The 55,386-nt window shown below is 65.9% G+C and carries 53 protein-coding genes, 1 tRNA gene, 1 pseudogene and 1 riboswitch; of the genes and pseudogenes, 30 read left to right on the top strand and 25 right to left on the bottom strand.

Features of this window, described 5'->3' with window-relative positions; translation table 11 throughout:
• Positions 1 to 104 precede the first annotated feature (104 nt).
• The 3 genes from IPM80_10800 to IPM80_10790 are packed head-to-tail and all read left to right on the top strand — an operon-like array spanning position 105 to position 2,966.
• Positions 105 to 314 (top strand): DUF4266 domain-containing protein, encoded by a 210-nt coding sequence (locus IPM80_10800; protein ID MBK8958899.1) that lies wholly within the window; start codon positions 105 to 107, stop codon positions 312 to 314.
• The gene (locus IPM80_10795) at positions 301 to 1,971 is read left to right on the top strand and encodes a DUF3570 domain-containing protein (protein ID MBK8958898.1); all 1,671 of its coding nucleotides are present in this window, start codon (positions 301 to 303) and stop codon (positions 1,969 to 1,971) included. The genes IPM80_10800 and IPM80_10795 overlap by 14 nt, the downstream gene beginning before the upstream one ends.
• Positions 1,971 to 2,966 (top strand): hypothetical protein, encoded by a 996-nt coding sequence (locus IPM80_10790; protein MBK8958897.1) that lies wholly within the window; start codon positions 1,971 to 1,973, stop codon positions 2,964 to 2,966. Before IPM80_10795 ends, IPM80_10790 begins: the two co-directional genes overlap by 1 nt.
• A 73-nt stretch (positions 2,967 to 3,039) precedes the next feature.
• On the opposite strand, the gene IPM80_10785 is transcribed toward IPM80_10790, so the two are convergent.
• The 7 genes from IPM80_10785 to IPM80_10755 all read right to left on the bottom strand — a co-directional run bounded on the left by IPM80_10785 (position 3,040) and on the right by IPM80_10755 (position 10,850).
• The gene (locus IPM80_10785; GenBank protein MBK8958896.1) at positions 3,040 to 5,589 is read right to left on the bottom strand and encodes a DUF3570 domain-containing protein; all 2,550 of its coding nucleotides are present in this window, start codon (positions 5,587 to 5,589) and stop codon (positions 3,040 to 3,042) included.
• Between the two features lie 12 nt (positions 5,590 to 5,601).
• Positions 5,602 to 5,847 (bottom strand): DUF4266 domain-containing protein, encoded by a 246-nt coding sequence (locus IPM80_10780; GenBank protein MBK8958895.1) that lies wholly within the window; start codon positions 5,845 to 5,847, stop codon positions 5,602 to 5,604.
• 145 nt (positions 5,848 to 5,992) lie between these two features.
• Positions 5,993 to 7,114 carry an LLM class flavin-dependent oxidoreductase gene (locus IPM80_10775; GenBank protein MBK8958894.1) on the bottom strand — a complete coding sequence of 374 codons (1,122 nt, stop codon included), beginning with the start codon at positions 7,112 to 7,114 and terminating at the stop codon, positions 5,993 to 5,995.
• A gap of 18 nt (positions 7,115 to 7,132) precedes the next feature.
• Entirely contained in the window at positions 7,133 to 7,927 is a 795-nt protein-coding gene (locus IPM80_10770; GenBank protein MBK8958893.1) for an SDR family oxidoreductase, read from the bottom strand.
• A gap of 33 nt (positions 7,928 to 7,960) precedes the next feature.
• Positions 7,961 to 8,572, bottom strand: coding sequence for a 3-isopropylmalate dehydratase small subunit (leuD, locus tag IPM80_10765; GenBank protein ID MBK8958892.1), 612 nt, complete (start codon positions 8,570 to 8,572; stop codon positions 7,961 to 7,963).
• Positions 8,573 to 8,574: 2 nt separating this feature from the next.
• Positions 8,575 to 10,026: a 3-isopropylmalate dehydratase large subunit gene (gene leuC / locus IPM80_10760; GenBank protein ID MBK8958891.1), complete on the bottom strand. Its 1,452-nt coding sequence runs from the start codon at positions 10,024 to 10,026 to the stop codon at positions 8,575 to 8,577.
• Positions 9,972 to 10,850, bottom strand: a complete 879-nt coding sequence (locus IPM80_10755; GenBank protein MBK8958890.1) for an isocitrate lyase/PEP mutase family protein — start codon at positions 10,848 to 10,850, stop codon at positions 9,972 to 9,974. The genes leuC and IPM80_10755 overlap by 55 nt, the downstream gene beginning before the upstream one ends.
• A 159-nt stretch (positions 10,851 to 11,009) precedes the next feature.
• Between IPM80_10755 and IPM80_10750 the strand changes: the two genes are divergently transcribed.
• Positions 11,010 to 11,672 (top strand): GntR family transcriptional regulator, encoded by a 663-nt coding sequence (locus tag IPM80_10750; GenBank protein MBK8958889.1) that lies wholly within the window; start codon positions 11,010 to 11,012, stop codon positions 11,670 to 11,672.
• A gap of 15 nt (positions 11,673 to 11,687) precedes the next feature.
• Here IPM80_10750 and IPM80_10745 read toward each other — a convergent pair whose 3' ends face one another.
• Positions 11,688 to 13,301, bottom strand: coding sequence for an NAD(P)/FAD-dependent oxidoreductase (locus IPM80_10745; GenBank protein ID MBK8958888.1), 1,614 nt, complete (start codon positions 13,299 to 13,301; stop codon positions 11,688 to 11,690).
• A gap of 233 nt (positions 13,302 to 13,534) precedes the next feature.
• Between IPM80_10745 and IPM80_10740 the strand changes: the two genes are divergently transcribed.
• From IPM80_10740 to IPM80_10725, 4 genes are all read left to right on the top strand, one after another.
• Entirely contained in the window at positions 13,535 to 15,064 is a 1,530-nt protein-coding gene (locus tag IPM80_10740; GenBank protein ID MBK8958887.1) for a cryptochrome/photolyase family protein, read from the top strand.
• A gap of 109 nt (positions 15,065 to 15,173) precedes the next feature.
• A complete protein-coding gene (ybaK, locus tag IPM80_10735; protein MBK8958886.1) occupies positions 15,174 to 15,647 on the top strand; it encodes a Cys-tRNA(Pro) deacylase in 474 nt (157 codons plus the stop codon).
• 60 nt (positions 15,648 to 15,707) lie between these two features.
• Complete coding sequence (locus IPM80_10730) at positions 15,708 to 16,712, top strand: NAD(P)-dependent alcohol dehydrogenase (protein ID MBK8958885.1); 1,005 nt, start codon at positions 15,708 to 15,710, stop codon at positions 16,710 to 16,712.
• A gap of 3 nt (positions 16,713 to 16,715) precedes the next feature.
• Positions 16,716 to 18,125 (top strand): DUF2130 domain-containing protein, encoded by a 1,410-nt coding sequence (locus tag IPM80_10725; GenBank protein ID MBK8958884.1) that lies wholly within the window; start codon positions 16,716 to 16,718, stop codon positions 18,123 to 18,125.
• A gap of 48 nt (positions 18,126 to 18,173) precedes the next feature.
• On the opposite strand, the gene IPM80_10720 is transcribed toward IPM80_10725, so the two are convergent.
• The 4 genes from IPM80_10720 to IPM80_10705 all read right to left on the bottom strand — a co-directional run bounded on the left by IPM80_10720 (position 18,174) and on the right by IPM80_10705 (position 20,303).
• On the bottom strand, positions 18,174 to 18,533 hold the full coding sequence (locus IPM80_10720; protein MBK8958883.1) for a hypothetical protein: 360 nt from the start codon (positions 18,531 to 18,533) through the stop codon (positions 18,174 to 18,176).
• Between the two features lie 26 nt (positions 18,534 to 18,559).
• On the bottom strand, positions 18,560 to 18,952 hold the full coding sequence (locus IPM80_10715; GenBank protein ID MBK8958882.1) for an MAPEG family protein: 393 nt from the start codon (positions 18,950 to 18,952) through the stop codon (positions 18,560 to 18,562).
• A gap of 113 nt (positions 18,953 to 19,065) precedes the next feature.
• The gene (locus tag IPM80_10710; GenBank protein MBK8958881.1) at positions 19,066 to 19,470 is read right to left on the bottom strand and encodes a BLUF domain-containing protein; all 405 of its coding nucleotides are present in this window, start codon (positions 19,468 to 19,470) and stop codon (positions 19,066 to 19,068) included.
• Between the two features lie 119 nt (positions 19,471 to 19,589).
• Positions 19,590 to 20,303: a 5-formyltetrahydrofolate cyclo-ligase gene (locus IPM80_10705; protein ID MBK8958880.1), complete on the bottom strand. Its 714-nt coding sequence runs from the start codon at positions 20,301 to 20,303 to the stop codon at positions 19,590 to 19,592.
• A gap of 62 nt (positions 20,304 to 20,365) precedes the next feature.
• Between IPM80_10705 and IPM80_10700 the strand changes: the two genes are divergently transcribed.
• The 13 genes from IPM80_10700 (at position 20,366) to IPM80_10640 (ending at position 31,749) form a co-directional block, all read left to right on the top strand.
• Positions 20,366 to 20,800 carry a winged helix-turn-helix transcriptional regulator gene (locus IPM80_10700; GenBank protein MBK8958879.1) on the top strand — a complete coding sequence of 145 codons (435 nt, stop codon included), beginning with the start codon at positions 20,366 to 20,368 and terminating at the stop codon, positions 20,798 to 20,800.
• Between the two features lie 3 nt (positions 20,801 to 20,803).
• Complete coding sequence (locus tag IPM80_10695; protein MBK8958878.1) at positions 20,804 to 21,229, top strand: PAS domain S-box protein; 426 nt, start codon at positions 20,804 to 20,806, stop codon at positions 21,227 to 21,229.
• Between the two features lie 48 nt (positions 21,230 to 21,277).
• Positions 21,278 to 21,781 (top strand): tRNA adenosine(34) deaminase TadA, encoded by a 504-nt coding sequence (gene tadA / locus IPM80_10690; GenBank protein ID MBK8958877.1) that lies wholly within the window; start codon positions 21,278 to 21,280, stop codon positions 21,779 to 21,781.
• On the top strand, positions 21,778 to 22,278 hold the full coding sequence (locus IPM80_10685; GenBank protein ID MBK8958876.1) for a CinA family protein: 501 nt from the start codon (positions 21,778 to 21,780) through the stop codon (positions 22,276 to 22,278). The genes tadA and IPM80_10685 overlap by 4 nt, the downstream gene beginning before the upstream one ends.
• A gap of 3 nt (positions 22,279 to 22,281) precedes the next feature.
• On the top strand, positions 22,282 to 22,800 hold the full coding sequence (gene thpR / locus IPM80_10680; GenBank protein ID MBK8958875.1) for an RNA 2',3'-cyclic phosphodiesterase: 519 nt from the start codon (positions 22,282 to 22,284) through the stop codon (positions 22,798 to 22,800).
• A 75-nt stretch (positions 22,801 to 22,875) separates the two neighbouring features.
• Complete coding sequence (recA, locus tag IPM80_10675) at positions 22,876 to 23,922, top strand: recombinase RecA (protein ID MBK8958874.1); 1,047 nt, start codon at positions 22,876 to 22,878, stop codon at positions 23,920 to 23,922.
• Complete coding sequence (locus IPM80_10670) at positions 23,919 to 24,383, top strand: regulatory protein RecX (GenBank protein MBK8958873.1); 465 nt, start codon at positions 23,919 to 23,921, stop codon at positions 24,381 to 24,383. Before recA ends, IPM80_10670 begins: the two co-directional genes overlap by 4 nt.
• Positions 24,370 to 26,997 carry an alanine--tRNA ligase gene (alaS, locus tag IPM80_10665; protein MBK8958872.1) on the top strand — a complete coding sequence of 876 codons (2,628 nt, stop codon included), beginning with the start codon at positions 24,370 to 24,372 and terminating at the stop codon, positions 26,995 to 26,997. Before IPM80_10670 ends, alaS begins: the two co-directional genes overlap by 14 nt.
• Positions 26,998 to 27,076: 79 nt before the next feature.
• Positions 27,077 to 28,312: an aspartate kinase gene (locus IPM80_10660; GenBank protein MBK8958871.1), complete on the top strand. Its 1,236-nt coding sequence runs from the start codon at positions 27,077 to 27,079 to the stop codon at positions 28,310 to 28,312.
• Between the two features lie 172 nt (positions 28,313 to 28,484).
• On the top strand, positions 28,485 to 28,679 hold the full coding sequence (gene csrA, locus IPM80_10655) for a carbon storage regulator CsrA (protein MBK8958870.1): 195 nt from the start codon (positions 28,485 to 28,487) through the stop codon (positions 28,677 to 28,679).
• Positions 28,680 to 28,932: 253 nt separating this feature from the next.
• A tRNA-Ser gene (locus IPM80_10650) sits at positions 28,933 to 29,023 on the top strand.
• 512 nt (positions 29,024 to 29,535) lie between these two features.
• Positions 29,536 to 30,672 carry an acyltransferase gene (locus IPM80_10645; GenBank protein MBK8958869.1) on the top strand — a complete coding sequence of 379 codons (1,137 nt, stop codon included), beginning with the start codon at positions 29,536 to 29,538 and terminating at the stop codon, positions 30,670 to 30,672.
• A 21-nt stretch (positions 30,673 to 30,693) separates the two neighbouring features.
• Entirely contained in the window at positions 30,694 to 31,749 is a 1,056-nt protein-coding gene (locus tag IPM80_10640; GenBank protein ID MBK8958868.1) for an acetamidase/formamidase family protein, read from the top strand.
• 51 nt (positions 31,750 to 31,800) lie between these two features.
• Here IPM80_10640 and IPM80_10635 read toward each other — a convergent pair whose 3' ends face one another.
• Positions 31,801 to 33,324 (bottom strand): GMC family oxidoreductase, encoded by a 1,524-nt coding sequence (locus IPM80_10635; protein ID MBK8958867.1) that lies wholly within the window; start codon positions 33,322 to 33,324, stop codon positions 31,801 to 31,803.
• 200 nt (positions 33,325 to 33,524) lie between these two features.
• On the opposite strand from IPM80_10635, the gene IPM80_10630 reads away from it, so the two are divergent.
• Positions 33,525 to 34,310 (top strand): SDR family oxidoreductase, encoded by a 786-nt coding sequence (locus tag IPM80_10630; protein MBK8958866.1) that lies wholly within the window; start codon positions 33,525 to 33,527, stop codon positions 34,308 to 34,310.
• Between the two features lie 42 nt (positions 34,311 to 34,352).
• On the opposite strand, the gene IPM80_10625 is transcribed toward IPM80_10630, so the two are convergent.
• The gene (locus IPM80_10625; protein ID MBK8958865.1) at positions 34,353 to 35,336 is read right to left on the bottom strand and encodes a fumarylacetoacetate hydrolase family protein; all 984 of its coding nucleotides are present in this window, start codon (positions 35,334 to 35,336) and stop codon (positions 34,353 to 34,355) included.
• A gap of 99 nt (positions 35,337 to 35,435) precedes the next feature.
• On the opposite strand from IPM80_10625, the pseudogene IPM80_10620 reads away from it, so the two are divergent.
• Positions 35,436 to 36,443, top strand: a pseudogene (locus tag IPM80_10620) (cobalamin-independent methionine synthase II family protein).
• Between the two features lie 103 nt (positions 36,444 to 36,546).
• Here IPM80_10620 and IPM80_10615 read toward each other — a convergent pair.
• The 4 genes from IPM80_10615 to IPM80_10600 are packed head-to-tail and all read right to left on the bottom strand — an operon-like array spanning position 36,547 to position 39,628.
• A complete protein-coding gene (locus tag IPM80_10615; protein MBK8958864.1) occupies positions 36,547 to 37,371 on the bottom strand; it encodes an extradiol ring-cleavage dioxygenase in 825 nt (274 codons plus the stop codon).
• Positions 37,368 to 37,703, bottom strand: a complete 336-nt coding sequence (locus IPM80_10610) for an aromatic ring-opening dioxygenase subunit LigA (GenBank protein MBK8958863.1) — start codon at positions 37,701 to 37,703, stop codon at positions 37,368 to 37,370. Before IPM80_10610 ends, IPM80_10615 begins: the two co-directional genes overlap by 4 nt.
• A complete protein-coding gene (gene hpaE, locus IPM80_10605) occupies positions 37,703 to 39,223 on the bottom strand; it encodes a 5-carboxymethyl-2-hydroxymuconate semialdehyde dehydrogenase (protein ID MBK8958862.1) in 1,521 nt (506 codons plus the stop codon). The genes IPM80_10610 and hpaE overlap by 1 nt, the downstream gene beginning before the upstream one ends.
• A 9-nt stretch (positions 39,224 to 39,232) precedes the next feature.
• Positions 39,233 to 39,628: a 5-carboxymethyl-2-hydroxymuconate Delta-isomerase gene (locus tag IPM80_10600; protein MBK8958861.1), complete on the bottom strand. Its 396-nt coding sequence runs from the start codon at positions 39,626 to 39,628 to the stop codon at positions 39,233 to 39,235.
• A gap of 107 nt (positions 39,629 to 39,735) precedes the next feature.
• Between IPM80_10600 and dapA the strand changes: the two genes are divergently transcribed.
• On the top strand, positions 39,736 to 40,647 hold the full coding sequence (gene dapA, locus IPM80_10595; protein ID MBK8958860.1) for a 4-hydroxy-tetrahydrodipicolinate synthase: 912 nt from the start codon (positions 39,736 to 39,738) through the stop codon (positions 40,645 to 40,647).
• A gap of 104 nt (positions 40,648 to 40,751) precedes the next feature.
• A complete protein-coding gene (gene hpaR / locus IPM80_10590; GenBank protein MBK8958859.1) occupies positions 40,752 to 41,135 on the top strand; it encodes a homoprotocatechuate degradation operon regulator HpaR in 384 nt (127 codons plus the stop codon).
• A gap of 152 nt (positions 41,136 to 41,287) precedes the next feature.
• Here the strand turns inward: hpaR and hpaB are convergent, their stop codons facing one another.
• From hpaB to IPM80_10565, 5 genes are all read right to left on the bottom strand, one after another.
• Positions 41,288 to 42,748 carry a 4-hydroxyphenylacetate 3-monooxygenase, oxygenase component gene (gene hpaB / locus IPM80_10585; protein ID MBK8958858.1) on the bottom strand — a complete coding sequence of 487 codons (1,461 nt, stop codon included), beginning with the start codon at positions 42,746 to 42,748 and terminating at the stop codon, positions 41,288 to 41,290.
• Entirely contained in the window at positions 42,745 to 43,227 is a 483-nt protein-coding gene (locus IPM80_10580; protein MBK8958857.1) for a MarR family transcriptional regulator, read from the bottom strand. Before IPM80_10580 ends, hpaB begins: the two co-directional genes overlap by 4 nt.
• Before the next feature lie 77 nt (positions 43,228 to 43,304).
• Positions 43,305 to 43,631 carry a DUF1631 family protein gene (locus tag IPM80_10575; GenBank protein MBK8958856.1) on the bottom strand — a complete coding sequence of 109 codons (327 nt, stop codon included), beginning with the start codon at positions 43,629 to 43,631 and terminating at the stop codon, positions 43,305 to 43,307.
• Positions 43,529 to 44,872, bottom strand: coding sequence for a DUF1631 family protein (locus IPM80_10570; GenBank protein MBK8958855.1), 1,344 nt, complete (start codon positions 44,870 to 44,872; stop codon positions 43,529 to 43,531). The genes IPM80_10575 and IPM80_10570 overlap by 103 nt, the downstream gene beginning before the upstream one ends.
• Entirely contained in the window at positions 44,848 to 45,867 is a 1,020-nt protein-coding gene (locus tag IPM80_10565; protein ID MBK8958854.1) for a DUF1631 family protein, read from the bottom strand. Before IPM80_10565 ends, IPM80_10570 begins: the two co-directional genes overlap by 25 nt.
• Before the next feature lie 338 nt (positions 45,868 to 46,205).
• Here IPM80_10565 and IPM80_10560 point away from each other — a divergent pair, with 338 nt between their 5' ends.
• Positions 46,206 to 46,550 (top strand): ribonuclease E inhibitor RraB, encoded by a 345-nt coding sequence (locus tag IPM80_10560; protein ID MBK8958853.1) that lies wholly within the window; start codon positions 46,206 to 46,208, stop codon positions 46,548 to 46,550.
• 65 nt (positions 46,551 to 46,615) lie between these two features.
• Here the strand turns inward: IPM80_10560 and lon are convergent, their stop codons facing one another.
• Together lon and IPM80_10550 are read right to left on the bottom strand one after the other, a co-directional pair.
• A complete protein-coding gene (lon, locus tag IPM80_10555; protein ID MBK8958852.1) occupies positions 46,616 to 49,030 on the bottom strand; it encodes an endopeptidase La in 2,415 nt (804 codons plus the stop codon).
• A 101-nt stretch (positions 49,031 to 49,131) separates the two neighbouring features.
• Entirely contained in the window at positions 49,132 to 50,385 is a 1,254-nt protein-coding gene (locus IPM80_10550) for an MFS transporter (protein MBK8958851.1), read from the bottom strand.
• A gap of 140 nt (positions 50,386 to 50,525) precedes the next feature.
• Here IPM80_10550 and IPM80_10545 point away from each other — a divergent pair, with 140 nt between their 5' ends.
• From IPM80_10545 to IPM80_10530, 4 genes are all read left to right on the top strand, one after another.
• Positions 50,526 to 51,332 (top strand): SDR family oxidoreductase, encoded by an 807-nt coding sequence (locus IPM80_10545; protein MBK8958850.1) that lies wholly within the window; start codon positions 50,526 to 50,528, stop codon positions 51,330 to 51,332.
• 13 nt (positions 51,333 to 51,345) lie between these two features.
• Positions 51,346 to 52,128, top strand: a complete 783-nt coding sequence (locus tag IPM80_10540) for an NAD-dependent deacylase (protein ID MBK8958849.1) — start codon at positions 51,346 to 51,348, stop codon at positions 52,126 to 52,128.
• A gap of 356 nt (positions 52,129 to 52,484) precedes the next feature.
• Positions 52,485 to 52,820, top strand: a complete 336-nt coding sequence (locus IPM80_10535) for an HU family DNA-binding protein (GenBank protein MBK8958848.1) — start codon at positions 52,485 to 52,487, stop codon at positions 52,818 to 52,820.
• A 114-nt stretch (positions 52,821 to 52,934) separates the two neighbouring features.
• A riboswitch (cobalamin riboswitch) is annotated at positions 52,935 to 53,168 on the top strand.
• A 135-nt stretch (positions 53,169 to 53,303) separates the two neighbouring features.
• Positions 53,304 to 55,259, top strand: a complete 1,956-nt coding sequence (locus IPM80_10530) for a TonB-dependent receptor (GenBank protein MBK8958847.1) — start codon at positions 53,304 to 53,306, stop codon at positions 55,257 to 55,259.
• Positions 55,260 to 55,386: the final 127 nt, after the last annotated feature.

Genomic DNA, 55,386 nt, shown 5'->3' with positions numbered 1-55,386 from the left:
CCTGCGTCATCCGGTCGCATTTGCCGCACTCCAGTATCTCCATAGCATGAGCGCGCGCGCCATGGCGCATGGATATCCCCGTCGCCAGGGAGCGGCACACCCTCATGCTTCGCCACTTGCTCGTATTTTTGCTATGCGCGCTGCTCGGCGCGTGCGCCGATGTGCAGCCCTGGGAGCGGGGCGCCTTGGCCAAACCGCACATGGCGGTGACGCCGCACCCCTTGCATACCGGTCTCATGCGCCACGTTCGCGACAGTCGCGAAGCGGCACCGGGCGGCAGCGCGGGGCAAGGGGGTGGTTGTGGCTGCAACTAAAGAGACGCGCTCGAACGCGCTCGCGGCCCTCACGATGTCGGCGCTCGCGCTGCCCGGGCTCACGCCGGCGGCGAGCAGCGCAGCCGCCGCCGACGGCGTCGACATCCAGTACAGTCATTACCGCGAAGGCCGGCGCGACATCTACAGCAACGACTTCGCCGGGGGCGTACAGAAGTTGCCGCAGAACCTGAGGCCCATCGAGGTCGACGGCTTCGATGTCGGCGTGCGCGCGACGCTCGCGCCGCGCGTCACGTTCAAGGCGCACTTCACCCAGGACACCTGGTCAGGCGCCACGCCCATCGGTGCTTCACCGCTCATGAGCCAGGCCGGCAATTCACCGCGCCGCGACGACCAGGGCATCATCACCGGGGCCTCGCCCCTGGCGGCCCTCGCCATGTACGGCGACGTACCGGTAGACCGCCACGGTAACTTCCTCGACGCCCAGGGCCGCATCGACAACCGCCACACCGACGTGTTGAGTTCCGCCTCACCCGAAACACGCCAACAGGGTGACCTGGAAATTGCCTACGCCTGGGACAATGCGTCGTTGTCCATCGGTGGCGGTGTGTCATCGGAGCGCGACTACGAGTCGCGCTTCATGAACGTCGGCGGCAGCTTCGATTTCAATGCGAAGCGCACCACGCTCAACTGGAGCCTCGGCTACACCAACAGCGAAACGCGCGCCAGGCTCGACCCTGACGCCCTGCCGTTCATCGCGAGCGATGCCTACGACGCCGGTCTGTGCCTGTTCGACGGCGGGGTGTTCGAGAAGCACCCGCTCACGCCGACCGGCTACGTGGTACCGAGCTGCGGCCCCGACGGTTTCGGCGGCTTCGCTCGCACCGGCGCCACCCTGCACGGCACGCGCCACGACAAGAGTGGCCAGCTGTCGTTGACCCAGGTGCTGTCCAGGCACGATCTCCTGACCGTCGGCCTCGGCTACACCCACAGCACCGGCTACATGGCCAATCCCTACAAGGTGGTGTTCGGTCACGAGGTGGTGTTCGGCAACGACGCCGCCGTTGGCCACACCAATCTGTACGGCGATACCGGCAGTAGTGCCCTGGTCGAGGTGCGCCCCAAGTTGCGCATGCTGTTCGACTGGCACGTGGGATTCATCCATTACCTCCAGCGCACGGATGCGGCGCTTCATCTCGACTATCGCTTTGCGCACGATGACTGGGGTATCCACGCCCACAGCCTCGAAGGCGCCTGGGTGCAGCCGCTGCCACGGGGTTGGACGGTGACACCGCGACTGCGCTACTACTCGCAATCGCGTGCCGACTTCTACACCCTCGCGGTGTTCGAGATGACGGAAACACGCTTCGATGCCAGCGGCAATTTCCTCAGTGGGCGCGTGTTCCAGAACTTCCCGCGCCATTACTCGAGCGATCATCGCCTGTCGGGCTTCGGTTCGCTGGGGCCGGGCATCACGGTCACCAAGGCGATCAGCAAAGGGCTCACTCTCGAGGCCGGCTTCGACTACACCCTGCACGAGGGCGCGCTCAAGCTCGGCGGCGGCGGTGAGGACAGCTTCGCCGATTACGACTACTGGGTGGCCAACGCCGCGCTCAGCATCGACTTCGATGCCTTGGCCGCGCCCGTCGCCAGCGCTGCACAGCATCACGCCGCCCACTCGGCGGCGCCGGCCGGGTGATGTTCGACCACGCGTTGCCGCGGGCCGGCGAATGGATGGTGGCCTATCGTTTCGCGCGTCGCTCCCAGGGCGGCGCCGTGCAGAACGGCGGACACGACGTCGACGTTGCCACGCTGCGCAGCGAAGGCTGCGAGGGCCGCGTGTGCGCCGTCACGCCGCGCTCGATGGGTATGAACATGCACATGCTGGACGTCATGTTCGCGCTCACCGAACGCCTGACGGTGATGCTGACACCGCAATGGATGGACATGGACATGACCATGACCGCCAATCCCGACATCACCCTGGTCGGCCCCCACGGCGCGCACAGCGGTGTCCATCGTCATGAGCCCGGCGGCGTGGGTGACACGGGCCTCTACGCACTCTACCGCGTGTTCCAGCGGGGCGAACATGTCGTCACCGCCGGCCTGGGCGTGAGCATGCCTACCGGTGACGTCGACCAGCGCGCGCGCAAGGACATGACCACGCCGGTCACCGATCAGCGTCTGCACTACGACATGCAACTCGGCAGTGGCACCTGGGATCTCGAACCGAGCGTGACCTATCGCGGCGCAGCTGCGCGCTGGCTGTGGGGTGCGCAGGCGACCGGCAAGCTGCGTCTCGAATCGCGCAATACCTCGAAATACGCGCTAGGTGATGAACTGCATGGCAGCCTGTGGGGCGGCTATCGCCTCGCGCCGTGGCTGACTGCCAGCCTGCGCGGCATCTACACCGCGCAGGGTCGCATCGAAGGACGCATGGCGCCGAGTACGCAGCAGGACATATTCACCGGGCATGTGTTCGTGCCCGAACACATCGGCCCTTTCGATTTCGCCGGCAACAGCGGCGGCGAATACTTCGATATAGGCCTTGGTCTCAACCTCGCCCTGCCGTGGGGCGCCTGGCGTGGCAGCGAACTCGCGCTCGAAGTCGTGCTGCCGGCATGGGAGGACGTGCTCGGTTACCAGCAGTCACGCAACCCGGCCGTCAACCTCCGCTTCGGCGTGCATTTCTGATGGGTTGACCATTGCGCCGACCAAGCCCGCCGGCCGCGTGACGGCGCAAGCGATGCGCGCCTCCGCGCGCCCGCTAGAAGTGAGTATTCCAGCCGGCGAACAAGGTACCCGCGCGCTCGCGCTGAAAGCCGTTGACGTCGTCACTGACGGGCGCCAGCCATTCCACCGACAGGGTGCCATGCATGACCTTGGCGGACAGCCCCGCGCCGAGGTCGAAATACCTTCCTCCGGTATTGTCCGGCAAGTCCATCGGGCCGCTGACCACGGCCAACACCGCGGGCTTGAACTGTCCGCGCACCGCGCCCTGCACGGTATGGGTCGCGCGTAGCGTCACGCCCAGCCAGTCGGTGAGGCCATAGCCACTCCACAGCGAGGTCTCCAGGCGGTCTCCGAGGCGATAACCAGCGCCGTTGGCGCCCGCCAGGCGCACCATGGCGGCACCCTGCGCGCCGAAAGACCATCGGCGCCATTGGCCGTGCCAGGTGAGGCTGGGCGCGAGATCCCAGGTGCCGCTGCCGGTCTGCATGTCGTAATGCATGAAATTGCCGATGCGTACGTTGCCGTGCTTGATGGCGTAGTCACCGCTCGGTGCGCGCAGCATGAGGCCGAGGTGCGCGGCGTGCGTGCCGGCGTCATGGAGTTTCACCAGGCCGCCAAACGTGGTGTCCCCGACGCTGCCGGTGGTATGGGTGTCGTCGCCCGCACCGCCATGGTGATGGCCGCCGCCGACAGGCGCGCCGGGAATGTTGGCCACCGCCATGCTCATGTTCACGAACTGCGGCATCAGCACCAGGGTCAGCCAGTCGCTGGGTGCGAACATGAGATCCAGCATGTGCATGTTCATGCTCATTTCGCGCGTGACCGTCGCGCACTGTGCCGGCGCGCAGGCTTGGTTGAGTATCGTCGCGTCATCGACCGCTTGCGTGCCGCGCAGGAAGTCGCCGCTCCACTGCGCATAGCCGTAGCGATAGCCGAACATGAATTCGCCGGCGCGCAGCGGGCCGTGCGCATGGTCGAGCCCGGCGGGCGCGAGGTGGCGCGTGCCACGGTGGGCGCCGTGCTCGCCATGCGTGCTCGCGCCATCGCCCTTGGGCGCGAATGCACGTTCCAGATCGAGACCGATGACACCATTGAGCACATAGCCATCGAAGTCGGCATAGGCGCCTTCACCGCCGCCGCCGAGCTTGAGATGGCCGGCGTGCAGGTAGTACTCGGCGCCGGCTTCCAGGCGCAGCGCACCGTCGGCGAACTCCCGTACCACGCTCACGCCACCGGACAAGGCGCCATAGCCCGAGAGGCGATGGTCGCTGGAAAAATACTCGTAGGGCAGCCACGCGTAATCCTCGCGAAAGCCGAGGTCGGGATTGTTGGCATCGATGTCGACGTAGCGGATGGCTTCGCCGACCACGATCCAGCGGTGATAGAAATCCGCCCGGCCCTGCGAGTAGTAGCGCACGCGCGGCGCCACCTGCCAGCCGCGCGGCAGACGCTGGATCCATTCGAGGTCGAAGGTGTGGGCGCTGATGTCCCAGTCGTCGTGAGAATAGCGGTAGCCGACATGCAACGCGGCGTCCCAGCGCTCGATGTCGTAGGCGAGTTCGCCGTGCAGGGTGAACTGGTTGCGGATGTCCGGCCGCTGCTCGAGCAGCCCGCGCACGAAGGCGTCGTACAGGACCGGCACGCCGGGTACGCCAAAGTCGGTGCCTGGGCCGCGCAGATCGGCGAACACGAACTCGGTGACCTTGTAGGGATTGCCCTGGTAACCGCTGCTGCGCGTGTATTCGAAGCCGCCGGCCAGCAGCAGGTGGCGGGTCAATACGCGGGCGAGGCTCGCGGACGCCGTCCAGTCGTCGCGATCGTCGCGCAAGGTGATGGTTCGGGAGTCGCGCGTGGTCTCGAAATCGAGATGGGCGCGGTAATGGGTGCTGTCGTAATAGGAATAGGCGTCGCGATCGAGCTTGGCGGCGACCTCGGCGTGCGCGCGCCGCACATTCACTTCCAGGGTCGTGCGCTTGCGATCGAAATCCACGCGCGCGCCGAGCGCCACGTAATTCGACACATAGTCCTCTTCGACCGACAGACCGCCGGCCGCCGACAGACCGATGTCACCGCCATCGTAGGCCAACGCGAAATCACCTGCGCGGCGGGTTTCCGGCGAGGCGTAGGACATGACATGGGCGGCGCGTTGATCGGGCACCTGGCTGAAGCCGCCGTCCGGCGTCACGGCGAAGCGATAGGGCTGCAGTTGCTGGTCGACGTAGAAGTTGCTCTCCAGGAAGGGCGAAGCGCCCGACAGCGGCATGCCCGGAAACGTGCCGCGGTTGGGCTCGCCGGCCTGCGGCGCCGTCGACATCGGCGTCGCGCCTGACCAGGTGTCCTCGGCGTAGCCGAAGCGCAGCGTCACACGGTCGTGCAGGCGAGTGTTTGCCCGCAGCGTCGAACTGTCGACGCTGATCGGCTGGTACCTGGCTTGCTGGCCGTAGTTCTCGCGTTCACTCTCCTCGTAGTGACTGTATCCGAACTCGACCCCGGCGCCCGCCGCATGACTGCTGAGCCCCGGCAGCGTGAGCGCGGCGGCGGTCAGCGCGTCGAGAGCGCGTCGTTTGGGCGCACGTTGCTCCATGGGCGCGCGCCATCAATAACAGCCGCAGCCACCACCGGCCGCGGTCGCGCCACCCAGCGCCGCTTCACGACTCATGTAAACGTGTTCGCGCAATGCGCGTTGCGCAGGGTAGGGGCGCAGCGCCATGTCCGGTCGCGCGAGGCGTCCGCGTTGCCAGACCTGCACCTCGGCGCAGCCGACAGACGCGGCGCTGGCGACGACCACCAGTACGGCGGCTGATACACGGAAGCTTGGCACCCACCTATCCTCGCGAAACATGAACCAGCGTGCCTCTCACGGTTCATGGGCGAGCCGTTCCGTGGCGACGATGAATGTCGCCGCGTGGCGGCGTGACATCAATGCGACGGATTGTCGCAGGGGCGAAGACGGCGGGCGGCGGCCCGCCGTCGTGCACGGCAGGGATCTATTGACGCAAGCCCAGCGCCTTGAGCCGCGGCAGCAATTGCTGTTGATACTGCGTGATGCCGTCCGCGTAGTTCACCCACGACAGCGTCATGCCATCGAGGCCGGCATCGGCGAGATAGCGCATGCGCTCGGCGATCTGATCGGCGGTGCCGACCATCGGTACCGCGCCATAGCCCGCCACCAAGGCTTCGAGAAACGCCGGATCGGTGGCATCGGCGCTCTTCATGTTGTTGTTCGCCGCGGCGGACAGGTTGCGCACCGCGCCCCAGTCGCCTTTCTCGTGCACGTAGTAGTTCACGTACTCGCGCGCTTCGGCCTCGGTGTCACGACACACAACGTAGGCGAGCGACATCACCTTGAGCCGGCGGCCATGTTCCTCGAGCGCGCGCGCCTTGAGCGTGGCGACGACCTCGCGGGTTTGCGTGATATCCGGCAGGAAGATGAACTGCAGATCGGCGTGGCGCGCAGCGAAGGCCGAGCCGGCCGGGCTCTGTCCGGCGCTCATGATGAGTGGCCCGGGGCTCTGCAGCGGCTTCGGCTCGCTGTGCACGCCCGGCAGTTTGAAATAACGCCCGTCGAAATCGAAGGTGTCTTCGGTCCACGCACGCTTGATGACGGTCGCCCATTCGTCCGACACCGCGTAGCGCTCGTCATGCGGCAGCTGCGGCAGGCCGAACATGCGCAGTTCCGATTCCACCCAGCCGGCCACCAGGTTGAGGCCGAAGCGGCCGCCGGAGATGTGGTCGATGGTGGCCGCTTCCTTGGCCGCGCGCACCGGGTGCACGGTCGGCACCTGCATGGTGGAGAACACCTGGATGCGCTCGGTGACGGCCGCGATGCCTGCCGCCCAGGTGAAGGTCTCGAAGCAGCGATCGTTGAAATTGGTCTCACCACCAAAGCCGCGCCAGCGCGCGACGGGGATCATGGCGTCGAGGCCGGCCTTGTCGGCAAGCTGCGCGATCTCGCGCGACTCCGGCCAGTTCACCGCGATGGTGCCCTCGGCCGACGTCACGCTGCAGCCGCAACTGACATTGGCGCCGAACACGGCGAGTTTGAAGCGGTTCTCGTCGTTCAGCAGCGCGGCGGCCTGGCGGCCGTCATTCGAGACGGATGCAGTCATGGTGTTCCCCTTGGACGATCAGCAGGCCGCCCAGCCGCCGTCGATGGGCAGCGCGGCGCCGGTGATGAAGCTGGCGTGGTCGGATAACAGGAAAGCGATGAGCTGGGCCACTTCGTCGGCGCGCCCCAGGCGCTTGACCAGCTGGCGGCCGACGAAATCGCCAATATTCGCGAAGAACGTCTGTTCCGGGATACCGAGCTGCGCGAGCAGTGAGCGCGGCATGTTGGTATCGATGCCGCCCGGGGTCAGCGCATTGACGCGCACCTCGTCAGCGGCAAAGTCGACCGCCAGGCTCTTGGTCAGCCCGACGATGGCGGCCTTGGTCATGCAGTAGGCCGGCATGTTGTGTCCGGCATGCACGCCGAGGATGGACGAAAGATTGACGACCGCGGCGCCGCCGGCCGCGCGCAGCTGCGGCGCCAGGGCGCGCGTGACGCGAAACTGGCTGGTGACATTGATATCGAACACCTGCTGCCAGCGCTCGTCGCTGAGGGCTTCGAGTGCGGTGCCGTCGATTACGCCCGCGCAATTGACGAGTCCGCGCAGCGGCACGCCGGCCGCGGCGCTGGCCGTGGCGAGACGCGCGGGCAAGCCCGGGTCTACCACGTCACCGGTCACGCATTGCACCGCGGGCGCACCGGCCGCCAACAAGTCGGGCGCCATCGCTTCGAGGGCTGCGGCCTCGAGATCCGTGATCACGAGATGCCATTGCGTCGCCGCGAGCGCCTGGGCGGTGGCGCGGCCGATACCGCCGCTGGCGCCGGTGATGAGCGCGCAGCGTGGTGAAGCTACGGCCGTGGGTTGTACTGCCATGGGATGAATCTCTGTGGGTGGTTGAATCGGAATTCAGAACTCGATCGGCCAGATCCACGGACGCCGGGCACGGTCTTCGGCCTGCCAGGCATCGATTGCGGCGCTGGCGCGCAGGGTCAGCGCGATGTCATCGCCGCCGGCGAGCAGGCGTTGGCGTTGCCAGGGACTGACGCTGAACGCGAAGCGGCGTCCGTCGCGGGTGGTGATGGTTTCGCGGTCGAGGTCGACGGTCAGCGCGCGTCGCTCATGGGCATCGAGCAGCAGGGCTTCGACTTCCTGCGCCGCCAGCGTCACCGGCAGCACGCCGTTCTGGTAGCAGTTGTTGACGAAGATGTCGCCGAAGCTCGCGGCGATCACCACGCGGATGCCGCGCACCTCGAGCGCCCACACCGCATGCTCGCGCGAAGAGCCGCAGCCGAAGTTGCGGCCGGCCACCAGGATCGGCGCGTCGGCGAGGTCGGCATGGTTGAGCGCGCACGCCGGGTCTTCGCTGCCGTCGGCGCGCAGGCGCAGCGCGGCGAAGCCATGTTCGCGCAAGGCCGCGCGGCCATTGTCGAGCAGGTGCTCGATGCGAATGATGGTGTCGGTGTCGACATTGGCGACCGGCAGCGGAATGGCGAGGCCTTCGACGGTGGTGAACGGCACGCTCACAGCGCTTGCCTCACGTCGACAATCGCGCCCGCGAGCGCCGCCGCCGCCGCCATCGCCGGGCTGGCGAGGTGGGTGCGGGCGCCGGGGCCCTGGCGACCGACGAAGTTGCGATTGGAGGTCGAGACCGCGCGCGCGCCGGGCGGCACGCGTTCGCCGTTGGCGGCCACGCACAGGCTGCAGCCCGGTTCGCGCCATTGAAAGCCGGCGGCGCCGAATACATGGTCCAGGCCTTCGGCTTCCGCCGCGCGCTTGACCTCGGCCGAGCCCGGCACCACCCAGGCTTGCACGCGCGCGGCGACCTTGCGGCCCCGGATCACGGCGGCCGCCGCGCGCAGGTCGTCCAGGCGCGAATTGGTGCACGAACCGATGAAGACGAAGTCGATGGGGGTGCCGGCGATGGGGCGCCCGGCTTCCAGCGCCATGTAGTCCAGCGCCTTGCGCCAGGTGGCGGCCAAGGCCGCATCGGCCTGCGCCGGATCGGGAATGAGTCCGTCGACGGGCATGGCCTGCTCGGGACTCGTGCCCCAGGTGATGGTCGGCGCGACCGCGCTCGCGTCGATGTGTTCCTCGCGGTCGAAGTGCGCGTCAGCGTCGCTGCGCAAGGTTCGCCACGCGGCGGCTGCGCGTTCGAAGGCCGCGCCCCGCGGCGCATGGGGCCGGCCCGCCAGCCACGCGAGGCAGGTGTCGTCCGGCGCGATGAAGCCGTACTTGGCGCCGAACTCGATCGAAAGGTTGCATAGCGTCAGACGCGCTTCCATCGCCATGCGCGTGATGGCGGTGCCGGCGTATTCCACCGCGTAATCGCTGCCGGCGTCGGCACCGAAACGCGCGATGGCATGGAGAATGAGATCTTTCGCGGTCACGCCCGCGCCGGTCACGCCATCGAAACGCAGGCGCATGTTGCGCGGCTTGCGCTGCGCGAGGGTCTGGGTGGCGAGCACGTGCAGGATCTCGGTGGAGCCGATGCCGAAAGCGAGCGCGCCCAGCGCGCCGTGCGTGCAGGTGTGGGAATCGCCGCACACCACGGTGGTGCCCGGCAGGGTCAGTGCCAGCGCCGGGCCGATGACATGCACGATGCCCTGCTGGCCGCTGTCGAGATCGAAATGGTGGATGCCCTGCGCCGCACAGTGCTCGCCGAGCGAGCGCCACAGCTTGGCGCCGGCAGCGTAGGTATCGCCGCGCCGTCCCGGCGCCGTCGACAGGATGTGATCGGTGGTGGCGAAAGTGAGTTCGGGATTGCGCAGTCGCAGGCCGCGCTGTGCGAGTTCGGTCAGCGCCGGTGCGCCGGACATCTCGTGCAGCAGGTGGCGGTCGATATGCAGCAGCGCCCAGCCATCGCCGAGCTCGCGCACCACGTGCGCGCGCCACAGCTTGTCGAACAGCGTTGCCGTGTTCACGCGGCGTCGCCGTCGTGCGCGGCGGCGCAGCGCTCGCGCACCGCGTCCCATTCGCGCGCACCGCAGCGTGCGAACAGACCGGCCACATCGAGCCCGGCGGGCGGCGGCGGCGCGACCTGGTGTCGCGCGAGATGATCGAGCGCCTGGTCGGCCGCCGCCACCACCGCGTACATGAGGATGGCGGGGTGGATGGCGAGGCGATAACCCATGGCAGCGGCGCTGGCCATGTCGAGCATGGGCGTGCGCCCGCCCGGCACCACGTTCAACAGGCATGGGCCCTGCACGCGTCGCGGGATCTCGGCCACTTCTTCCAGGGTCTGCGGCGCTTCCACGAAGGCCATGTCCGCACCCAGCGCCAGCGCCGCGTTGGCGCGCGCGATGGCTTCGTCGAGGCCCAGCACCGCGCGCGCATCGGTGCGCGCAATCAGCACGAAATCCGGATCGCGGCGCGCGGCGACCGCGGCGCGAACCTGATTCAAGTAGACCTCGCGCGGCACCACTTCCTTGCCGACGAGATGACCGCAGCGCTTGGGCGCGACCTGGTCTTCGAGGTGGATGCCGGCCACGCCGCGGCTCTCGTAGGCACGCACCGTGCGGGTGACATTCAGTTCGTTGCCGTAACCGGTGTCGGCGTCGGCGATCAGGGGTATGCCGATGCTGGCCGCCATGCGCGCCGCGTTGTCGACCATCTCGGTCATGGTCACGAGCCCGTAGTCCGGGTAACCGCAGGCGGCCGAGGTGCCGGCGCCGGTCATGTACACGAGCGGGAAGCCGCGCTGTTCGACCAGGCGCGCAGTGAGGCCGTCATAGGCGCCCGGCGCCACCAGGAAGTCATTACCGGCCAGCAGGCCGCGCAGCCGTTTTGCGTTGCTCATCTCTCGAGTCCCCCTGTGACTGGCCGCTCATGAATTCATGATGGCAAGATATCTTCAGAAGATATTATTTGACGAATGTGCGCAACCGCAAGTCCCCGGCGCATTCGGTACGGGCACGCATCTGCTATCTTGCGAGCCTTTCCCAAGCCCTGAGTGACGATGGCTTTTCGACGCACGAACGACACCGGCGAATCCGCAGTGGAGCGCGCCACCGCCGAGATCAGACAACGGATCCGCAACGGCGAGCTGGTGCCCGGCCAGCGGCTGGTGGCGGCCGAACTCAGCGCCGCGCTCGACGTGAGCCTGGGCCCGCTGCGTGAAGCGCTGACCCGCCTCGCCGGTGAAGGCCTGGTGGAAATGCAGCAGTACCGCGGCGCGGTGGTGCGCACCCAGACCGCCCAGGATCTCGAGGAGATCTACCAGGTGCGCGAAGTGATCGAAGGCCTGGCGGCACGACTCGCCGCCGCCGCCGTGCACAGCGGTGAGCGTTCCGCCAAGGGCCTGCAGAAGATCGCGGACCGCGGGCGCAAGATGGCGGCGGCCTTCGACCTGCACGCCTACCTCGCCGCCAACCAGGAATTGCACGAAGCGATCTACGCGCTGGCCGGCACGCCGCGCGTGACGACGCTGGCGCGCACCTTGAGTGACCAGGTCGACAGGCTCAACAACCGCCATCTCGCCAGCCCGGCGGTGCTGAAAGCCTCCGCCGAGGAACACCAGGCGATCGTCGATGCCATCACCCGCGGTGATGCCGCGCGCGCCGAGGCCTTGATGCGCGCGCACGTGGCGTCGATGGGCGGCAAGGTCACCGGCAAGGCCTGAGCGGCCGCTTCTTGCTCAACGCATGTCGAAGCCGTCGTAATCCCTGGCCGCGACGTCGGCGAAGATCCTGCGGTAGGCCGGCACGCCCTCGGTGAAGATCAGGAAGCGGCCGTGGTCGCTGCCGGGATTGTGATAGCCGAAGAACCACGAGTCGGTGATCTCGCCGAACAGGAGGCCTTTGACCGAGTCGTAGCAGCGCTGGGTCCACGCTTCCTCGGCGTCGCGGTTGGCCTCGACCGAGGTGTAGCCGTGGTCCCGCATGTAGCGTATGCAATCGAACACCCACTCAACGTTGTTCTCGGCGCAGCGCGTGATATTGCAGAAGGCCGCCGGGTTGTGCGGCCCGAGTATCGAAAAGAAATTCGGGAAACCATTGAACTGCACGCCGAGGTTGGACTTCGGCCCGTCCGCCCATTTTTCTTTGAGCGACAAGCCCTTCTCGCCGACGATGTCGATGCGCATGAGTTCGCCGGTGACGGCACGGAAGCCGGTCGCGTAGATGATCACATCGAGTTCGTGCAGGCGCGCATCGGCGCCGCTGCCGGTGACCACGCCTTGCGCCTCGATGCGTGCTATCGGCGTCTCACGCAGGTCGACCAGTTCCACATGGGGATGGTTGTAGGCTTCGAAGTAATTGGTCTCGCCCGGCGGGCGCTTGGTGCCGAACAGGTGGTCCTTGGGAATGAGCTTGTCGGCGATGGCCTGATCCTTCACCCGTTCGCGCACTTTCTGCGCCAGGAACTCGCTGACGTCCTGGGCGATTTCGCGGTTGGTGAACACGTCGTGGTAATTCGCCAGCCACAGCGCGAAGCCGCCGCGCGCATGGAGTTCTTCGTAGAGGCGCCAGCGCTCGGCCTTGTCGACGTCGACGCCGTTGCGCATGTCGAGCTGGTGGATGAAGCCGGCGAAGGTTTCGTTGCAACTGTCGAAGATCTCCTGCGCGCGGGCTTTCAGATCCTTCTGCGTGGCGTCGTCGATGGGACGGTTGCGCAGCGCCGTGCACCAGTTGGGCGAGCGCTGGAAAACCGTCAGCTGACCCACTTCCGGGGCAATGGTCTGGATGACCTGCACGGCGGTGGCGCCGCTGCCGACGACGCCCACCCGTTTGCCCTTGAGGTCTATGCCCTGCTTGGGCCAGCGCGCGGTATGGGTGGAAATGCCGGCAAAGCTTTCCATGCCTTCGATGTCGGGCATCTGGTGGGCGGACAGGAAACCGGTGGCCGCGATCACGTAACGCGCGCGGGCCTTGAGGCCGCTTTCGGTGGTGAGTTCCCAGCTCTGTTGAACATCGTCGTACACCACCGACTTCACGCGCGCGTTGAATTCGATGTCGCGCTTCAGATCGAACTTGGCCGCCATGAACTGCAGGTAGCGTTCGATCTCCGGCTGGCCGGCGAAATGCTCACTCCAGTTCCAGTCATTGATGAGTTCGCGCGAGAACGAGTACTGGTAGGTGTAGCTCTCCGAGTCGAAGCGCGCGCCGGGGTAACGGTTCCAGTACCAGGTGCCGCCGACATCGCTCGCCGCATCGAACACCCGCGCGCTGAGTCCCGCCTCGCGCGCCTTGAGCAGCGAGTAGAGGCCGGAGATGCCGGCGCCGATGATGACCATATCGAATTGCATTGCCATGGATGGCTTCCTCCCTCAGGCAGACGAGATGTGCGCTCCGGCCTGCGCTGGGCAGGTGACGACGCATGACAGGCCCGCTGGATGCTAGAAGAGGAAAACGCGGGGCCAGTTGTCGGGGATCAAGTGTCGGCGGCGCAAATTCAGGGTGCCGGGCGGCGCAACGCGATTGAACCGCATGCCGCCGCGCGGCGTACTCTCTCTCCATCCACCGGCAGGTAAGCCTTCGATACGCCATGGCCCAGGTCCGCAATCTCATCCTCGTGCTCGGCGACCAGTTGACGCCGACCGTGAGCAGCCTGGCCAGCGGCGATCCCGCGCAGGACCGCGTGCTGATGGCCGAACTCGACGACGAGGCGTGCTATGTGCGCCATCACAAGAAAAAGCTCGCCTTCCTGTTTGCCGCCATGCGCCATTTCGCCGAGGAATTGCGTGGCCGCGGCTGGACGGTCGATTACGTGAAGCTCGACGCGCCACACCCGCACGCCAGTTTCACCGCCGCGCTGTGCGACGCCGTCGCGCGCCATCGTCCACAACGCGTGCGCGTCACCGCGGCCGGCGAGTGGCGCGTGGCGCACATGATGGCGGACTGGTCGGCGCAGTTGCGGCTGCCGGTCGACATCCTTGCGGACCATCGTTTCCTGTGTTCGCCGGCCGAGTTCCAGGCCTGGGCGCACGGTCGCAAGCAGCTGCGCATGGAGTATTTCTACCGCGACATGCGCCGTCGCACCGGCCTGCTCATGGACGGCGAGCAACCGGCGGGCGGGCAGTGGAATTTCGATGCGGACAATCGCAAGCCGGCGAACGCCGACCTGTTCATGCCGCGGCCCAGGACCCACCCGCCGGATGCGATCACCGAAGAGGTGCTGGCGCTGGTGGCGGCGCGCTACGGCGAACACTTCGGCGCACTCACGCCGTTCTGGTTCGCCGTCACCCGCGTCGACGCCGAGGCGGCGTTTGCCGCGTTTGTCGAAAGCGCGTTGCCGCGCTTCGGCGATTACCAGGACGCCATGCTGGACGGCCAGCCCTTCCTCTACCACGCGGTCATTGCCCAGTACCTCAACTGCGGCTTGCTCGACCCCTTGCAGGTCTGCCGCGCGGCGGAGGCCGCCTGGCGTGCCGGCCGCGTGCCGCTCAACGCCGCCGAGGGCTTCATCCGCCAGATCATCGGCTGGCGCGAATACGTGCGTGGCATCTACTGGCTGAAAATGCCGGGCTACGAGCGCAGCAATCACTTCGAGCACCACCGTCCCCTGCCGGATTTCTACTGGACCGCCGACACCGCCATGCACTGCGTGAAGACGGTCGTCACGCAAACCCGTGACGAGGCCTATGCCCACCACATCCAGCGCCTGATGGTGACCGGCAATTTCGCGCTGCTGGCGGGTATCGATCCGCATGCCCTGCACGAGTGGTACTTGAGCGTCTATGCCGATGCCTACGAATGGGTGGAATTGCCGAACACGGTCGGCATGAGCCAGTTCGCCGACGGCGGCCTCCTGGCATCCAAGCCCTATGCCGCGAGCGGCGCCTACATCAAGCGCATGTCGAACTACTGCGCGTCCTGCACCTACGACGTCAAGCAGCGCTGCGGACCGCGCGCCTGTCCGTTCAATGCGCTGTACTGGGATTTCATCGCGCGCCATCGCGACAGCCTGGCGCGCAATCCACGCATGGCGCAGATGGTGCGCACCTACGACAGGTTCGCGCCCGACGAGCGGCAGCGCATTGCCGATTCTGCACAGGCCGTCCTGGCAAACCTGTAGGTGCGAATTCATTCGCACACCAACGGCGTGTGTGCGCGCCTGATTTCGGCAGGAATGTGCGAATGAATTCGCACCTACAGGTGACGCACAGCGCTGTTATCATCCAGCCATGGCCTCATCCACCCCCGCCACGCATCACTTGCGCAAGCTCGCGATCGACTTCGAATTGCTGAGCTACGACTACGACCCCAACGCCGACAGCGTCGGGCTGCAGGCCGCCGAGGCCATCGGCGAATCGCCGTCGCGGGTGTTGAAGACCTTGATCGTGAAGGTCGATGGCAAGCCGGCCTGCATCGTGCTGCCCTCGGACCGCGAAGCGAGCATGAAGAAGGTCGCGGCGGCCTTTGGCGGCAAGAGCGCGGCGATGATGCCGGTGGCCGATGCCGAGCGCGTGACGGGCTACAAGGTCGGCGGCGTGAGCCCCTTCGGCCAGAAGAAAAAGCTGCCGACCGTGGTCGAGGCCGCGGCGCTCGCGGAACAGCGGGTGTGTGTCAACGGCGGTCAGCGCGGTCTGCAGGTGCGCCTGGCGCCGGCCGACCTGCTGGCGGCGGCGGACGCCACGGCGGCGCCGATCACGGCCTGACCTGTCGCGCGCCCGGCGCGGCTACAATGCGGGCCTTGTTTCCAAGCCGAGTCCGCCACCATGAAAGTCGCCTACGTCAAGAATCCCGCATCGCTGGCCAACCTCGGCATAGGCGAGCGCCCCGATCCCCAGCCCGCCGCCGGCGAGATCTGCGTGCGGGTGCGCGCCAGCTCGCTCAACTACCACGACTACGCGGTGGTGAGCGGCATGTTGCCGGTCAGCGACGGGCGCATTCCGATGTCCGATGGCGCCGGCGAAGTGGTGGCGGTCGGCGCCGGCGTCAGCCGTTTCGCGGTCGGCGACAAGGTCATGTCGACGTTCTTCCCGAATTGGGCGGGCGGCCCGGTGTCCGGCGAGCGCACGCGCGGCGTGCCGGGCGACCACGTCGACGGTTTCGCCGCCGAATACGTGGTGATGCCGGCCGGCGCCTTCACGCGCATGCCGCGCGGCTACACCTACGAAGAGGCCGCGACCCTGCCCTGCGCGGCGCTGACCGCGTGGCGTGCGCTGTTCGTGGAAAACGCCGTCAAGCCCGGCGACGTGGTGCTGACCCAGGGCTCGGGCGGCGTGTCGGTGTTCGCCCTGCAACTGGCCAAGGCGGCCGGTGCGCGCGTGATTGCAACCTCGTCCTCGACCGCCAAGCTCGAGCGCCTCGCGGCGCTCGGCGCCGACCATCTCATCGACTATCGACAGACGCCGGAGTGGGGCGTGAAGGCGCGCGAACTGACGGGCGGCAAGGGCGTCGACGTGGTGGTGGAAATCGGCGGCGCCGGCACCCTCGCGCAATCGATCGAAGCGACGCGCATCGGCGGCCACATCTCGCTGATCGGTGTGCTGGCCGGTTGGAGCGGTGAGGTGCCGACCGCCGCCGTGATGTGGAAGAACATCGCGGTCAAGGGCATCACGGTCGGCTCCATCGAAGACCAGGAAGCGATGGTCGACGCGCTGGAAGCGGCCGCCATCAAGCCGGTGATCGATCGCAGCTTCGCGCTGGACGACATCGCCGCCGCTTTCGAGCACCAGGCCGCGCAGAAGCATTTCGGCAAGATCTGCCTGTCGTTCTGAGCCATGTACGAGATCAACTGCCCCCACTGCGGCAAAGCGTTCAAGATTGATGAAGCCGGCTACGCGGACATCTTGAAGCAGGTCCGCGACAGTGACTTCGAAAGGCAGTTGCACGAGCGGCTCGAGCTTGCCGCCCAGGAACGGCGCAACGCGGTCGAGATCGCCGAAACCCGGGTAAGAAGCGAGCTGCAGGAAGCGGCGGTGGCCAAGGACGCCCAGATCCTGTCTTTGAAAGCCAGGATCGAAGCCGATGCGATGGCGCAGAAGCTGGCGCTGGCCGAGGCGCTCAGCGCGGCGGAAAACGAACGCAATACGCTCGCCAACCAGCTCGAGCAGGCCCGGTACGAGCAGCACGCGGCGACCAGGCTTGCGCAGGCGAAGCTCGAGAATGAACTGCAGAAGGCCGCCGCCGACAAGGATGCCGAGATCCTCAGGCTCAAGGCCGAACTCGATGCGGGCGAAACCGCGCGCAGGCTGGCGGTGGCCGAGGCGCTCAACGCGGTCGAGAAAGAGCGTGACGAATTCAAGAGTGGTCTCGAGCACGCGCGGCTCGAGAAGCAGCTGGCGGAGAAGTCGCTCAAGGACATCTACGAGACGCAGATCAAGGACCGCGATGAGCAAATCGAGCGTCTACGCGAAATGAAGGCGCGGCTGTCGACCAAGATGGTGGGTGAAACCCTCGAGCAGCACTGCGAGACCGAGTTCAACCGCATCCGCGCGACGGCCTTTCCGCGCGCCTATTTCGAGAAGGACAACGACGCGCGCAGCGGCAGCAAGGGCGATTTCATCTTTCGTGACACGGACGAGGCGGGCACCGAGATCGTTTCCATCATGTTCGAGATGAAAAACGAGAGCGACCGCACCGCGACCAAGAACAGGAACGAGGATTTTCTCAAGGAGCTCGACAAGGATCGCAACGAGAAAGGCTGTGAATACGCGGTGCTGGTGTCGCTGCTCGAAGCCGACAGCGATCTTTATAACAGCGGTATCGTCGACGTCTTCCACCGCTATCCGAAGATGTACGTGGTGCGCCCGCAGTTCTTCATTCCCATCATCACGCTGCTGCGTAACGCAGCCTTGAATTCGCTGAAGTACAAGACCGAGCTGGCGCTGGTCAAGGCGCAGAACATCGACATCACGAATTTCGAGAGCGAACTCGAGACGTTCAAGAGCGCGTTCGCCAAGAACTACGATCTGGCGTCGCGGCGCTTCCAGACCGCGATAGACGAGATAGACAAGTCCATCGACCACCTGCAGAAGACCAAGGACGCCTTGCTCGGCACCGACAGGAACCTGCGTCTCGCCAATGACAAGGCGCAGGACGTGACGATCAAGAAGCTGACGCGCGGCAATCCGACCATGGCGGCCAAGTTCGCCGAGCTTAAGGATCAGGAGCCGACCGACGGCGAATGATCTCCTGTAGGTGCGAATTCATTCGCACATTCAGAGCGGTCCTTGCTGTCAGATCAAAGGCACACAGTCGCTGCCGCACGTACTGCCCGTCGCCTGGCGCGGCGCGCCGGGCCGGTGCAGCACCGCGCGGGTGATGGTGATGCGCAGCTCGGCGTCATTACCACTGACGCGCGCCTCGCCATCGACGATGAGGCTGTAGTCATCGGCGCTGGGCGCGCCCCACAACACACTCACGAGCTTGCGCGCCGACACGTTCGCGAGGCTGCGCTTGCCGGCGCGGAGTACGAGCTCATTGCCGTCGACACGCACCGTGACGGCCACCGCGTGCGGCCGGCCGTCGTCGCCGCTGCTCAGCAGATGGGGCGGGCTTGGGTAACGCGGCAATTGCTCCAGCAGTTTGGCATTCATGGCGAGTTCTCTCTTGCAGGGCGGCACTACCACAGCCCGGCGCCGCGGCCGAGCAAGGCCAGCGAGCCGGTGATGATTACCAGTGCCGTGAGGTTGGTGCCGACGAAGCGCCCGAAAGTCGCGCCGGGACTGGCGACGAGTCCCTGCGCGTGCAGCACGCGGCCCACCACCAGGGCGCCGCCCATGCCCATCGTCATCCAGCGAGGGCCGATGCTCGCGTACTCCACCAACATCAGCAGCACCAGCGCGAGTGGCACGTACTCGACGAAGTTGGCCTGTGCGCGTATGCGTTGCACCATGGCCGGATTGCCTCCGTCGCCCAAGTCAATTTTGAATTTCACGCGGCCGGCGATCACGTAGGCGCTGAGCGCGATGAGCAACAGGCCGAGCAGACCGGCGGTGATCATCGAGATTTGCATGGTTCCTCCCGGCACGCGTGGTTTGCCGTGCGCGATGCGGGCGCACGGCGGTCGTGACGGAGTCTGACCCGGCCGCGCGCAGGCGGCAAGGCTCGGCGAACGTGCGTCGCGTCCTAGCCGGACGCGCGGGTGAGTTCGTCGAGTATGGCGGCGGCCAGGCTGGCCGGCGGGGTGGGCGCGTTCAATGGCGCCGTGGCGCTTTGGTTCCGTGCCCGGTGTTGCTCGCCGAGGCGCAGACCCATGCTCCATTGGCCAAAGCTGCGCTCGTCGATGACTTTGCGCTCGGTGACGATGAGGTCGGTGTGGCGAGTGTCCAGGCGCACCCGCGCGAGGGTGGCATCGACCTGGTGTTCTTCGCCTTCCAGCACCTGCATGAAGTGTCCGTCGGCGAAGAACAACATGCCGGTGATGCCGTTGTCGGGGTTCCGGTGGCGCGCCGAGGCGATGATCTGCTCGAGGTCCTCGCTGCTCATGGGACGCGTGGCGACACTTTTGTAGACGAGTTGGATGAGGGGCATGCTGTCCTCGAATGGGGGTCGACGCGACAGGGGCGCCCGCACGGGGGCCGGCGGCGCGGTCGATCTTTGACGGCTGCAGCGGTTGGCGGCAGCAGCGCGCCGGTCTTGAGCGCCCCGCTTCAGGGGTCCTGCTCGTAACGCGCTGCGTAGCAGGGCGGCGACGCACACGCTTGCGCCGCGTCGTCGTCAACGGCCCGACGCAGGCGATGGGCCGCCACCGCGCGACCGATGTCGGCCGCGCCGAGCAGGGCATGCAGGCATCCGGCGCGACGTTCGTACACCGCGCGCTCGGTGACGATGAAGTCCATGGGGATGTCGTAGTCCTGTGGCGCGATGCTTGGCATGCGCGACAGCTCGAAGGCCACGCCGAGCTTGAGCGGCGCCGGCTCGAGACCGGCCAGGGTGCGGTCGAAATAGCCGCCGCCATAGCCGAGGCGATAGCCCTGCTCGTCAAAACCCACCGGCGGCATCAGCACCACCTGCGGCGTGACGAGCGGCGTGCCGTCCGGCGTGGGCAGCGAAAAAGCGCCCTTGACGACCGGGCAGCCGGGCCACCAGGAGCGGAATTCCATGGCGGCGCCGCGGCCTTTCACCACCGGCAGCGCGGTGTCGGCGCCGGCCGCGCGCCATTCATCGAACAGCGGGCGCAGGTCCGGCTCGGCGCGAAACGGCACGTAGCAGCCGATCACCATGCCGCGTACCGCCGGCAGCGCGGCGCGCAGGTGTCGTGTGATGGCGGCGGTCCACTGCGCACGCTCGGCGGCGCCGCGGGCCTGGCGTGCGGCGATCAGTTCGGCGCGGCGCTCGGCTCGCCAGGCGGGCAGGTCTTCCATCGCGGCAGCACTCTCGAAAAAACGAACGAGGAATTTATATCACGGCATGATATATATCAGCCATGCGCAAATCCCCCGCGAAGACATCGATGGCCAAGGCCGACTTCGAGCGGCTGGCACAATTCCGCTACCAGCTGCGGCGCTTCCTGCGTTTCAGCGAGGAGCTGACGCGCCGTCATGGCATCACCAACCTGCAATACCAGTTGCTGTTGCAGTTGCAGGGCTTCCCCGGGCGCGCCTGGGCCAGCGTCGGCGAACTCGCGGAGCGCTTGCAGGCCCATCATCACGGCACCGTGGCGCTCATTTCGCGCTGCGAGGCGATGGGATTGGTGCGGCGTCGCGCGCATGCCGACGATCGCCGGCGGGTCGAGATCCATCTCACCGCCAAGGGCACGCGCTGTGTCAGCGCGCTCGCCGCGCGGCATCGCGAAGAATTGCGTTCATTGCAGACGGCGCTCGGCATTCAGGATCTGCGGGCCGGCGGCGACGAGGACTAGACCATGCACGAACCGACGCCCGACCCCAACCACCCATCCGTGCACGCGGCGCTGCTGGCCCAGGCGCCGGATGCCATGATCTACTGCGACCTGGCCGGCAACATCCTGCTGTGGAACGAAGCGGCCACGCGCATGTTCGGCCACGATGCCGCCCATGCGCTCGGCGCCAGTCTCGACATCATCATCCCGGAACGTTTTCGCGCCGCGCATTGGGCGGGATTCGAGCGCGCGGTGACGAGCGGCGTGGCCAAGTATCACGGCCAGGTGCTCACCACCCGCGCCGAACACGCCGAGGGCGGCAAGCTCTATGTCGACCTTGCCTTCAGCATGATTCGCGACGCGGCCGGCGAAGTCTTGGGCGTGCTGGCGACGGCGCGATTGAATGCCGCGCGCAATGCCGCCGCCGATGCCGCCCCGGGCAAGACGTGAACGCAAGACCTGTGCTATCACTGGCGACCCGATGGCGGCGATGCCCTGATGGCCGAAACATTCGAAAGCTCGGACGAAGTCCAACATGCCCGCGATCTCCGCTTCATGCAGGTCGCGCTGGCGCTGGCGCGGCGTGCCCAGTGTGAAGGCGAGGTGCCGGTAGGGGCCTTGGTGACCCTCGACGACGAGGTGCTGGGCGAAGGTTGGAATCGACCGGTCAGCAGCGACGATCCGACCGCCCACGCCGAAATCGTGGCGATACGCGCGGCGGCCACGCGTCTGCGCAATTACCGCATGCCCGGCACCACGCTGTACGTGACGCTGGAACCCTGCGCCATGTGCGCCGGCGCCATCGTGCAGGCGCGCATCGCGCGCGTGGTGTTCGGCGCGCGCGATCCGCGTACCGGCGCCGCCGGCAGCGTGCTGAACGTGCTCGAACATCCTATTCTCAATCATCGCGCCGTCGTCACCGCCGGCGTGGAAGCGGAGGCTTGTGGCATGTTGCTGGTGGATTTCTTCAGGGCGCGGCGTGGCGCGGCGCGTTCGTCATGAGCGGCGTGCCGAGCCAGGATGGCCTCGAAGCGCTGGGCCGCGAGCTCGGCGCCGCGCTGCTTGAACGCGGCTGGCGCATGGCCACCGCCGAGTCCTGCACCGGCGGCTGGATAGCCCAGGCCATGACCGCGACCGCCGGCAGTTCGGACTGGTTCGAGTGCGGACTGGTGACCTATTCCAATGCCGCCAAGGTGGCCTTGTTGGGAGTCGACGCCATGACCATCGAGCGCTGCGGCGCGGTCAGCCTGGAGACCGCCGGCGAAATGGCGGCCGGCGCGCTGCGCGTCGGCGGCGTGGACGTCGCGGTGTCGGTGACCGGCGTGGCCGGCCCGGGCGGTGGCTCCGCGCACAAGCCGGTCGGCACGGTGTGTTTCGGCTTCGCGATCGAGGGCCGCGCCGTCGTCACCGAGCGCCTGGTCTTCGATGGCGACCGTCGCGCGGTGCGCGCCCACACCGTGGCCCATGCCTTGCGGCGTCTCGGCGCAATGCTGGACTGAGCGATGCGCCTGTTCTTCGCGCTGTGGCCGGACGACGCGACGCGCGCCGCCGTGGCGAGCGCGGCGAGCCTGCTCAACCTGCGCGACGGGCGACCGCTGGCGCGCGCCGACCTGCACCTGACCCTGGCCTTTGTCGGCGAAGTGCCCGAGGAGCGCGTCGGCGAACTCGGCGCGATGGCCGCCGCGCTCGACATGCCGGGCTTCGACCTCATGCTGGTCGCGGCGGGCTGGTGGCGACGCAGCCGCGTCGCGTGGCTGGCGCCCGACGTGGTGCCGATACCACTCCAGCGCCTCGCGGCGGCACTGCGGCGCGGCGCCGAGCTGCCCGTGGTCGATGCCGGCAGCTTCCGTCCCCATGTCACCGTCGCGCGCGGCGTGAGACGTCCGCCAGGTCTGCTTGCAAGCTTTTCCGTGCCCTGGCAGGTAAGGGATTTCGCACTGGTTTCATCGAATTCCCAAGGGCCCGGGCCGCACTATCGCTGCCTCGCGCAATGGCCGCTGAGGGACGCCGTTTTCGACTAAAAGGGGCCGCTCTTCTGTGCAATAATCCGGGCCGCTGAATCACATACGGGTCATTTCATGAAGAGGACAAACAATATGGACGACAACAAGCAAAAAGCGCTAGGAGCGGCGCTGTCCCAAATCGAAAAACAATTCGGCACAGGGTCGATCATGCGCATGGGCGATGGCGGCACCGTGCCTGACATCGAGGTCGTATCGACGGGTTCCCTGAGTCTCGACATCGCGCTCGGCGTCGGCGGTTTGCCGCGCGGCCGCGTGGTCGAAATCTTCGGGCCTGAATCTTCCGGCAAGACCACGCTGGCCCTGCACGTGGTGGCGGAAGTACAGAAGAAAGGCGGCACCGCCGCGTTCATCGACGCCGAGCACGCCCTCGACCCGCAGTACGCCGAGCGACTCGGCGTGAACGTCAAGGAACTGTTGGTCTCGCAGCCCGACACCGGCGAGCAGGCACTGGAAATCACCGACATGCTGGTGCGCTCCGGCGCCATCGACTGCATCATCGTCGACTCCGTCGCGGCGCTGGTGCCGAAGGCCGAAATCGAAGGTGAAATGGGTGACAGCCATGTCGGCCTGCAGGCGCGCCTCATGTCCCAGGCGCTGCGCAAGCTGACCGGCAACGTCAAACGCTCCAATACGCTGATCATCTTCATCAACCAGATCCGTATGAAGATTGGTGTGATGTTCGGCAACCCGGAGACCACCACCGGCGGCAACGCGCTCAAGTTCTATGCCTCGGTGCGCCTCGACATCCGCCGTATCGGCTCGCTCAAGCGCGGCGAGGAAATCATCGGCAACGAGACCCGCGTCAAGGTCGTCAAGAACAAGGTCGCGCCGCCCTTCCGGCAGGCGACCTTCGACATTCTCTACAACGAGGGCGTATCGCTGGAGAGCGAACTGATCGAACTCGGCGTGGAGAACAACTTCATCGACAAGACCGGCGCCTGGTACAGCTACAAGGGCGAGCGCATGGGGCAGGGCAAGGACAATGTCCGCCAGTACCTGAAGGACAACCCCAAGATCGCCAATGAAATCGAGGCCAGCATCCGTGCGGTCGCGATTACCTCCAACGCGGCGGCCGCCGGCAGCGTCGAGGATGACCTCGACGAGTTGGAGGAAGCCTGAGCGACGACCCGCGACGGACGGCGCGCGACCTGGCGGTCAGCGCGCTGGCCCGCCGCGAGCACAGTCGCCGCGAGCTCGAGACCAAGCTCGCGCACAAGGGCATCGAGCACGACGACCTGGTCGCCGTGCTCGATGATCTGGCCGAAGAAGGCCTGCAGAAGGACGGTCGCTATGCCGACATCTTCATCCGCAGTCGAGCCGCACGCGGCTACGGTCCGCGCCGGATAGAGCAGGAACTCAAACAGCGCGGCGTAGCCCCATCCCTGGTACGCAGCGCACTCGAATCGGCCGAGGTCGATTGGGATGAGCTTGCGTGCGACACCCGGCGCAAGAAATTTCGAGGCGGGCCACGCGACGCGCAGGCGCGCGCCAGGCAGACGCGCTTCCTAGAATATCGCGGCTTCGATGCCGCACAGATTCGACAGGCATTGAGACAAGCAGCGACCGATGAAGACCTCTGACATCCGCAGTGCGTTCCTCGAGTACTTCAAGGAACACGGCCACACCGGCGTCGATTCCAGCCCGCTGGTGCCGGGCAACGATCCATCGTTGCTGTTCACCAATGCCGGCATGGTGCAGTTCAAGGACGTGTTCCTCGGTCTCGAAGAGCGCGACTACAAGCGCGCCGCGTCGAGCCAGCGCTGCGTGCGCGCCGGCGGCAAGCACAACGATCTTGACAACGTCGGCTACACCGCGCGCCATCACACTTTTTTCGAGATGCTGGGCAATTTCAGCTTCGGCGAGTACTTCAAGAAGGAAGCCATCGAGTTTGCCTGGAAACTCCTGACCGAGCGCTTCGGCATTCCGGCCGAGAAGCTGTGGGTGACCGTATTCGAGAGTGACGACGAGGCGGCCAGCATCTGGCTGGACCACATCGGCGTGCCCGCCGATCGCCTGTCGCGCTGCGGCGAGAAAGACAATTTCTGGATGATGGGCGACACCGGCCCGTGCGGGCCGTGTTCGGAAATCTTCTACGACCACGGTCCGTCCATTGCCGGCGGCCCGCCCGGCAGCCCCGATGCCGACGGCGATCGCTACATCGAGATCTGGAACCTGGTCTTCATGCAGTACGAGCGCACCGCCGGCGGTGAGCAGAAGCGCATTCCGCGTCCGTCGGTCGATACCGGCATGGGCCTCGAGCGCATCGCCGCCGTGCTGCAGGGCGTGCACGACAATTACGACATCGATCTGTTCAAGGCCTTGATCAAGGCGGTGCGTGCCCAGGTGCCGGGCGCGGTCAAGGAAGAGGCCTCACTGCGCGTGATAGCCGACCACATCCGCGCCGCGTCTTTCCTGGTGATGGACGGTGTGCTGCCGTCCAACGAGGGGCGCGGCTACGTGCTGCGCCGGATCATTCGCCGCGCGCTGCGCCACGGCCACAAGCTCGGCATCACGGAGCTGTTCTTCCACAAGCTGGTGCCGGCGCTCGGCGAGCAGATGGGCGATGCCTACCCGCCGCTGCGCGAGCGCGAGTCGGCCATCATGGCGGCCCTCAAGCTCGAAGAAGAACGCTTCGCCGAGACGCTCGACCATGGCATGCGCATCCTCGATGCCAGCATCGCCGAGATGAGCGGCGACACCATCGCCGGCCCGGTGGTGTTCCAGCTCTACGATACTTTCGGTTTCCCGGTCGACCTGACCGCCGACATCGCGCGCGAGCGCGGGCTCAAGCTCGACCAGGCGGGCTTCGAGGCCGCCATGCAGGCGCAGCGCGAACGCGCGCGCGCCGCGAGCCACTTCACCAACGTCGATACCTCCCACGCCATCGACGCCGAGGACCTGTCGCGCATCGGTCGCGAACAGGTCTTCACCGGTTACGCCACCACCCATGACGACGCGCGCGTGGTCGGCCTGTTCGTCGAGGGCCGACCGGTGCCGGCCCTGAACGCCGGCAGTGCCGGTGTCGTCATCCTCGATCGCACGCCGTTCTATGCCGAGTCCGGTGGCCAGGTCGGTGACCGCGGGCGTTTGCTGAATGGCAACGGCGTGTTCGAGGTCGCCGATACGCGCAAGCAGGGCGGCCTGTTTTTGCACATGGGCCGCATGCAGATGGGTACCCTGGCGATGGGTGACAAGCTCAGCGCCGAAGTCGAGGATCCGCGTCGCCAGGCCACGCGCCTCAACCATTCAGCCACCCATCTCATGCACGCCGCGTTGCGCGCGGTGCTCGGCCGCCATGTCGAGCAGAAGGGCTCGCTGGTCGACGCCGAACGTCTGCGTTTCGATTTCTCCCACCCGCAGGCCCTGACGCGCGAGGAACTGACCGCGGTCGAACGCATGGTCAATGCCGAAGTGCGGCGCAACGTCGAGGTGCGGGCCGACGTGATGCCCTACAAGGCCGCCATCGAAAGCGGCGCCATGGCCCTGTTCGGCGAGAAATACGGCGACGAAGTGCGGGTGCTGCGCATGGGCGAATTCTCGGTCGAGTTGTGCGGCGGCACCCACGTCAGCCGCACCGGCGACATCGGCGCCTTCAAGATAGTCAGCGAATCGGGCGTGGCCTCGGGCGTGCGCCGTATCGAGGCCGTGACCGGCGACAACGCCGTCAGCTACAGCCTGGAAGCGGAAGCGCGCCTCGAGCGGATTGCCGGCCTGGTGCGGGCCAACGCCGGCGAAATCGAGCCCAAGCTCAAGCAGGTGGTGGAGCGTGGCCGCGCGCTGGAAAAGGAAATCCAGGATCTGAAGGCCAAGCTGGCCGGCGCCTCGGGCCGTGACATCGCGGCTGGCGCGCAGGACATCGGTGGCGCGAAACTCATCGTCGAAATCATCGACGGGGCCGACATGAACGCCCTGCGCGCGACCTGCGACAGTTTGAAAGATCGTTTTGAACGTGCGGTGGTCGTGCTCGCCACGGTCGAGGATGATAAAGTACGACTGATCGCGGGCGTCACCAAAACCATGACCGCGACGGTACACGCGGGCGACCTCATCAATCACGTCGCCCGCCAGGTCGGCGGTAAAGGTGGCGGTCGCCCCGACATGGCGCAGGCCGGCGGCACCGACGCCAGCCGGCTCGAAGAAGCGATGCGGTCCGTGACCCCGTGGGTCGCCGAGCGCGCGGCAAAGAATCCTTGATGCGATGCGCGTGGCGCGAGCTCCCCCGGAGCTCGGCGCCCGGCGTTCGCCATTGGTGCAAATCAAGCATGGAAACAGCATGAGCACGATTGTTCAGAAATTCGGTGGTACTTCGGTCGGCGACACCAAGCGCATCGAAGCGGTGGCCGAGCGGGTGGCGCGCACCCAGCGCGCCGGTAACAAGGTTGTGGTGGTGGTGTCGGCGATGTCGGGCGAGACCGATCGCCTGCTCGGCCTCGCCAAGGCCATCGAGCCGCGCGCGGGCGGGCGCGAGCTCGACGTGCTGCTCTCGACCGGCGAGCAGGTCACCATTGCGCTGTTGTGCATGGCGCTCGCCAAGCACGGCGTACCGGCGGTGTCCTACACCGGCAGCCAGGTGCGCATCCTCACCGACAGCGCCTTCAACAAGGCGCGCATCGAAGCCATCGACGAACACCGCGTGCGTGCCGATCTCGATGCCGGGCGGGTGACGGTGGTGGCGGGTTTCCAGGGTGTGGACGAGAACGGCAACATCACCACCCTGGGGCGCGGCGGCTCCGATACCACGGCGGTGGCGCTGGCGGCCGCGCTCAAGGCCGACGAGTGCCAGATTTACACGGACGTCGATGGCGTCTATACGACCGACCCGCGCATCGTGCCCGAGGCGCGGCGCCTGGATCGCATCACCTACGAAGAGATGCTGGAAATGGCCAGCCTCGGCGCCAAGGTGCTGCAGATCCGTTCGGTTGAATTCGCGAGCAAGTATCAGGTCAATCTGCGCGTTCTGTCGTCCTTCGAGGAAGGCACGGGCACGCTGATCACCACCGAGGAAAACATCATGGAGCAAGCACTCATTTCCGGCGTCACGCTGAACCGCGACGAAGCACAGATCACCGTGGCCGGCGTGCCGGATCGTCCGGGCATCGCGAGCGGCATCCTGGGCCCGGTGGCCGCCGCCAACGTCGAAGTCGACATGATCGTGCAGAACACCGGCGCCGATGGCACCACTGACTTCACTTTCACCGTGCACCGCAACGATTACGACCGCACGGTCGAGATCCTGGAGAAGGTTGCCCCCGAGATGGGGGCCAAGGGTGTGCGTGGCGATCGCAAGATCGTGAAGATATCCATCGTCGGTGTAGGCATGCGCTCACACGCGGGCATCGCCAGCCGCATGTTCAAGGCACTGGCCGATGACGGTATCAACATTCGCATGATTTCGACCTCGGAGATCAAGATCTCGGTGGTGGTCGATGAAAAGTACTCTGAACTCGGCGTGCGCATTCTGCATTCCGAATTCGGCCTGGAGAACGCCAACAAGCTTCACAATGCCTGACAAACAGGCAGACATTTGTGACGCGTGGTCCAGGATTTTTTCCTTGCCAGTCGATAGAATTGAATTGTCAGGGAAAGATAGTTGTCGAATTCGGGAGCGTCCGAACGAGGCAGTTATTGTTTATCAACCGCTAGCGTCGCAGGAGCGCCGTTAAGTCATATGGAGAAACGGTATGCTGATATTAACCAGACGGGTTGGAGAGTCATTGATGATCGGTGACAACGTGAATGTCACCGTGTTGGGAATAAAGGGTAACCAGGTTCGTATCGGTGTGAATGCACCGAAAGAAGTCTCGGTGCACCGCGAAGAAATCTACCAGCGCATCCAACAGGAAGGTGGCGAGGACGTCGCCAACCAGGCGAAATAACTCGCGGAGCGGATCAAGCGATACCAGGAAACGTATCGACGCTTTGATCGGAAAGGTCCCAAGCCCGACCTGACCGTCTCTCCTCACCAGTTCCAGCGCCACCTCCGGCGCCGACCGACCCAAGACTTTTTGACCTCGCCGGCTCCCTGGCGCCCGATGCATGGCCCACGTCCGAGTCCAACGACCGACGAATTCCCCGAGCCCCGATTTCACCTTTACCCTGCCGCGTTGCGCGGTTATTCTGTGCGCCTCCGGAGAGATGGCCGAGCGGCTGAAGGCACTCCCCTGCTAAGGGAGTATGGGTCAAAAGCCCATCGAGGGTTCGAATCCCTCTCTCTCCGCCATATATGCAAAAGGCCCCAACAGGGGCCTTTTGCATATATGGCGGAGAGAGATTGAGAGCCGAACCCTACGTTCGACAATCGTCCAAAGGACGATTGGCCGCCGCAGCGAAGCAGCGGCGCCCCGCAGGGGCGAGCAAACGCAACAAGCGTTTGCGAGGCAATCCCACCGGCCCCAACAGGCCTTTCCTGGGAGTTAAAAACCCTTCTGTTTCGCTTTCTCTCCAAGGAGCCGCCCCCAACGCCCCAAACCCAACAAGCTTTGCGGCATCCACATCGAGGCCCCAATAGGGGCCTTTTGCATATGTGGCGGAGAGAGAGTGAGAAGCGAACCCATCGCTCCGCGCCTCACGTTACAATCCCCCACCGTCGCAGCGGTTAAGCCAAGATTGGGTTCCTGCCCAGCACAGTCCGCCGGTGCAAGCCCCAATCAAGCCTGATGTTCTACCCTGTCGCGCAGGCCCAGTGGTCACTATTGCAGCGCTCGCGCGTCAGGGGATGGGGTTTCTCGGGGCATGAGTGCCATCGCCATTTCGTTTTTACCCGCCGTCAGCGGCCGCCTGCGTTTCATCGACGGACTGCGCGCCGTCGCCGCGCAACTCATCGTCTGGCACCATCTCGCGTTCTACGGTCCCCTGTCCGACGTTGCCCGGCCCCTCACTCCGTTTGTCATCGACATCCTCCATCACCATGGGCGCATGGCGGTTCAGGTCTTCCTGGTTATCGGCGGCTTTGTCACGGCGCAACATATAGAGCGTTTGCCGGCGCTCGATCTGCGCGGCTTCCTGCGCGAAGTCGGGCGACGTTATCTGCGTACCGGCGGCCCCTATCTCGTCACGTTGGGGTTGGCCGTCGTCGCCAACGCGGTGGCCGACACGTGGATGGATCACCGATCCATATCGGCGGCACCCAGCGTGCTGCAACTGCTGGCCCACGCTTTCTACCTGCAGGATCTGCTCGGATTTGAAGCCCTGAGCGCCGGCATCTGGTACCTGGCGGTGGACTTCCAACTGTTCATACTGGTGCTGACGGTGAGCGCGGTGCTGCGCTGTTGGTTGCCACGATTGTCGCTGCACGACCATGCCATTGTCGTTGCCAGCCGCGGCGTGTTCGGTGTGCTGGCCGCCGCTTCCCTGTTCTGGTTCAACCGCGATGCGGCCTTCGATCATTGGGCGGTGTATTTCTTCGGCAGCTATTTTCTCGGCATGTTGTTGCGCTGGACGCTGGAGGGCAGCAGCCCGCCGTGGTTGCTGGGCAGTTACCTGGCCCTGGTGGTCACGGCGTTAATCGTCGACTGGCGGCCGCGCCTGCTGGTTGCGGCGTTGACGGCCGTGCTCATCGTGCTCGCAGCACACCGGCGTTTCCTGCAACACTGGCCAGCCAATGCCGCGGTTGCGTGGCTAGGCCGCATCTCGTTCAGCCTGTTCCTGGTGCACTTTCCGATCTGCCTGGTCGTCAACGCGTGGTTCTCGCGCCTGCCGCTGTCGCCGCTTCAAGCCTGGTCGGCGATGGTCGGGAGCCTATGCCGCGAGCCTTGCCGTGGCGGTGGTCTTTCATCATTACGTGGAGGCGCCTTTCCAGCGCATGGGGGCAACGCGCAGCGCGTGAGCCGACGTGTGGGCGCGCACCGCTGTGGCGATATACTGCGGTGAACCTTGATGGGAGGGGGCCCCGTGCAAAAGATCAAACGCCGCAAAGTCCAGAAATACGCCTTCGACAACCGCGACAAGCCGTGCATGCGGGTCAAGCCCGGCGAAGTCTTCCAGATTGAAACCGATGATGCGCTGTCGGGCATGATCTCCGACGACAGCGACAAGCCCACCGTGCAGGGATTCGCCGGCGCGCACTTTGCGCGGCTCGCCAAGCGCACCCCCGGCCTGTTCAACCCGGTGGTCGGGCCGATCTTCGTCGAGGGCTGCAAGGCCGGTGACGTGCTGGCGGTCAAGATCGACTGGATCGATCCCTGGCGCTACGGTTTTTCCGGGGCGCTGCCGGGCATGGGGCCGTTGGGAGATTCCCTGCGTTACAAGGACTGCGCCGAAGGCTACGTTCACGTCATCGAGCACCTGCCGGGGCCGAGCGGTCACACCCGCGATGGCACGGCGAAATACTCGGACACCCTGAGTTGGCCGCTCGAGCCTTTCATCGGCACGCTCGCCACCGCGCCCGAGCGTGAAGTGGTGACCTCGGTGCTCGGCCAGGGGCCGTTCGGCGGCAACATCGACTGCCGTGACATCTGCCCCGGCCACACCATCTATCTCAATTCCTACAACGACGGCGGACTCTTGTACGTCGGCGACGTGCACGGCGGGCAAGGGGATACCGAGTTCACCGGCATCGCCGACGAGACCCGCGCCACGGTGCAGATGTCGGTGTCCGTCATCAAGAACAAGCGCCTGCCCTGCGTGCGCATCGACAAGGGTGACAGCATCGTCGCGGTCGGTATCAACCTGCCGATGGAACAGGCGGTATACGACGCCACGCGCAATCTCATGGAGTGGCTGGAAGAGGACTACGGTGTCACGCCGCGCGATCTCTACGTGCGCATGTCCTGCGACCCGGCGTTTCGCATCCGCACTTACCAGATGGTGAGGCTCGGCACCCTGCAGCACGTGGTCGGCGCGGAATACCCGAAGTCGCGCTTGTTCGATGCGCTGGCGCCGGCCAAGAAGAGCGTTGCCAAGAAGTCGACGAGCAAGCGCAAGCCGGCAACAGCACGCAAGCGCTGAGCCGCTGCACGGGCCTGTGGGCCGACATCCTCGCGGTGTCGGCCAGCGTCGTCAGCGTGGCTTGTGCCTGGCGATGAACTCGGTGGCGAGATGGTCGGACCACGCCGCGATGGTCATGGACGGCGGTCCGCCCGGCGCGCGCGGCAGCGCCGCCGCATCGGCCACGTAGAGCCCGGGATTGTCGAACACCTGGCCGTCGGCGCCGACCACGCCATTGTCGATGCTGGTGCCGAGGCAGGCGCCGCCGGTCGGGTGCACGGTGATGGGTGTCTTGGGCGCGTAGATTTTCTTGCCGGTCGCCGCCGCCATCTTCTCGAAGGTGTCCTTGATGCGCTTGAAGATCGGGCTGCGGCTGGTGTCGTACTCGATATGCAGCTTGCCGCCACGCAAGCTGACCGTGCCGCACATGTCGTCCTCACCCAGGCCCGCAATCATGGTGCCGCGCTTCAAGCGTTCGCGCACCGCCTTGGGCAAGGGATAGCTGTCGACCGACGGCAGGCCGCCGCCGCCTATCATCGGCGCGTCGTTGTCACCGCGCGGCCGCACGCCGCCGGTGGTGGGCAGGCCCAGGGTTTGATCGAGGCCCGGCTGGTTGTAATCCCAGAAGCCGAAATAATCGCCATTGCTGCCAAAGTGTTTGCCGAGCCGCGGCATGCCACTCAGGCCGCCGATCACGTCGCGGCTGTGCAAGAGAATGCGCAGGGTGTTGAGCGTTCCGGCCGCCAGGATCACGTGGCTGGCGGTGATCGCTTCACGCTCGCCGCTGTGATGGTCGATGTACTCGATGCGATAGCGCGCGTCGGGCTCATTGCCGAGGCGCACGATGGCGGTGACTTCGGCCATGTCGCGCACCTTCAAGCCCTGCTTGAGCGCGGGCGCGAGATACACCGTGTCGAGCGTGGTCTTGCCGCCCTTGGGTGAGCCCAGGAAGCCGTCGTCGTTGCCCTTGTAGTCGACCTCGTAACGCTCGACGCCGTGGTCGTCGGTGATCTTGACCGGGTTGTCCGGATCTTCGGGCAAGAGATAGCCCAGGCGCGGATCGGGCGGCGGCGCCGCCGGCTCCAGCACCGGGTTGTCCTTGAAGCGCGCGGCCGAGGTGTTGGGAATACGGTGATCGGCCATCGGCGTGGTCGAGCCCATGCGTTCCAGCACCGCGTCGTAATGCGGCGACATCACCGCGTCGGAGATCGCCTCGTGATGGCCTTCCCAGTATTTTTCCGCGAGCGGCCGCACGTTGACCGCGGAATACACGTGGCTGCCGCCGCCGACGTTGGACGAGCAGGCGATGGTCAGGCCCTTGGCGAAGAACAATTCGAACAGGCCGTGCTTGCTGAGCTTGACGCGGCTGCCGGGCATCCAGTTGCCGCCGACCGCGCGCAACAGGCGCGTCGGCAACTGCCAGCCGCGCGGCAGGGCCGAGCGTTTGGCGATGCCCATCGAGCGCACCGGCACGGTGTCGCGCCATGGACCGCGCTCGAGCAGGGTCACCGGAAAACCTGCCTCGGCGAGGCGCGCGGCGCTGACCGAGCCGCCGAAGCCGCTGCCGATCACTACGATGTCTATGCCCTTGCTCATGACTTCACTCCGCCTCGAATCGAATCGGCGCGATGCCGCGCCAAGCGTCGATGGTAGCCAAAGACGATCGTCCGCCGCCACTGCCCGCGCGTCTTGATCGCGGTCAACGCCGCGCCAGCGCGGCACCGTGCAAAGCCCGGCGCGGAAAGCGACAATGCCGCGCAACAGGTAATCACGAGACAGAAGGAGCGATATTCGACATGGGGATCTTGAGCAAACGGGTGGCACTGGTCACGGGCGGCGGACGCGGCATCGGCCGCTCCATCGCATTGGCATACGCACGGGCCGGCGCCGACGTCGCCATCACTTCGCGCACGGCGGGCGAACTCGACAAGGTGGTCAAGGAAATCGAGGCCCACGGCGTGCGCGGCCTGGCGGTGGTGGCCGATGCCATGAGCTACGAGGACAGCCAGCGCGCGGTGGCGACGGTGGTCGAGAAACTCGGCGCCATCCACATCCTGTTCAACAACGCCGGCGGCGTGGCGATGCCCAAGACCGCCACCGGGCTTGCCGCCGCCAGCCACGAAGACGAAGCCTTCGTCGCCAACATCATGTTGAACCTGGTGTCGGCGCAGCGCATGTCGCGCGAAGCGCTGCCGCACATGATCAAGCAGGGCTGGGGCCGCATCATCCACATCGGCTCGGGCTATGCGAAACGCGGTGGCGGGCTGTTGGCCTATACCGCCGCCAAGCACGGCATCGTCGGCCTGACGCGCGGCATGGCGACCGAAGTCGCGGCCCATGGCGTGACGGTCAACTGCCTGTGTCCGGGCTGGACCAATACCTCGCTGCTCGATTGGGACATGCTCGGCGCGGCGTGGGGCATCGATGCCGCCACCGCCAAGGCCAAGGCCTCGGCCGAGTGCCTGCAGAACCGCATCGTCGAGCCCGACGAACTCGGGCCGATGGCGGTGCTGCTGGCATCCGACGATGGCCACGGCATCACCGGCCAGGTGCTGTCGGTGGATGGCGGCTACAAGGTGTGAGGATTTCCCGCGCTTGAAGCGCCGCGGGCCGCGCGAGGGGGCTTACCTGGCGCGGCACACGCACTGATCGAGCGTTCCGCACACTGACTGCCCGCTCGCGTCCCGCATGTCGATGCGGACCCGCGTGCCGAAGCGCAGCCACGGCGTACGCGGCTCGCCATGTTCGGCCTGTTCGTCGACGCGCACCTCGGCGATACAGCCGTGGCCGGTGGCGGGGTCGCGGTTCGACACCGCGCCGGCGCCGATGATGGTGCCGGCCGCCAGGCGCCGGGTGCGTGCGGCGTGGGCGATGAGATCGGCGTAGCTGAAAAACATGTCGTCACCGGCATTCGGGCAGCCGATACGCTCGCCATCGACGAAGGACAGCAGCGGCAGGTGCACGCGCGCGTCCCGCCAGGCAGCGCCGAGTTCGTCCGGCGTCACCGCCACCGGCGAGAAGGACGAGGCCGGCTTCGATTGCACGAAACCGAAGCCCTTGGGCAATTCACTGCGCGTCAGCGCGCGCGCCGTCCAGTCGTTCATGAGCATGATGAGCTTGATGTGGTGCGCCGCCTCGGCGGCGCCGACGCCCATCGGTACATCGTCGGTGATGATGGCGATCTCGGCTTCGTAATCGATTTCCAGCGCTTCGCTGGCGAACGGCACATCGTCACACGGCCCGTGAAAGCTGTCCGACAGGCCCTGGTACATGAGCGGCTCGGTCTCGTGATTGGGCGGCATGGCGACACCGCGGGCGCGGCGCGCCTTTTCCATGTGGTGCAGGTACACCGAGCCGTCGAGGAACTGGTAGGCGCGCGGCAGCGGGCTGGCGCAATGCCGCGCGTCGAAGTCAAACGCATCGCTGCACCCACCATCATTCAAGCGGGCACTGACCTCGGCCAGGCGCGGCGCGCAATCCGCCCACCCATCGAGCGCCTGTTGCAAGGTGACGGCGATGTTCGGCACCGCCACCGCTTGCGTGAGCTGGCGGTTGACCACCACCAGCGTGCCGTCACGGCCACCCTGTACCAGGCTCGCGAGTTTCATCTGTGTTTTCCTGTTTGCGCGCGCTGATTGTAGGAGTGACGTCCGCCACCGTCACCCGTGCTATGGTCGGCGCGCCTGGCTGATGCACGAGGACGTGATATGCAACCCGACGAGCGCTTTGCCACCACGGTGGTCGGCAGCTATCCGCAACCGGCATGGCTGGTCGACCACGACAAGCTGCGCGCCAAGGTCGTGCCGCGGGTGCGCGCGCCGGACATCTGGCGGGTGCCCGCGCCGTGGCTCGCGGAAGCGCAAAACGACGCCACCTTGTTGGCCATTCGTGACCAGGAGCGTGCCGGTATCGACGTCATCAGCGACGGCGAAATTCGCCGCGAGAGTTATTCGAACCGCTTTGCCACCAGCCTCGGTGGCCTGGATCTCGCGGAGCCCTTCATTCGGCACGTGCAGGGCTTCGAGATCCCGCTGCCGCGCATCGTCGCGCCGCTGGTGCGGCCGGCGGCGGTGGAAGTCGAGGACCTGTGTTTTCTGAAAGCCAATACCGGGCGGCGAGTGAAGATTACCTTGCCCGGGCCCTTCACGCTCAGCAAGCAAGCCTACGACTGCCATTACGGTGACGCCGAGGAAGTGGCGATGGCCTACGCCGCCGTGGTCAACGAAGAATTGCGCGACCTGGCCGCCGCCGGCGCCGACGTCATCCAACTCGACGAGCCATGGCTGCGCGAAGATCCCGATGGCGCCAACCGCTACGGCGTGAAAGCCATCAACCGCGCCTTGCAGGGCGTGAACGTCACCACCTGCATTCACCTGTGCTTCGGCTACGGCTTCGTGGTGTCGCCGAACAAGCCCAAGGCCTACGCGTTTCTCGCGCAACTCGCCGACTGCGTGGTGGACCAGGTCTCCATCGAAGCGGCGCAGCCGCATCTCGATCTCGGCGTGCTGAGGGAGTTGTCCAACAAGACCATCGTGCTGGGCGTGGTCGACCTGTCCAACAACGAAGTGGAAAGCGTGGAGACTTTGACCGCGCGAAGTCGGCGCGCGCTGCCCTTCGTTGCGCCAGAGCGGTTGATCCTCGCGCCCGACTGCGGCATGAAGTACCTGAGCCGCGCGGCGGCGTTCGGTAAGTTACAGGCGCTGGCCGAGGCGGCGCCAACTGCGCGCCTTGTAGGTGCGAATTTATTCGCACATTGCCAGGCGTTATGGTCCGCGATTTCGTTTCAATGTGCGATTGAAATCGCACCTACAGGTCGGCTCAGGCGATGGCAAACCGCGCCACCGTGCATCCCACCGCGAACAGCGGCAGCTCGGCGGTGTAGTACTGCAGTTCACCTGGGCCGCGCGCCGCGGCAGCCGTGGCGATATAGGTGCGGATCTCGAAACCGCCCTGGCCGCCGTCGCGGTAAGTTTCTTCATCGCTGTAGGACGTCAGCGCCGCGCGATCCTGGCTGAGCAGGCGGCGCAGGAACTCGCGGTCCCAGGCTTCGTTGATCTTTCCCGAGTCCGGCGTCGCCGGCCAATGGGAAATGCCGCCGGTGCCGACCAGCGCGATCTTCTCCGGTACTGCATCGCAGGCGCGGCGCAGCGCTTCGCCAAAGGCCCAGGCGCGGCGGAGCGGCGTCAGGGGCGGACCCTGGCAATTGATGTTGGCGGGGATCACCGGCATGCGGTAATCGGGGGTGAGGAAATGCAGCGGCACCATGATGCCGTGATCGAATTTCCATTCCTCGGCGTAGGCCGTATCGACGGTCTGCATCACTTCGCGCACCAGGCGCCGGCTGAGATCGGCATTGCCCGGCACGCGCGTGCGCGCGATGCGCAGCCAGTTCGGATCCTCTATGGGCCCTTCGTAGCTGTCGGCCATGCCGATGCAGAAGGCCGGCATGTTGTTCATGAAGAAATTCGCGAAGTGTTCGGCGGCGACCACCAGCAGGGCCTCGGCGCCGCTCGCTTCGATGTCGCGACGCATGGTGTCCATGTGCGCGAACAGTTCATCACGTCGCGCGGTGTTTTCCACCAGGTGCGCACGCCCGGTCATGCCCGGACCGTGACTGCACACCCCTGCATAGACGAGGCTCATGGCTTGGCACCTTCGGCGGTGAAACTCGCGCCGCCACCGGTCATGGCATAGACGCCGGCGCGCACCGGGCCGTATTTCTTGATGCCTTCGCGCATGAGGTCTAGGTAGTCGAACCACGCGATGCCGAGAAACGCGGCGTAATGCATGAGAATCTGGCCGTTGACGCCGAGCACGTACAGCAGGCCGATGTCGCCCTCGCGCAGCGCCTGCCGTTCTTCTTCGCTGAGATCGTAACGGCCCAGCAGGCCTTCGAGCGCTTGCTTGTATTCACGCTGCGCATCCGGCTCACGGTTCAACACGTAGAGAAATTTCTGCAGCTGGTAGAGACTCATCACGCCCCCAGTTTCGGTATCGCGTGGCCGCCGAGCGCCACGCACACGTTCTTGGTTTCCATGTAGAACTCGAAGCTGTAGTCGCCGCCGTCGCGACCGATGCCGCTGGCCTTCATGCCGCCGAACGGCGTCGGCAGGTGGCGGTTGTTCTCGGAATTCACCCAGATCATGCCGGCGTCGAGATTCCGCGCGAGACGATGGCTGCGCCCGACGTCGCCGGTCCATACGTAGGCGGTCAAGCCGTAGGGAATGTCGTTCGCAAGCGCCAGCGCGTCGGCTTCGTCCTTGAAGGTGATCGCGGTCAGCACCGGCCCGAAGATCTCTTCCTGGGCGATGCGCATGCCGTTGTGCGCGCCGATGAACAGCGTCGGCTCTACATAGTTGCCGCTATCGTTCACCGCCGCGCGCCGGCCGCCGGCGGCGATGGTCGCGCCATCCTGGCGCGCGATGTCGAAGTAGCTGCATACCTTGTCGTAATGACGGCGGTGCACGAGCGGCCCGATCTCGGTGGCCGGGTCGAGCGGATGACCGACCTTGAGGCGCGCGATGCGTGTCTTCAGTTTGTCGATGAAGGCCGCTGCAGTCGATTCCTGGATCAACAGGCGGCTCGACGAGGTGCAGCGCTCGCCGTTCAAGCTGTAGATCATGAACACCACGGCGTCGAGCGCACGCTCGAGGTCGGCATCATCGAACACTATCACCGGGTTCTTGCCGCCGAGTTCGAAATGCACGCGTTTCAAGCTCGCCGCGCCCTGGCGCATGATGTGGCTGCCGGTGATCGATTCACCGACGAAGGCCACGGCCTTGATGGCGGGGTGTTCGGTGAGTGGTTTGCCGGCGTCCTCGCCGAGGCCCTGCACCACGTTCCACACGCCCGCCGGCAGACCGGCCTCGTGGGCGATTTCCGCCAGCAGCATGGCCGACAAGGGCGACCACTCGGCGGGCTTGTGCACCACCGTGCAACCCGCCGCGAGTGCCGGCGCAATCTTCCAGGTGGACAGCATGAAGGGCGTATTCCACGGCGTGATCACGCCGACCGGGCCGATGGGCTGGCGCAGCGAGTAATTGAGATGCTCGTCGGCCGGCATCGATTGCCCGTCGCGCGCACCCGGCGCGCGGTCGGCGAAGAAGCGGAAGTTCTCCGCGCCGCGTACCGCCGCCTTGCTCATGAAGCGCAGCGCCTGGCCACAGTCGTAGCTTTCGACCAGGGCGATATCGCGGGCACGCGCCTCGATGGCATCCGCGACCTTGTGCAGCAGCGCCTTGCGCGCCTCGCCCGGCAGGTCGCGCCAGGCCGGGAACGCCGTCTGCGCGGCGCGGCAGGCGCTATCGACGTCCGCGGCGTTGCCGGCCGCGACCTTGCCGATGAGGCTGTTATCGATCGGCGTCAGGTTGTCAAAGCTCGTGCCGCTGACGCCGGCGTGGGGCGCGCCATTGATCCAATGGGGCAGGGTGGAAGCGCGAAAGCGTGCCAGCAGCGCGTGCGCGGCCTGCAGGTTGTCGTCGAGTGGCGTTGCCATGGGTCTTCCTCAAGCGGTGCCGCGTTGGGCCATGTAATCGCGGATGTTGCCGGCCTTGTAATTGAGCACCGGGTCGATCTCGCTGATTTCAAACGACAGCGCCAGCGGCCGTTTGTCCAGCAGCGGTTGCAGTTCACGGCACAACACCTCGAACAATTGGTCGCCGGCCGCCTTGCGCACGTCCAGCGAACGGCCATGGGCGATGCGCAGCGTGAGATGGATGAAGGCGTTGTCCGGGTGGCCATCGGCGACCAGGTAATGGTCGCGGCGCTCGGCACGGGTGCGCAGGCCTGCGCGCGGGAAGGCCTCGATGCCTGCGGCGACCCCGTGCAGGGCGGCGATGAGCGTGTTCAGCTGCAACTCCGGCTCGAGATTGGCGGTGTATTCGATGGTGATGTGAGGCATGGGCGAACGGCTCCCGCGTTGCAAGCGATTAACATGTTAACTATACTCGCGGCGCCGCCGAGATCAAGCCGCGCGCGGCCACGCATTCATCGCACGAGGAACATGTCATGTCGAAGTTGCAAGCACTGAAGGGTTCGATTCCGCCGGTGGTGACGCCTTTCAGGAACGGCGCGGTGGATTACGAGACCTATGCGCGGCTGGTGGAATTCCAGGTTGCCGAAGGGTCCCATGGCGTGCTGGTCAACGGCACCACCAGCGAACCCTCGACCCTCACCACCGCCGAGCGCAACCGCCTGGTCGACGTGGCGATGGAGACCGTCCACGGCCGCGTGCCGGTGGTGGCCGCCACCGGCTCGCAGTCATTCGCCGAAACCGAGGAACTGACCCGCCACGCGGTGCAAGCGGGCGTCGACGCCTTGCTGGTGGTCACGCCCTATTACATCCGCCCGCCGCAGCGCGGCCTGGTGGCCTATTACCTGGCGCTCGCCGCGCAGCACGAAGTGCCGTGGATGATCTATCACATCCCCGGTCGCGCGGCGGTCAATGTCACGCTCGAATCCATGAAGCAGATCCGTGAGCAGTCGCCGCACTTCGTCGGCATGAAGCACGCGGTCAACGATCTCGGCCTCGTCACCGAATGTCTCGCCGCCTTCGGTGACGACTTCAAGATCTTCGTCGGCCTCGAAGAACTGTCCTTCCCGATGATGGCGATTGGCGCCTGCGGTCTCATGAACGCGGTCGGCAACCTGCGGCCGGGTGTGCTTGCGCGGATGTGTGAGGCGGTGTGGAAGGGCGACCTGGCCGCGGGCCGTGATCTCCACCAGCGCTTGCTCGAGATCAACCAGGCGGTGTTCTACGACACCAATCCCATTCCCATGAAGTACATGATGAGGAAGCTCGGTCTGCTCACCACCAATGAGCATCGGCTGCCGATGGTGCCGGCCAGCGCGGAGCTCGAAAGGCGGCTCGACGGCGTGCTCGAACGCGCCGGCCTGCTGGGCGCGGCAAGTCACGGGTGAGCAGTGCGCCGGCCCGTGGTCGTCGGCGCGCCAGCGCCGCCGGCTATCTCAAAGACATCGAGCTGTCGCTGCCTCTGCAGTTGCTGAAGGCCCGCGAAGCGGCAATGGCGCGTTTTCGCCCCATGCTGCGCGGCCATGGCCTGACCGAGCAGCAGTGGCGCGTGATCCGCGTGTTGGCCGCGACACCGGATATCGACGGCCGCGAACTGGCCAAGCGCAGTTTCCTGCTGGCGCCGAGCCTGACGCGCATCCTGCAGAATTTCGAAGCGCAGGGCCTGGTGCGCCGCGGCGCCCATGCCAGTGATCAACGCCGCGCCCTGTTCGAACTGACGGTGCGCGGTCGTAAACTGTTCGACGAAGTCGCGCCTGACTCCGAGCGCCTGTATGCCGGGATCGCCGATGAATTCGGTGTGGAGAAGCTCGAGACGCTGTATGCCTTGCTTGCCGAGTTTTCGGCGGCCTTGGGCGTGGGCGAAGGCGAGGGTTGAATTCCTAGATGCGAACTCATTCGCCCAGTCGAATGCCAGGCTGAAGCCTGACCCACAATACCTCTGCGGCGCCCCCTTTGTGGGTCAGGCTTCAGCGTGACAGTCATGGTCACGCCCTTGTCCGACCGTGCTTCGACGGCTGCCAACGCCGTTCAAGCCTGCTTCAACAACTCCTCCACTCGCGCGATCATGTCGTCCTTGTCGTAGAGGTCGTAATAGATCGAGGCCATGATGGTCTGCGGTCCGAAGAAGAACCGCTCGTACAAGGTCTGACGGCTGCCGAAGGCGGAAATGGCGACGTCGTGAGCGAGGCGGAACAGCGCGACACGGTCGCGGCTGTCGAGATTGATGGTCTGGAAATAGCGGGCGACGTCGCCGCTGATGCCGTTGCCGAAGTCCGCTTCGCAGGGAATGGCCATCAGCGAACTCGAGCCGAGCAGCTGCACCAGTTCGACGAGGCGCGGATACATTTTCGGGAACAGGTTGCGCGACGTATCGAGCGGCCGCCGCAAAGGCATGAACACGCCGCGTTGATCGGCATGGGCCTGGCCTTCGCCGGCGTAGCGGAAGGCGCGCACGCTCTCCGCTATCCACATCGCTTCGGCGATCTGCGCCTTGACCTCCATGTCCTTGTCCTTGCCGGTGGCGCGCGCCATCGCGCACAGCAGGCCGACGATGAATTCGGCCTTGGCGAGCTTGCCGCATACCACCTGGTGCATCATGTGGATGACGGCGTTGGTCTCGGCGAAGGCGCGGTTGCACAGCAAGGGTTCGCGATACATGAAGACGCGTTCCCACGGCACCAGCACGTTGTCGAAAACCACCACCGCGTCCATCTCCTCGAAACGCGAGGCGAGCGGCGCGTCGTAATGGCTCTGGTTCAGATCGTAGGTATCGCGGCAGATGAGCCGTATGCCGGGCGTACCGACCGGCAGCGCAAACGCGAACGCGAAGGGCAGATTGTCGGGCGAGGCGGTCAGCAGCGTGGAGGGGAACACTTCGATTTCATCGGCGTGGGGCCCCAGCGTCGCCAACAGGCGCGCGCCGTTGACGACGATGCCGGCGTCGGTTTCTTTCACGATCTGCAGCGCGACCTTGTCGCTGTACTTGCCTTCCTTGGCCTGCGCGTGGTTGAAGGTCGGGTTGACCAGCGTGTGGGTCAGTACCTTGTCGTTGTCGCGCACGTAGGCGTAGTAGTTGCGCATGTTGTCGGCGAATTCAGGCCGGCCCTGGGCAAGAAAGTCGGCGCCGGCGGCGAAGGCCATCACCGACGCGTTCTTGTAGTCTGGCGTGCGACCGAACATGCCATGGGACCAGCGCGCCCATGCGTAGAACGCCGCGCCGCGTCGCGCCACGTCGTGGGCCGAGCGCGGCGTCAGGAACGACATGCCGTAGCGGCGGCCGTTTTCCTCATAGGTCAAGGTGTCGGCGAGGGCCGGATCGAATTGCCGGTCCATGAAGGCCGCGAGCGTGTGGGCGCCGCGACACAGGCCGGCTTCGGTGGTGACGTCCGCCACCCGTTTGCCGCCCAGCCACACTTCACGGCCGTCATCGAGACCGGCCAGGTATTGGCGGCCGTTACGTATACCGGTGCCGGTGTTCGATGCCTTCATGGTTTTTTCCTGCTGCGGGTTGAAGAGGCGCGGGTGGTGGTCGCCGTGGCGGCGGGCGGTTCCCCCGCCAGCGCGCGCAGACCGGATTCGAGTTGCGTCCAGGTGTCGCGATCGAGCGATGCCTTGAGCTCGGCATAGACCTTGGCGACTTCGGGCATGAGCTTCTCTTCCAGGTCGCGACCGGCGGCGGTGGCCGAAACGTACATCACGCGGCGGTCGCTTTCGGAGCGGCGTCGCACGACGAGGCCGTTGCCCGCCAGGCGATCGAGCACGCCGATGAGGCTGGGCTGGGGAATGAGGGTGAGCGCGGCGAGCGCGTTGTGGGCTACCTCGTCGCGCTCCCACAGCACGCGCAGCACGCGCCATTGCTGCTCGGTGAGTCCGGCGGCGGTGAAGACGCGGCGAAAGCGCGGCATCACCGCGTCGAGCGCGCGATACAGCAGCATGGGCAGCGAATGGCTGAAGTCCTGCATCGCCACGATGCGGGGGCCCTGTTCAGAAATTAATAATTAATATATTAATTATCGCGCCGGGCTGGCAAGCGTCGTGAAAGGCGCTATGGCGAGGCGATGGCACGGTGCCGGCGGTGGGCGGCCCGCGCCTGGCGCCGGTCGCGGGATCGGCGCCGAACGCGCCGTTCAGGCGGCGCGGTCTGGGCTTCGAGCTTGTCGATCAACTCACCGAGCACGCGGTCGAACAGCGGGTCGGCCTCGGCGCGGATGATCACGGCACGCTGCTCCTTCAACTGCTGGGCCAGGTCGATGAGCGTCGCGTCCCGCATCATGTCGCCCTGCCGGTTGGTGAACAGGTAGCGGCCGGTGGTGGGGCTGATCCAGGTGAAGCGGCCGCGCTCCACGCTGCCGGCGGCGTCGGTGAATTCCATCCAGTCGCCGAGATCGAGCGTGGTGACCTCTTCGATATGACGTTCGAGATCGGCATCGTTCGCCACTTCGTCCGTGAAGTGTCCGACGGTCCCCGCCCCTGCTCGGGCTCGAAGGCCGTGAAGTCGATGTCGAGCGCGATGGGTTCTCCGACCTTGCGCTCGAACAGGCGCGCCAGTCCGCGCTTGATGAACTCTTCGCTGTTCGGGTCGTTGACATCGGCGACGCGCGCGGGCGTCGGCGCCGTGGCTTCAGTGCCGCCGCCGAGTTTGCGCGCGGCGATGCTCGACTCCTCGATATTCTTGATTGCCACCACGTGCAGGCTGGCGAGCATGCTCAGGAACTTGCTGCACTCCGGCGGCGACATCTCCAGCGCCAGCATGCCGCGCTTGATGCTCTTCAGCATGTTAGGCAGGCGCGCGGACAGTTCCTTGCGGTCCTCCGCGGTCAGCTTGGGCTGCACCGACCACACCAGCTCATCGACGGTGTGCAGCTGCTGTTGCCATATATCGCTGTCGACGCCGTGTTCGACATGGGAAATGATCAACAGCTGTCGCCAGTAGTCGAGCAGGAAGTCCTGCACGAACTCGCGCACGTCGAAGCCCTTGAGGCGCGCGCGCAGTTCGTCGTCGACCGCCATCTTGGCCAGCACGATCTGCTCGCGGGTGCGCAGCGAGCGTGACGATTTTTCCGCGCGTTCGTCGGCGCGTTCGGTTTCGTGGTCGATGAAGGCAGTGAAATCGTCGAGCACCTCCTGGAACAGCGCGACATCGTTTTCGAATTCGTCGACGACGCGATTGACCGCCTGTTCCATCTTGTCGTACAGCGCGTCCGACTGCGGCAGTCCTTCGTACCAGCCGACCGCCGCGCGCGCCAGCGTATCGATCAGGCGCCGCGCCGGATGGGTCTTGTGCGAGAACACCTCGCGCTCGAGGATGGCGACCTTCAGGACCGGGATCTGCAGGCGGCCGAGCAGCGCTTTCAATGCATCGGGGATCGATTTGTCCTGCAGGATGTAATCGAAGATCAGCGACACGATTTCGAGCGTCATGTCCTGGGTGGGCGCCATCTGCCCGATGGCGCCAGTGCTGCGCAGGCCGCGCAGGACATTGACCGGGCCGAGGGCCATACCGACGGCTTCGCCCTGTGCCTGGCCCGCGCCGGCCAACTGGTCGCCGCGCTGCAGCTGGGTCAAGGTGTCGACCAGCGCCGGCACGCTCAGGAATTCGGCGGGCTCGTCCATGCCCAGGACCGGAAAGCCGCCGACACCGCCGACACCGCCGACACCGCCGACACACCGACACCACCGACACCACCGACACCACCGACACCACCGACACCACCGACACCACCGACACCACCGACACCACCGACACCACCGACACCACCGCCGAGGTTGATCATGCTCGGCGCCGGACCACCGCCCACGCCGCCCGCGCCACCTGCGCCACGTGAGCCCTGGCCTTGCATGAGATTGGTGAGCGTCGAGAACACGTCGTCGCCGACGCCTTCCACCCGGCCCTCATCGCTTTCGATGATGACGCGCGTGCGGCGCGGCGCGGCGTGTGCCGGCGCCGCGGCGCCGAGCTGCGGCAGTACGCCGCCATTGATCAATACCTGGTTCACCTCGCCGTAAAACTGCAGGATGGCGCCGAGGCCGTGCTTGTCGAACAGCTTGTACAGCGTGATGCGCGCTTCGATGTCGGCATCCAGCACTTCACAGGCGTCGCGCAGCGCGCGGCCGATGGCAAGCGGGCTCAAGGGGTTGTTCTCATTGTTGAGCTTGGGCTGCTTGAGCAGCACCGCCAGGCGTTGTTCGAGGCCGAACAATTCGCGCGCGCAACGGTTATGGGCATTGGCGACGAAAGTGTTGATGGCGAGGTCTTCCTCCACCTCGTCCATGCCGATCAGCGACAGCTCGCCGTCGAACGCGCCGGCCAGGCTGCGCACGCCGGGCCGCGGTGGTTCCATGGCCTCGCGCAGGCCGGCGCGCAGATTCTTGACGAACGCCGCTTCGACCTGGCCACGCTTGATGCGCAGTTCACGCATGGCGTCGAAGAACAGGTTCTGGCGCCGCGAGTTGTCCGCGCCGTTGGCGAATTTGAACAGGACATCGTCGGCCTGGGTCAGGACATCCTTCAGGATCTCCTCCAGCCGTGAGCACGCAAGGCGCTGGCACTCGTCCATGAGCAGCTTCGATTTGGTCGGGACGATGGGTGTGACAGTGGCCGTTGCCATGGCGGACTCCCGCTTTCTTCAGGTTCTTGCGCCCTAAAGCGACCCCCCGGCGGGATACCTGAGGTCTGGAGACGTCCACATTGGCGTGCTTGTGACGCCGGTCACTCGGCGCTGTAACAGTTTGTGACGAAGTCTGCAGGACGGGCGCGGGCGCGCCTCACACCGTCCCTGGGGGTATGCCGCACTCGTCCTTGCCGCGAGATGGGCCTGACGCCCAGCCCCCACGCTAGCGGCCCGCGGCGAAGCGACTTGAGGGGCCGCCGGCGCGAACGGCTGGGCGAGGCGGCCCGGCCTTGGCCATAATGCCGCGCTGACCGTATCAATGAGCACGCGCGACGATGGAAAGAGACTACGTACAGTATCCCGACGACGACAACGGCAACGTGCTGTGGAAGATGAAGCAGGGCGGGGACAATCTCGACATTCCGCGCGAGGTCGATTTCGCGGTGATCTTCGCCGACGAGCCGTCCGCGCTGGAATTCGCCATGCGCCTGTTGCGCTACGGCCAGAAAGTCTCTTTCGGCCGCTACGAAGGCGAACAGGGCTACGCCTTTCAGGTGCAGGCGCATCCCATCATGGTGGCGAGCTACGAGCACATCAATGGCTATGAGCGCCAGCTCGGCAAGGACGCCGCCGCGCTCGGTGGGCGCAACGACGGCTGGGGCTGTTACGGGCGCGAATGATGCCCCGTGCCCGCGAATGAACTCGCTCCCCCCAGTAGGTGCGAATTCATTCGCACATTGAAATGTCAGGCCGCCGCTGCCACCGGCCCTTCCAGCGCCAAGGCCAGCGCCTCGTCGACGCGCTCGATGAACACGAAGCGCAGCTTGTCGCGCACTTCCGCCGGCACATCTTCCAGGTCCTTCTGATTGCGCTTGGGCAGCATCACGGTGGTGATGCCGGCGCGCAGCGCTGCCAGTACCTTCTCCTTGACGCCGCCGATGGGCAGCACCAGGCCGCGCAGCGAGATCTCGCCGGTCATGGCCACGTCCGCGCGTATCGGTCTGTCGGTCAGCAGCGAGTTGAGGGCCAGCACCATGGCGACGCCGGCGCTCGGTCCATCCTTGGGTGTGGCGCCCGCCGGCACGTGCACGTGGATGTCGACGTCGTCGAGTTTGCGCCCGAGTCGGGCCTTGGCCAGCGTCAAGGCCGCCTGCGCCGATTCCTTCATGACATCGCCGAGTTGCCCGGTCAGGATGAGCTTGCCGTTGCCCGGCACCTGGCTGGCCTCGATGAACAGGATGTCGCCGCCGACCGGCGTCCACGCCAGCCCGGTCGCCACGCCCGGCAGGCCGGCGCGCAGCGCAATCTCGCTCTCGAAGCGCGGCGCGCCGAGGTAGGTGGCAATGTCGGCGCTGTCCACCTCGATGCGCTGCTCGTGACCTTCGGCAATGCGCATCGCGCATCCGCGCAGCACGCTGCCGATCTCGCGCTCGAGATTGCGCACGCCGGCTTCGCGCGTGTAATCGCCGATCACGAGGTTCAACGCGGCGTCGCTGATGCTCACCTGCGCGGAATCAATACCGTTGGCTTCGCGCTGACGTTCGACGAGGTAGCGCCGCGCGATCTCGAGCTTCTCCTGGCTCGTGTACCCCGGCAGCTGAATGATCTCGAGACGATCGCGCAGCGGCCCGGGAATGCTGTCCAGCTGGTTGGCAGTGGCGATGAACAGCACCTGCGACAGGTCGAAATCGACGCCCAGGTAGTTGTCGCGGAACTTGTCGTTTTGCGCCGGATCGAGCACCTCCAGCAGTGCCGCCGCCGGATCGCCGTGCATGCCGCCGACGCCGAGCTTGTCGACTTCGTCGAGCAGCACCACCGCGCCGCGCGACGCCGCGCGTTTCAGCGCCTGCACGATGTTGCCCGGCATCGCACCGATGTAGGTGCGGCGATGGCCGCGGATCTCGGCTTCGTCGTGCACGCCGCCCAGCGGCACACGCTGAAAGGGCCGCCCGGTGGCGCGCGCAATCGACTGTCCGAGCGAGGTCTTGCCGACGCCGGGCGGACCGACGAAGCACAGGATCGGGCTCTTGCCCTCGGGCTTGAGCTTGCGCACCGCGAGGAACTCGAGAATGCGGCGCTTGATCTTGTCGAGGCCGAAATGATCGGCGTCGAGCACCGCGCGCGCCGCCGCCAGATCGATGCCGGCCGGCGCTGCCGCGCGCCACGGCAGCTCGGCCAGCAGTTCGAGATAGGTGCGCAGCATCGACGCTTCGGCGGCGTTGTCGCCCATGCGTTCCAGGCGTTTGAATTCCTTGCGCGCGTGCTTGAGCGTGTCGTCCGGCATGCCGGCCTCGTCCAAGGCCTTGGACAAGGCCGCGAGCTCCTCGCCCGCATCCTCGTCCTGGCCGAGTTCCTTCTGGATTTGGCGCAGCTGTTCGCGCAGCACGTGCTCGCGCTGACGTTCGTCGAACTGCTTGCGCGTCTTGTCACCGATCTCCTTGGACAGGCGCAACACCGCGAGACGCGCGTTGAGCGCCGCCAGCACGCGGTCGAGTCGCGTCGCGAGATCGAAGCTTTCGAGGATGGCCTGCTTTTCCTCGTTCTGGATCTCGAGGAAGCTCGCGATCATGTCGGCCAGCGCGCCGGCCGAAGTCATGCCCTGCACCACGCCCAGCAATTCATCAGGCGTGTTGGGCAACAGCGCGATCGCTTCGCCCGCCGCCTGTTTGAGCTGCATGAGGCGCGCTTCGATCTCGGCGCCGCCGTCCTCGGCATCATCGATATAGCTGACGCGCGCCACCATGAACGGCCAACCTTCCAGGAATTCCAGTACGCGGAAGCGCCGCTCACCCTGTACCACCAGGTGATGGGCGCCGCCGGGCGAGGCGACATAGCGCAGGATGCGGCCGTGGGTGCCCACCCAGTGCAGATCGTCGGCCCGCACTTCGCTCATGTGCGCGTCGCGTTGGAGCAGCAGGCCAACCTGTTGCGCGTTGTGTACCGCCGCCTGGGCGGCCGCCACCGACTGCGCGCGGCCGATGGTGACGGGCGAGGCCATGCCGGGAAACAGCACCAGGTTGCGCATTGGCAACAGGATCAAGGCGTCGTCCGGCAAAGGCTTGATCGGCGTGTCGTCGGCAACGGCAGCGCGGTCCGCAATGAAAGTCGTGGCTTCGTCCTCGGTCAGGGCGTGCTGCGGAATCGGCCAGTATTGAGTCATGGTGATCTTCCTGTAGGGGCATGCGGTGACGCGGCCGCGCCATGCCTGGCGCGCCGCGCTCGTTCACCGTCCGGGGAAGATTGAGGCGGGATCGCGCCGCTTCAAGGCGCGCGCACTTCCGGCACGCGCGCCAGGGCCAGGCGCCGCGCGCGCCGCCGGGACGTGACCGCCAGCCAGTAACCGACGGTGCCGAGCAGGGCGCCGGCGAACACCATCCACAGCATGGCGCGACTGCTGCCGCTGGCCGACCACACCTGCGCGGTCAGCGACGGCGCGGTGGCCATCGCCACCGACATCGGCAGGGCGATGGCGCCCATGGTGCGCGCGAAGTGCTCGCGTCCCAGCCACTCGACCGGTGCAATACCACGCAGGATGGTGGTGATGCCGTGCCCGGTGGCGAAGCAGGCGGCGAACAGGTATAGCCACCAGCGCTCGTGGGGTGCGTAGATCAGAATGAGTACCGCCAGCGGCGACAGCGCTGAAGTGAATGCGCCAAGCCGTGCAATCGAAGCGTGCCGGGCAACGGTGACGATGAACATGCGCGCCGCCACCTGCATGGGGCCGATGAGCGCGAAGGCGGAGAAGATCACGCTGTCGGCAACCTGCTCGGCGCGCAGCAGCGGCACGAACTGGAAGATGAGACTCGACGCCGTCAGGCTGTAGGACGTGTACCACAGCGCCAACCCCCAGAACACCGGGTTGCGCAGCCGGCGGCGCATGTGCACGCGGCCGCGCAGCTTGAACAGTGGATGCTGGGTGCGCGTGCCGCCGTCGTGCGGCGGCACGAACCACCAGTGCACGGGCGCGCAATAAAGCAGGTTGAGCGCCCCCAGCAGGGCCATGCTCGGCCGCCAGTCGAGCACGTTGATGAGATGACCGCTCAAGGGCACGAACACCGTGCCCGACAGGCCCGTGACCATGGTCACGGCGATCATGCCGCGGCGCGCGTCCTTGCCGAACACGCGGTTGATGACCGCCATCAGCGGTTCCATCAGGCAGCAGGCCATGCACACGCCGAGCGTCAACCACATCACGTAGAACTGCGGCAGGGTCTTGATATCCGACCACACCAGCAGCAACAGGCCACCGCCCAGCGAACCCAAGGTCATCAGCCAGCGCCCGCCGGTGCGGTCGAACAGCGTGCCTACCGGGTAGGCCATCACGGCGGTCATCAACAGGCCCAGGGTCAGGGCGGTGTTCATGGCCGGCTGTGACCAACCCAGTTCGCGCTGCATGGGGCCGGCAAACAGCGAGAAGCTGTAGTACATGGTGCCCCACGACGTCATCTGCGCGAGCGCCAGCGGCCACAGCATCACCCACGGCTGGTGGCGGCGATTCCAGAGTCGTGTCAGCAAGCGCGTGTCCGGCGGCGTAAGGGCGTGATCATCGGCACGGCATTATGGGCGATGGCGCAGGCGGCCGGAATCGCGCGAACGGCGGGTGCGGCTGACACACCATCGCGTCGAGGCGTTACCATCGCGCTGGCGAGCCGCGCATGAATTCAACCCATACCCGACCCATTGCACTCGTGACCGGCGCCTCGGCGGGCATCGGCCAGGCCTTCTGTCGCCTGCTCGCGGCCCGCGGTCACGACATCGTCGCCGTGGCCCGACGCGCTGACCGCCTCGCGACCCTGGCGCGCGAACTGGAGCGCGCGCATGGTATCGAGGTGCGGCCGCTCGTGATCGATCTCGGCGCGCCCGGCGCGGTGGCGGGCCTGCTCGAAGCGCTGCCGACGCGCGACATCGCGGTGCTGATCAACAACGCCGGTTACGGTGTGCCGGGTCGTTACGTCACGCACGAGTGGCAGGTGCACGAACGCTTTCAACGCGTGATGGTTGAGGCGGTCGCCGAGTTGAGTCACGGCGTGGTGACGACGATGTGCGCGCGCCGCCGTGGCACCATCATCAATGTCGCGTCGCTGGCCGGCTACCTGCCGGGCAGCGCGGGCCATACGCTGTACGCGGCCAGCAAGGCCTGGATGATCCGTTTCTCCGAATCACTGGCGCTGGAATGCGAGAGCGCCGGCGTGCGCGTGTGCGCGTTGTGCCCGGGTTTCACCTATTCCGAATTCCACGACGTGACCGGTACCCGCGCGCAGCTCGCGAGTCTGCCGAGGTGGCTGTGGATGAGCGCCGAGCGCGTTGCCGAGGAAGGGCTGACGGCGGCCGCGGCCGGACGCCTGGTGCATATCCCTGGGCGTATCAATCGATTCATCGCGTCGCTCGCCGGCGTGTTGCCGCGCGGCCTCGCGCACGCGGTTTCACGGCGCGAATCGCGGCGTTTTCGCGATCTGAGTTAAGGAGTGCATGAGCATGAACGGACGGGCGCGGGAGCCATGGCAGGAGACGCTGACGCCGGTGGTCGAGGCTTTGCGCCGCGCGCGGCGCGTGGCGGTGTTGAGCGGCGCCGGCATGTCGGCCGATTCCGGCCTGCCGACCTATCGCGGAATCAACGGGCTGTACAACGACATAGAAATCGAACAGAACATGCCGATCGAGGACATCCTGCATGCCTACACACTGGCACGTAATCCGGCGCTGACCTGGAAGTACATCGCGCAGATCGACAACGCCTGTCGCGCCGCCGGTCCCAATGATGGTCATCGTGTGCTGGCGACCTGGGATGCGCGCTTCGAACTTTGGGTCGTGACGCAGAACGTCGATGGCTTTCATCGCGCCGCCGGCAGTCGCAACGTGATCGAACTGCACGGCAACCTGTCGCGCCTGTATTGCTGTGCCTGTCGCGCTGCTTTCGACAACATCGATTTCGATCTCACCGTGCTGCCGCCTCGGTGCATGCATTGCGACGGCCTGGTGCGGCCCGACGTGGTGTTGTTCGGCGAGATGTTGCCGGGCAGCGCGGTGCACCAGTATGAACATCAACTGGCGCGCGGCTTCGACGTCATGATTGCCATCGGTACCACCGCCGCGTTTCCCTACATCGCCGAGCCGATGTTGGAGGCAAGTGCGCGTGGCTGCGTGACGGTCGAGATCAATCCCGACAGCACCGCCCTTTCCAACGACGTCAGGCATCACATCAAGGGCCCGGCGCGCGAGGTGTTGCAGGCGCTGGAAGCACGACTTTGCGCGGCATGAACGCACCGTGCCGGCGCGACGCATGCGTATTATTCGGCCGCGACAGTGATCCCGCGCATGCGAATCGCGATTTTCTCGGAAAAATCGGCCAAAAACCCCGGGCGAGGGCTTCCCTTTTCAGCGCCGGTGATTATAGTAGCGCGGTCGATTTCGACCTGTTGCACGAAAGCGTCCCCATCCTGACGAAGACGTGCGGTCGAGCTCGTGCCCGGCGCCACGTCAAGGTCAGCGTCGTCGCACCAGTCTTCGCCCACGGACAGGACCGATAGACCAGTTACGAATAGTGCGACGATTAATCCAAAAAACTGGCAAGAATCCAGCCACCCCAATACGCTGCCACCTATAAGGGAGACATCATGAGCAAAGCCAAGACCAGTGCGATCAAGGAAAAGCAGACCAAGTCGCAGATCATCGCTGCGTTGGCCGACGATACCGGCCTGACCAAGAAGCAAGTCCAGTCCGTGCTCAGCGCAACCAAGGCGCTGGCTGCACGTCACCTGATCAAGAACGGTTCCGGTGAATTCGCGGTGCCGGAAATCGGCGTCAAGCTGCGTCGCGTGCAGAAGGCCGCGCGCAAGGCCGGCATGGCTCGCAACCCCTTCACCGGCGAGATGGTGAAGGTCGAAGCGCGTCCGGCCAGCCTGTCGGTTCGCGCCGCGGCGATGAAGGCCATCAAGGACGTCGTCGCTTAAAGCGACGCGCGGCGCGAGCCGCGCTAGAGTTGCACAATTGAAACGCGGCCGATCAGTCTGCCGCGTTTTTTTATTCGCATCGCGCAAGTGATGCGCGGCCCGCCCCGGCGGCGCCGAGATACCACGGCAAAGGGTGCCTCGAAGCCAATCGGCCGACAGGTGAAACGGGAAATCGGTGCGCACGGCTCGCAAGGCCGCGCAATGCCGATACTGCCCCCGCAACGGTAGACGAGTTGCATCGCTCCACCCAGTCACTGTGTTTCGACACGGGAAGACGGAGCGACTGGCGACGCGACATGATCGCGTGACTCGTGAGTCCGGAGACCGGCCCTGTGCTGTTCCAGGCGATAGCCATTGGCCATCGCCATTACCGAATCGCGGTGGGGCGGTCGGGACGCGGGCCGCAAGGCCCCGCTCGTGATCCTCCCAACGTGCTTCACAGCACCGATCGAGCCCGGGGATGGGCCGGTCAGGGAGACGATGATGAAACGCATGTTCCTGTGCGCCGTGCTGGCGCTGCCCCTTGCCGCTCACGCGGCAACCACCGATTACCCCGACACCGTGGTGGTGTCAGGCTCGCGAACCCCGAGCACGCTCGGCAAGGTCGGTTCCTCGGTCACGGTCATCGATCGTTCGACTCTCGATTTCCGCCAGGCGAACTTCGCCGTCGACCTGCTGCGCTACGTGCCCGGCATCACGGTCAGCAATGCCGGCGGCGTCGGCAAGCAAACCCAGTTACGCATGCGCGGCGCCGAAGGCAACCACGTGATGGTGATGATCGATGGCGTCGAGGCCAACGATCTCGCCGGCAATGACGAGTTCGAATTCGCCAATCTCTCCAGCGCCGACATCGAGCGCATCGAAGTGGTGCGTGGCCCGCAGAGTTCGCTGTGGGGATCCGATGCGCTGGCCGGCGTGATCAACATCATCACGCGCAAGGACGACGGGCCATTCCACGCCGAAGCCGCGCTCGATGGCGGGTCTTTCGGCACCAACCAGCAGCGCGCGAGCGTCGGCATGCGTAACGGTCGTGGCCGCGTGCGGGTCGGCGTCAATCGCATCAGCACCGCCGGCGCCAACATCGCGCGGCAAGGCCACGAGGACGACGGCTACCATGCGGTAACCTCCGATCTCAGCGGCGCGCTCAAGGTCAATGAAGCACTTGAGTTGTCGCTGACCGCGCGTAACGTCGATACCCATAACCAGGTCGACAGCGACTTCATCACCGGTCTACCCGTCGATACCCCCGGGCGCGCCAACACCGAGCAGCGCTACGTGGGCAGTCATGCCAAGCTTGCGCTGCTGGGCGGCCACTGGCTGCAGCAGCTCGACGGCAACTGGACTTCTACCAGCAGCGACAACGAAGACCCCGCCGTCGGTCAGGACAGCTCCAACGATACCGATCGCTACGAGTTCACCTACCAGAGCACGGCCTTGTTCGCGCTCGAGCAGGTCGTGCCCTCGCAGCACAGCATGACGGTGGCGGTCGACCATGAGCGCGACGAGTTCGTGCAGCGCGGTCCGGTCTCGCCGTTTGGCGATCCGAATCAGCGCCGGCACATGGATACCACCGGCCTGGTCGGTGAATACCGCATCGACCTGCCGCTGGATATCGGCCTGTCGGGCAGCGTCCGCCACGACTTCAACAGCGATTTTCGCGACATCACCACTTATCGCGCGGCGGCCGCGTGGCGTTATGCGCCCACCGGCACGGCCTTCAATCTCGCCTATGGCACCGGGCAGAAGGCGCCGACCTTCATCGAACGTTTCGGCTTCTCGTCGGGCGGACAATTCGGGCCGAGCTTCATCGGCAACAGCAGCTTGAAGCCCGAACATTCGCGGGGCTGGGAAGTGGGTGTGTCGCAGGCGCTGTGGGAAGAGCGTGTGCGTGTCAACGTCACGTATTTCAACGAGCGCCTCAAGGACGAGATCTTCGGCTTCCTGGTGGACGCGAGCGGCACCACCGCGACCGCCGTCAACCAGGATGGCACCAGCCGCCGTGATGGCGTGGAGCTGTCGTTCAGCGCGCGCCTCGGACTTGGCTTGCGCCTGACCGGCGGTTACACCTACCTCGATGCCACCGAAATCGATCGCGTGACAGGCATGCGCAAGGATGAAGTGCGGCGCCCCCATCACCAGGTCAACGGCAGCCTGGATTGGAGCGGCATCAACGATCGTCTGCGCGCGAGTGCCTATTTCACCCACAGTGGCCGCCAGGACGATCTCGGCTTTTTTGCCCCGACCTTTCAGCAAAGGCGTGTCGGCATGGACAGCTTCACGACGCTCGGTACCACCGTCAGCTACGACTTGAGCCGCGCTCTGCAAGTACATGCGCGGGTCGAGAACATGCTCGACGATCGCCATGAGGAAGTGCTGGGCTACCGCGTGCCGGGCATCGGCGTGTATGCCGGATTGAAGTTCGCCTTCGACGTGCCTTGAGTGCCGGTGCGATTCCCGGCGGTCGAGCCCTGACCGCCCGCTTTCTGTGGGTCAGGCTTCACCGTAATCATCGTCGGGAAGCGGGCTGCTGGGGGAATGAAATCGCACTTGCCATCGCTCTCCACGT

The organism is Pseudomonadota bacterium (assembly GCA_016719885.1).
Lineage (GTDB): Bacteria > Pseudomonadota > Gammaproteobacteria.
The sequence above is the reverse complement of the archived record's forward strand: the minus strand, read 5'-3'. Positions and strand labels throughout refer to the sequence as shown.

What these genes read in the sequence shown, in the direction of transcription:
- IPM80_10800 (MBK8958899.1), top strand. Translation starts at nt 105, where the DNA reads ATGCTTCGCCACTTGCTCGTATTTTTGCTATGCGCGCTGCTCGGCGCG.
- IPM80_10790 (MBK8958897.1), top strand. Translation starts at nt 1,971, where the DNA reads ATGTTCGACCACGCGTTGCCGCGGGCCGGCGAATGGATGGTGGCCTAT.
- IPM80_10785 (MBK8958896.1), bottom strand. Translation starts at nt 5,589, where the DNA reads ATGGAGCAACGTGCGCCCAAACGACGCGCTCTCGACGCGCTGACCGCC.
- IPM80_10780 (MBK8958895.1), bottom strand. Translation starts at nt 5,847, where the DNA reads ATGTTTCGCGAGGATAGGTGGGTGCCAAGCTTCCGTGTATCAGCCGCC.
- IPM80_10775 (MBK8958894.1), bottom strand. Translation starts at nt 7,114, where the DNA reads ATGACTGCATCCGTCTCGAATGACGGCCGCCAGGCCGCCGCGCTGCTG.
- IPM80_10770 (MBK8958893.1), bottom strand. Translation starts at nt 7,927, where the DNA reads ATGGCAGTACAACCCACGGCCGTAGCTTCACCACGCTGCGCGCTCATC.
- leuC (MBK8958891.1), bottom strand. Translation starts at nt 10,026, where the DNA reads ATGGGACGCGGTGCGCGAGCGCTGCGCCGCCGCGCACGACGGCGACGC.
- IPM80_10755 (MBK8958890.1), bottom strand. Translation starts at nt 10,850, where the DNA reads ATGAGCAACGCAAAACGGCTGCGCGGCCTGCTGGCCGGTAATGACTTC.
- IPM80_10750 (MBK8958889.1), top strand. Translation starts at nt 11,010, where the DNA reads ATGGCTTTTCGACGCACGAACGACACCGGCGAATCCGCAGTGGAGCGC.
- IPM80_10745 (MBK8958888.1), bottom strand. Translation starts at nt 13,301, where the DNA reads ATGGCAATGCAATTCGATATGGTCATCATCGGCGCCGGCATCTCCGGC.
- IPM80_10740 (MBK8958887.1), top strand. Translation starts at nt 13,535, where the DNA reads ATGGCCCAGGTCCGCAATCTCATCCTCGTGCTCGGCGACCAGTTGACG.
- ybaK (MBK8958886.1), top strand. Translation starts at nt 15,174, where the DNA reads ATGGCCTCATCCACCCCCGCCACGCATCACTTGCGCAAGCTCGCGATC.
- IPM80_10730 (MBK8958885.1), top strand. Translation starts at nt 15,708, where the DNA reads ATGAAAGTCGCCTACGTCAAGAATCCCGCATCGCTGGCCAACCTCGGC.
- IPM80_10725 (MBK8958884.1), top strand. Translation starts at nt 16,716, where the DNA reads ATGTACGAGATCAACTGCCCCCACTGCGGCAAAGCGTTCAAGATTGAT.
- IPM80_10720 (MBK8958883.1), bottom strand. Translation starts at nt 18,533, where the DNA reads ATGAATGCCAAACTGCTGGAGCAATTGCCGCGTTACCCAAGCCCGCCC.
- IPM80_10715 (MBK8958882.1), bottom strand. Translation starts at nt 18,952, where the DNA reads ATGCAAATCTCGATGATCACCGCCGGTCTGCTCGGCCTGTTGCTCATC.
- IPM80_10710 (MBK8958881.1), bottom strand. Translation starts at nt 19,470, where the DNA reads ATGCCCCTCATCCAACTCGTCTACAAAAGTGTCGCCACGCGTCCCATG.
- IPM80_10705 (MBK8958880.1), bottom strand. Translation starts at nt 20,303, where the DNA reads ATGGAAGACCTGCCCGCCTGGCGAGCCGAGCGCCGCGCCGAACTGATC.
- IPM80_10700 (MBK8958879.1), top strand. Translation starts at nt 20,366, where the DNA reads ATGCGCAAATCCCCCGCGAAGACATCGATGGCCAAGGCCGACTTCGAG.
- IPM80_10695 (MBK8958878.1), top strand. Translation starts at nt 20,804, where the DNA reads ATGCACGAACCGACGCCCGACCCCAACCACCCATCCGTGCACGCGGCG.
- tadA (MBK8958877.1), top strand. Translation starts at nt 21,278, where the DNA reads ATGGCCGAAACATTCGAAAGCTCGGACGAAGTCCAACATGCCCGCGAT.
- IPM80_10685 (MBK8958876.1), top strand. Translation starts at nt 21,778, where the DNA reads ATGAGCGGCGTGCCGAGCCAGGATGGCCTCGAAGCGCTGGGCCGCGAG.
- thpR (MBK8958875.1), top strand. Translation starts at nt 22,282, where the DNA reads ATGCGCCTGTTCTTCGCGCTGTGGCCGGACGACGCGACGCGCGCCGCC.
- recA (MBK8958874.1), top strand. Translation starts at nt 22,876, where the DNA reads ATGGACGACAACAAGCAAAAAGCGCTAGGAGCGGCGCTGTCCCAAATC.
- alaS (MBK8958872.1), top strand. Translation starts at nt 24,370, where the DNA reads ATGAAGACCTCTGACATCCGCAGTGCGTTCCTCGAGTACTTCAAGGAA.
- IPM80_10660 (MBK8958871.1), top strand. Translation starts at nt 27,077, where the DNA reads ATGAGCACGATTGTTCAGAAATTCGGTGGTACTTCGGTCGGCGACACC.
- csrA (MBK8958870.1), top strand. Translation starts at nt 28,485, where the DNA reads ATGCTGATATTAACCAGACGGGTTGGAGAGTCATTGATGATCGGTGAC.
- IPM80_10645 (MBK8958869.1), top strand. Translation starts at nt 29,536, where the DNA reads ATGAGTGCCATCGCCATTTCGTTTTTACCCGCCGTCAGCGGCCGCCTG.
- IPM80_10635 (MBK8958867.1), bottom strand. Translation starts at nt 33,324, where the DNA reads ATGAGCAAGGGCATAGACATCGTAGTGATCGGCAGCGGCTTCGGCGGC.
- IPM80_10630 (MBK8958866.1), top strand. Translation starts at nt 33,525, where the DNA reads ATGGGGATCTTGAGCAAACGGGTGGCACTGGTCACGGGCGGCGGACGC.
- IPM80_10625 (MBK8958865.1), bottom strand. Translation starts at nt 35,336, where the DNA reads ATGAAACTCGCGAGCCTGGTACAGGGTGGCCGTGACGGCACGCTGGTG.
- IPM80_10615 (MBK8958864.1), bottom strand. Translation starts at nt 37,371, where the DNA reads ATGAGCCTCGTCTATGCAGGGGTGTGCAGTCACGGTCCGGGCATGACC.
- IPM80_10610 (MBK8958863.1), bottom strand. Translation starts at nt 37,703, where the DNA reads ATGAGTCTCTACCAGCTGCAGAAATTTCTCTACGTGTTGAACCGTGAG.
- hpaE (MBK8958862.1), bottom strand. Translation starts at nt 39,223, where the DNA reads ATGGCAACGCCACTCGACGACAACCTGCAGGCCGCGCACGCGCTGCTG.
- IPM80_10600 (MBK8958861.1), bottom strand. Translation starts at nt 39,628, where the DNA reads ATGCCTCACATCACCATCGAATACACCGCCAATCTCGAGCCGGAGTTG.
- dapA (MBK8958860.1), top strand. Translation starts at nt 39,736, where the DNA reads ATGTCGAAGTTGCAAGCACTGAAGGGTTCGATTCCGCCGGTGGTGACG.
- hpaR (MBK8958859.1), top strand. Translation starts at nt 40,752, where the DNA reads ATGGCGCGTTTTCGCCCCATGCTGCGCGGCCATGGCCTGACCGAGCAG.
- hpaB (MBK8958858.1), bottom strand. Translation starts at nt 42,748, where the DNA reads ATGAAGGCATCGAACACCGGCACCGGTATACGTAACGGCCGCCAATAC.
- IPM80_10575 (MBK8958856.1), bottom strand. Translation starts at nt 43,631, where the DNA reads ATGGAATTCACCGACGCCGCCGGCAGCGTGGAGCGCGGCCGCTTCACC.
- IPM80_10570 (MBK8958855.1), bottom strand. Translation starts at nt 44,872, where the DNA reads ATGGACGAGCCCGCCGAATTCCTGAGCGTGCCGGCGCTGGTCGACACC.
- IPM80_10565 (MBK8958854.1), bottom strand. Translation starts at nt 45,867, where the DNA reads ATGGCAACGGCCACTGTCACACCCATCGTCCCGACCAAATCGAAGCTG.
- IPM80_10560 (MBK8958853.1), top strand. Translation starts at nt 46,206, where the DNA reads ATGGAAAGAGACTACGTACAGTATCCCGACGACGACAACGGCAACGTG.
- lon (MBK8958852.1), bottom strand. Translation starts at nt 49,030, where the DNA reads ATGACTCAATACTGGCCGATTCCGCAGCACGCCCTGACCGAGGACGAA.
- IPM80_10545 (MBK8958850.1), top strand. Translation starts at nt 50,526, where the DNA reads ATGAATTCAACCCATACCCGACCCATTGCACTCGTGACCGGCGCCTCG.
- IPM80_10540 (MBK8958849.1), top strand. Translation starts at nt 51,346, where the DNA reads ATGAACGGACGGGCGCGGGAGCCATGGCAGGAGACGCTGACGCCGGTG.
- IPM80_10535 (MBK8958848.1), top strand. Translation starts at nt 52,485, where the DNA reads ATGAGCAAAGCCAAGACCAGTGCGATCAAGGAAAAGCAGACCAAGTCG.
- IPM80_10530 (MBK8958847.1), top strand. Translation starts at nt 53,304, where the DNA reads ATGAAACGCATGTTCCTGTGCGCCGTGCTGGCGCTGCCCCTTGCCGCT.